The organism is Paraburkholderia sp. J63 (assembly GCF_905220245.1).
GTDB lineage: Bacteria > Pseudomonadota > Gammaproteobacteria > Burkholderiales > Burkholderiaceae > Paraburkholderia.
On record NZ_CAJMZF010000044.1, the window covers coordinates 1 to 56,366 of the forward strand.

52 protein-coding genes and 1 pseudogene (1 of these 53 running past the window's edge) are annotated in these 56,366 nt (G+C 66.0%); 27 read left to right on the forward strand and 26 right to left on the reverse strand.

Translation table 11 applies throughout. The features are described from left to right. Positions 1-214: 214 nt before the first annotated feature. The 6 genes from U5775_RS31765 to U5775_RS31790 all read right to left on the reverse strand — a co-directional run bounded on the left by U5775_RS31765 (position 215) and on the right by U5775_RS31790 (position 5,383). Positions 215-841, reverse strand: a complete 627-nt coding sequence (locus U5775_RS31765) for a thioredoxin fold domain-containing protein (protein WP_322062092.1) — start codon at positions 839-841, stop codon at positions 215-217. 203 nt (positions 842-1,044) lie between these two features. Further along, positions 1,045-1,527, reverse strand: a complete 483-nt coding sequence (locus U5775_RS31770; protein ID WP_322062152.1) for a hypothetical protein — start codon at positions 1,525-1,527, stop codon at positions 1,045-1,047. Positions 1,528-1,949: 422 nt separating this feature from the next. Then, on the reverse strand, positions 1,950-2,444 hold the full coding sequence (locus U5775_RS31775) for a nuclear transport factor 2 family protein (RefSeq protein ID WP_322062093.1): 495 nt from the start codon (positions 2,442-2,444) through the stop codon (positions 1,950-1,952). 158 nt (positions 2,445-2,602) lie between these two features. Further along, a complete protein-coding gene (locus U5775_RS31780) occupies positions 2,603-3,307 on the reverse strand; it encodes a TetR/AcrR family transcriptional regulator (protein WP_322062094.1) in 705 nt (234 codons plus the stop codon). Between the two features lie 165 nt (positions 3,308-3,472). Then, the gene (locus U5775_RS31785; protein WP_322062095.1) at positions 3,473-4,432 is read right to left on the reverse strand and encodes a DMT family transporter; all 960 of its coding nucleotides are present in this window, start codon (positions 4,430-4,432) and stop codon (positions 3,473-3,475) included. 117 nt (positions 4,433-4,549) lie between these two features. Then, positions 4,550-5,383: an AraC family transcriptional regulator gene (locus tag U5775_RS31790; RefSeq protein ID WP_322062096.1), complete on the reverse strand. Its 834-nt coding sequence runs from the start codon at positions 5,381-5,383 to the stop codon at positions 4,550-4,552. A gap of 261 nt (positions 5,384-5,644) precedes the next feature. Here U5775_RS31790 and U5775_RS31795 point away from each other — a divergent pair, with 261 nt between their 5' ends. Continuing rightward, entirely contained in the window at positions 5,645-6,340 is a 696-nt protein-coding gene (locus U5775_RS31795; RefSeq protein WP_415913699.1) for a YceI family protein, read from the forward strand. A 25-nt stretch (positions 6,341-6,365) separates the two neighbouring features. On the opposite strand, the gene tdh is transcribed toward U5775_RS31795, so the two are convergent. Together tdh and U5775_RS31805 are read right to left on the reverse strand one after the other, a co-directional pair. After that, the gene (gene tdh, locus U5775_RS31800; protein ID WP_322062097.1) at positions 6,366-7,397 is read right to left on the reverse strand and encodes an L-threonine 3-dehydrogenase; all 1,032 of its coding nucleotides are present in this window, start codon (positions 7,395-7,397) and stop codon (positions 6,366-6,368) included. A gap of 18 nt (positions 7,398-7,415) precedes the next feature. Next, positions 7,416-8,615, reverse strand: coding sequence for a glycine C-acetyltransferase (locus tag U5775_RS31805; protein WP_322062098.1), 1,200 nt, complete (start codon positions 8,613-8,615; stop codon positions 7,416-7,418). 175 nt (positions 8,616-8,790) lie between these two features. Here U5775_RS31805 and U5775_RS31810 point away from each other — a divergent pair, with 175 nt between their 5' ends. The 3 genes from U5775_RS31810 to U5775_RS31820 all read left to right on the forward strand — a co-directional run bounded on the left by U5775_RS31810 (position 8,791) and on the right by U5775_RS31820 (position 11,154). Next, the gene (locus U5775_RS31810) at positions 8,791-9,507 is read left to right on the forward strand and encodes an XRE family transcriptional regulator (protein ID WP_322062099.1); all 717 of its coding nucleotides are present in this window, start codon (positions 8,791-8,793) and stop codon (positions 9,505-9,507) included. A gap of 132 nt (positions 9,508-9,639) precedes the next feature. Then, positions 9,640-10,044, forward strand: a complete 405-nt coding sequence (locus U5775_RS31815) for a DUF2471 family protein (RefSeq protein ID WP_322062100.1) — start codon at positions 9,640-9,642, stop codon at positions 10,042-10,044. 114 nt (positions 10,045-10,158) lie between these two features. Further along, complete coding sequence (locus tag U5775_RS31820) at positions 10,159-11,154, forward strand: tyrosine-type recombinase/integrase (protein ID WP_322062101.1); 996 nt, start codon at positions 10,159-10,161, stop codon at positions 11,152-11,154. Positions 11,155-11,256: 102 nt separating this feature from the next. On the opposite strand, the gene U5775_RS31825 is transcribed toward U5775_RS31820, so the two are convergent. Next, positions 11,257-12,462: a DNA-binding protein gene (locus U5775_RS31825; protein WP_322062154.1), complete on the reverse strand. Its 1,206-nt coding sequence runs from the start codon at positions 12,460-12,462 to the stop codon at positions 11,257-11,259. 1,955 nt (positions 12,463-14,417) lie between these two features. Here U5775_RS31825 and U5775_RS31830 point away from each other — a divergent pair. Next, positions 14,418-15,776: a replication initiation protein gene (locus tag U5775_RS31830; protein ID WP_322062102.1), complete on the forward strand. Its 1,359-nt coding sequence runs from the start codon at positions 14,418-14,420 to the stop codon at positions 15,774-15,776. A 115-nt stretch (positions 15,777-15,891) separates the two neighbouring features. Here U5775_RS31830 and U5775_RS31835 read toward each other — a convergent pair whose 3' ends face one another. Together U5775_RS31835 and parA are read right to left on the reverse strand one after the other, a co-directional pair. Next, positions 15,892-16,953 (reverse strand): ParB/RepB/Spo0J family partition protein, encoded by a 1,062-nt coding sequence (locus tag U5775_RS31835; RefSeq protein WP_322062103.1) that lies wholly within the window; start codon positions 16,951-16,953, stop codon positions 15,892-15,894. Between the two features lie 24 nt (positions 16,954-16,977). After that, positions 16,978-17,640, reverse strand: coding sequence for a ParA family partition ATPase (parA, locus tag U5775_RS31840; protein ID WP_322062104.1), 663 nt, complete (start codon positions 17,638-17,640; stop codon positions 16,978-16,980). A 932-nt stretch (positions 17,641-18,572) separates the two neighbouring features. Here parA and arsC point away from each other — a divergent pair. Then, on the forward strand, positions 18,573-18,932 hold the full coding sequence (arsC, locus tag U5775_RS31845; RefSeq protein WP_322062105.1) for an arsenate reductase (glutaredoxin): 360 nt from the start codon (positions 18,573-18,575) through the stop codon (positions 18,930-18,932). A 447-nt stretch (positions 18,933-19,379) separates the two neighbouring features. Continuing rightward, complete coding sequence (locus U5775_RS31850) at positions 19,380-19,934, forward strand: NAD(P)H-dependent oxidoreductase (RefSeq protein WP_322062106.1); 555 nt, start codon at positions 19,380-19,382, stop codon at positions 19,932-19,934. A gap of 146 nt (positions 19,935-20,080) precedes the next feature. Here U5775_RS31850 and U5775_RS31855 read toward each other — a convergent pair whose 3' ends face one another. Both U5775_RS31855 and U5775_RS31860 read right to left on the reverse strand, forming a co-directional pair. Further along, positions 20,081-20,845, reverse strand: coding sequence for a hypothetical protein (locus tag U5775_RS31855; RefSeq protein WP_322062107.1), 765 nt, complete (start codon positions 20,843-20,845; stop codon positions 20,081-20,083). Between the two features lie 176 nt (positions 20,846-21,021). Further along, on the reverse strand, positions 21,022-23,385 hold the full coding sequence (locus U5775_RS31860) for a hybrid sensor histidine kinase/response regulator (protein WP_322062108.1): 2,364 nt from the start codon (positions 23,383-23,385) through the stop codon (positions 21,022-21,024). 533 nt (positions 23,386-23,918) lie between these two features. Here U5775_RS31860 and U5775_RS31865 point away from each other — a divergent pair. The 9 genes from U5775_RS31865 to U5775_RS31905 all read left to right on the forward strand — a co-directional run bounded on the left by U5775_RS31865 (position 23,919) and on the right by U5775_RS31905 (position 32,214). Then, on the forward strand, positions 23,919-24,287 hold the full coding sequence (locus U5775_RS31865; RefSeq protein WP_322062109.1) for a response regulator: 369 nt from the start codon (positions 23,919-23,921) through the stop codon (positions 24,285-24,287). After that, a complete protein-coding gene (locus tag U5775_RS31870; RefSeq protein WP_322062110.1) occupies positions 24,280-24,903 on the forward strand; it encodes a chemotaxis protein CheC in 624 nt (207 codons plus the stop codon). Before U5775_RS31865 ends, U5775_RS31870 begins: the two co-directional genes overlap by 8 nt. Continuing rightward, positions 24,900-25,868, forward strand: coding sequence for a diguanylate cyclase (locus U5775_RS31875; protein WP_322062111.1), 969 nt, complete (start codon positions 24,900-24,902; stop codon positions 25,866-25,868). Before U5775_RS31870 ends, U5775_RS31875 begins: the two co-directional genes overlap by 4 nt. Positions 25,869-26,208: 340 nt before the next feature. Beyond that, a complete protein-coding gene (gene hpnD, locus U5775_RS31880) occupies positions 26,209-27,060 on the forward strand; it encodes a presqualene diphosphate synthase HpnD (RefSeq protein ID WP_322062112.1) in 852 nt (283 codons plus the stop codon). An 11-nt stretch (positions 27,061-27,071) separates the two neighbouring features. After that, positions 27,072-28,343, forward strand: a complete 1,272-nt coding sequence (gene hpnE, locus U5775_RS31885; RefSeq protein WP_322062113.1) for a hydroxysqualene dehydroxylase HpnE — start codon at positions 27,072-27,074, stop codon at positions 28,341-28,343. 24 nt (positions 28,344-28,367) lie between these two features. After that, entirely contained in the window at positions 28,368-30,452 is a 2,085-nt protein-coding gene (shc, locus tag U5775_RS31890; protein ID WP_415913701.1) for a squalene--hopene cyclase, read from the forward strand. Positions 30,453-30,454: 2 nt separating this feature from the next. Continuing rightward, a complete protein-coding gene (locus U5775_RS31895; protein ID WP_322062114.1) occupies positions 30,455-31,204 on the forward strand; it encodes a phosphorylase in 750 nt (249 codons plus the stop codon). A 132-nt stretch (positions 31,205-31,336) separates the two neighbouring features. After that, positions 31,337-31,822: an acyl-CoA thioesterase gene (locus U5775_RS31900; RefSeq protein WP_322062115.1), complete on the forward strand. Its 486-nt coding sequence runs from the start codon at positions 31,337-31,339 to the stop codon at positions 31,820-31,822. Positions 31,823-31,953: 131 nt separating this feature from the next. Continuing rightward, a complete protein-coding gene (locus U5775_RS31905) occupies positions 31,954-32,214 on the forward strand; it encodes a prevent-host-death protein (protein ID WP_322062116.1) in 261 nt (86 codons plus the stop codon). Between the two features lie 104 nt (positions 32,215-32,318). On the opposite strand, the gene U5775_RS31910 is transcribed toward U5775_RS31905, so the two are convergent. Genes U5775_RS31910 through U5775_RS31920 form a run of 3 tightly spaced genes read right to left on the reverse strand, consistent with a single transcriptional unit; the run spans position 32,319 to position 36,306 of the window. Then, a complete protein-coding gene (locus U5775_RS31910; RefSeq protein WP_322062117.1) occupies positions 32,319-32,534 on the reverse strand; it encodes a type II toxin-antitoxin system VapB family antitoxin in 216 nt (71 codons plus the stop codon). A 32-nt stretch (positions 32,535-32,566) separates the two neighbouring features. Next, positions 32,567-33,679, reverse strand: a complete 1,113-nt coding sequence (locus U5775_RS31915) for a VacJ family lipoprotein (RefSeq protein WP_322062118.1) — start codon at positions 33,677-33,679, stop codon at positions 32,567-32,569. Beyond that, on the reverse strand, positions 33,676-36,306 hold the full coding sequence (locus tag U5775_RS31920) for an MMPL family transporter (protein WP_322062119.1): 2,631 nt from the start codon (positions 36,304-36,306) through the stop codon (positions 33,676-33,678). Before U5775_RS31920 ends, U5775_RS31915 begins: the two co-directional genes overlap by 4 nt. Positions 36,307-36,524: 218 nt before the next feature. Between U5775_RS31920 and U5775_RS31925 the strand changes: the two genes are divergently transcribed. Further along, on the forward strand, positions 36,525-37,130 hold the full coding sequence (locus U5775_RS31925) for an ABC transporter substrate-binding protein (RefSeq protein ID WP_322062120.1): 606 nt from the start codon (positions 36,525-36,527) through the stop codon (positions 37,128-37,130). A 132-nt stretch (positions 37,131-37,262) separates the two neighbouring features. Here the strand turns inward: U5775_RS31925 and U5775_RS31930 are convergent, their stop codons facing one another. Further along, positions 37,263-37,913 (reverse strand): response regulator transcription factor, encoded by a 651-nt coding sequence (locus tag U5775_RS31930; RefSeq protein ID WP_322062121.1) that lies wholly within the window; start codon positions 37,911-37,913, stop codon positions 37,263-37,265. A 52-nt stretch (positions 37,914-37,965) separates the two neighbouring features. Continuing rightward, positions 37,966-39,552 (reverse strand): cache domain-containing protein, encoded by a 1,587-nt coding sequence (locus U5775_RS31935; protein WP_322062122.1) that lies wholly within the window; start codon positions 39,550-39,552, stop codon positions 37,966-37,968. Positions 39,553-39,803: 251 nt separating this feature from the next. Here U5775_RS31935 and U5775_RS31940 point away from each other — a divergent pair, with 251 nt between their 5' ends. From U5775_RS31940 to U5775_RS31950, 3 genes are all read left to right on the forward strand, one after another. Continuing rightward, positions 39,804-40,784: a glycerophosphodiester phosphodiesterase family protein gene (locus U5775_RS31940; RefSeq protein WP_322062123.1), complete on the forward strand. Its 981-nt coding sequence runs from the start codon at positions 39,804-39,806 to the stop codon at positions 40,782-40,784. Between the two features lie 252 nt (positions 40,785-41,036). Continuing rightward, positions 41,037-43,124, forward strand: a complete 2,088-nt coding sequence (locus U5775_RS31945) for a carbon starvation CstA family protein (protein ID WP_322062124.1) — start codon at positions 41,037-41,039, stop codon at positions 43,122-43,124. A 26-nt stretch (positions 43,125-43,150) separates the two neighbouring features. Continuing rightward, positions 43,151-43,357 carry a YbdD/YjiX family protein gene (locus U5775_RS31950; protein WP_321911701.1) on the forward strand — a complete coding sequence of 69 codons (207 nt, stop codon included), beginning with the start codon at positions 43,151-43,153 and terminating at the stop codon, positions 43,355-43,357. A 423-nt stretch (positions 43,358-43,780) separates the two neighbouring features. Here U5775_RS31950 and U5775_RS31955 read toward each other — a convergent pair. From U5775_RS31955 to ispH, 4 genes and pseudogenes are all read right to left on the reverse strand, one after another. Beyond that, positions 43,781-44,287, reverse strand: a pseudogene (locus U5775_RS31955) (hypothetical protein); the annotation flags it as partial. A gap of 76 nt (positions 44,288-44,363) precedes the next feature. Then, on the reverse strand, positions 44,364-44,717 hold the full coding sequence (locus tag U5775_RS31960; protein WP_322062125.1) for a tetratricopeptide repeat protein: 354 nt from the start codon (positions 44,715-44,717) through the stop codon (positions 44,364-44,366). Between the two features lie 230 nt (positions 44,718-44,947). Beyond that, positions 44,948-46,099: an adenosyl-hopene transferase HpnH gene (hpnH, locus tag U5775_RS31965; protein WP_322062126.1), complete on the reverse strand. Its 1,152-nt coding sequence runs from the start codon at positions 46,097-46,099 to the stop codon at positions 44,948-44,950. 12 nt (positions 46,100-46,111) lie between these two features. Next, the gene (gene ispH / locus U5775_RS31970) at positions 46,112-47,056 is read right to left on the reverse strand and encodes a 4-hydroxy-3-methylbut-2-enyl diphosphate reductase (RefSeq protein ID WP_322062127.1); all 945 of its coding nucleotides are present in this window, start codon (positions 47,054-47,056) and stop codon (positions 46,112-46,114) included. A gap of 459 nt (positions 47,057-47,515) precedes the next feature. Here ispH and hpnC point away from each other — a divergent pair, with 459 nt between their 5' ends. From hpnC to U5775_RS31990, 4 genes are all read left to right on the forward strand, one after another. Next, positions 47,516-48,385 (forward strand): squalene synthase HpnC, encoded by an 870-nt coding sequence (gene hpnC, locus U5775_RS31975; protein WP_322062128.1) that lies wholly within the window; start codon positions 47,516-47,518, stop codon positions 48,383-48,385. Then, entirely contained in the window at positions 48,382-49,560 is a 1,179-nt protein-coding gene (locus U5775_RS31980) for a glycosyltransferase (protein WP_322062129.1), read from the forward strand. The genes hpnC and U5775_RS31980 overlap by 4 nt, the downstream gene beginning before the upstream one ends. A 124-nt stretch (positions 49,561-49,684) precedes the next feature. After that, positions 49,685-50,167 carry a DUF2778 domain-containing protein gene (locus U5775_RS31985; protein ID WP_322062130.1) on the forward strand — a complete coding sequence of 161 codons (483 nt, stop codon included), beginning with the start codon at positions 49,685-49,687 and terminating at the stop codon, positions 50,165-50,167. Then, the gene (locus U5775_RS31990) at positions 50,164-50,451 is read left to right on the forward strand and encodes a hypothetical protein (RefSeq protein ID WP_322062131.1); all 288 of its coding nucleotides are present in this window, start codon (positions 50,164-50,166) and stop codon (positions 50,449-50,451) included. The genes U5775_RS31985 and U5775_RS31990 overlap by 4 nt, the downstream gene beginning before the upstream one ends. A gap of 22 nt (positions 50,452-50,473) precedes the next feature. On the opposite strand, the gene U5775_RS31995 is transcribed toward U5775_RS31990, so the two are convergent. Both U5775_RS31995 and hpnA read right to left on the reverse strand, forming a co-directional pair. Then, complete coding sequence (locus U5775_RS31995; protein WP_322062132.1) at positions 50,474-51,169, reverse strand: hypothetical protein; 696 nt, start codon at positions 51,167-51,169, stop codon at positions 50,474-50,476. 154 nt (positions 51,170-51,323) lie between these two features. Beyond that, a complete protein-coding gene (hpnA, locus tag U5775_RS32000) occupies positions 51,324-52,346 on the reverse strand; it encodes a hopanoid-associated sugar epimerase (protein WP_322062133.1) in 1,023 nt (340 codons plus the stop codon). 173 nt (positions 52,347-52,519) lie between these two features. Here hpnA and U5775_RS32005 point away from each other — a divergent pair, with 173 nt between their 5' ends. Then, positions 52,520-52,816 carry an acylphosphatase gene (locus U5775_RS32005; RefSeq protein WP_322062134.1) on the forward strand — a complete coding sequence of 99 codons (297 nt, stop codon included), beginning with the start codon at positions 52,520-52,522 and terminating at the stop codon, positions 52,814-52,816. Between the two features lie 122 nt (positions 52,817-52,938). Here U5775_RS32005 and egtD read toward each other — a convergent pair whose 3' ends face one another. Then, positions 52,939-53,940 carry an L-histidine N(alpha)-methyltransferase gene (gene egtD / locus U5775_RS32010; protein ID WP_322062135.1) on the reverse strand — a complete coding sequence of 334 codons (1,002 nt, stop codon included), beginning with the start codon at positions 53,938-53,940 and terminating at the stop codon, positions 52,939-52,941. Positions 53,941-54,329: 389 nt separating this feature from the next. On the opposite strand from egtD, the gene rarD reads away from it, so the two are divergent. After that, on the forward strand, positions 54,330-55,229 hold the full coding sequence (rarD, locus tag U5775_RS32015; RefSeq protein ID WP_322062136.1) for an EamA family transporter RarD: 900 nt from the start codon (positions 54,330-54,332) through the stop codon (positions 55,227-55,229). A gap of 73 nt (positions 55,230-55,302) precedes the next feature. Here rarD and U5775_RS32020 read toward each other — a convergent pair whose 3' ends face one another. After that, positions 55,303-55,869 carry a DUF962 domain-containing protein gene (locus U5775_RS32020; RefSeq protein ID WP_322062137.1) on the reverse strand — a complete coding sequence of 189 codons (567 nt, stop codon included), beginning with the start codon at positions 55,867-55,869 and terminating at the stop codon, positions 55,303-55,305. A gap of 295 nt (positions 55,870-56,164) precedes the next feature. On the opposite strand from U5775_RS32020, the gene U5775_RS32025 reads away from it, so the two are divergent. Continuing rightward, positions 56,165-56,366 carry the beginning of a Crp/Fnr family transcriptional regulator gene (locus U5775_RS32025; protein WP_322062156.1) on the forward strand. 497 nt of this gene lie beyond the right edge of the window, so the window shows 202 of its 699 coding nt (coding positions 1-202); the start codon lies at positions 56,165-56,167; its stop codon lies off the right edge, out of view.

Below are 56,366 nucleotides of genomic sequence, written 5' to 3' on the forward strand. Positions count from 1 at the left end.
TCGGGTCGCGCTTTGGCCCGTGCGCCCAAAGGATGGGCGGTGACACATTTACTACGCCCTACGAAAGGTGAGGGTTTTCGGGGGGCGACAACTCCTGGAATTCCTCACCATTGCGCGATCACCGGTGAGATCGCCATGCTTCGCATGCCTCACCGTAAGGCATCCTCTCCTGGAACGGCTCACCTCAACGCAACGCTATCGCTGAACAACGGGCTCAACGATAGCGCTGCAATTCAGGATCCTTGATCGGCTGCTCGGGCAAGTTGAGCATGCCTGGCAGCAGGCTCAGTTTCGGCAGGCCATCGACATCGGCCCAGCGGCCACCCGAGCCCTGATAAATGATCGTGGGCGTGCCCTGAAAACCGAGGTCCTGGAACAGCTTCATGTTGCTGTCGAGCTGCGCCTGCGCGGCCGGCGGGATGCTCGCGAGCGGCGCGATGCCGCCCGACTCGTCCTTCTCGGAGTAATGCGTCTCCAGTTCCCTCAGGAGTGCCGCACTGTTTTTCGACTGCAGCAAGGCCGCGGCCTTGCCCGGCGAATCGGGCTTGAGAAAGCCCATGGGAATCCAGTGGACCTGGAGCCCGACGGCCTCATACGGTTGCAGCGCTTTCCACACCAGGTGGCAGAAAATACAGTTGGGGTCCATGAAGACATAAAGCGTCGACTTGACGTTCGCACCGCTCGCCCCTTCGACAATCGCGCTCGCGCTCTGGAATTGCGTTGCGGCCGTGGCGGGCAGCCACGCGGGCTCGTCGGCGGCCATACTCGATAGCGGCGTGCCTAATGTACCCAATGCGCTCAAGGCGGCCGCTGCGGCCAGTGTCGTGATCCACTTCTTCATTGTTCACCTTTGGGCCCGCTGCGCGTGCAGTCGGGCTCCGTTTTTCATATCGATGATCGGCTCAAGACCGGCTTGGCGCGAAGCCCCGTATCTTATGGCGCGGGCGTGGCGCGCTCCTGACGCGATTATGGCAAGGCCGTCAGGCGAGCACAAAGGTGAGAGTTTGCGGGAGACACGTGCGCGTTGTCGGGTACCCGCTGGATTCAGAACTTCATCCTCAACTGAAACCCGATCGTAAAGGGCAAGTCGTCGGAAGGAATCGGCGGGATGACGATGAAGTTCACGCCCACGCGCTTGTACGCGACCATTACGATGGGCGCGGCCACTGGACCGATCGTGTGATTGCGGCCGAGCCCCCAGTTGCCGTAGTTGTAGCCCGAGATGATGCCGCCCATCGCCGCGAGACGCACGTAGCCCCAATGCAGGAATTCGGGCGCCCAGACTGCGCCGCCATACCACGAGGGCCGCCGCAGCGAATTGCGAAAGCCCCCTGCCGTGAGCGCCCATGTATCGCCGGGCCAGCATTCGATGCCCAGGCCCGGATTGAACTGCTCGAAATCCTTGTCGGGATGGATGTGATACGAGCCGACCATCGCATCCACCCAGAGACCGGCGCTACACCAGTTGGCCGCGCGTGCGCTCGTTGCGGCGCCCAGCGTGAGCGCCGCAACGAGCGCGATGAACATCGCCGCCTTCGGGCTCTTTTTGCGTCCGTTGATGGCCGCTGAAGCGTTGGCGAGCGCGCCGGCCGGCGAGCGTGCTTCAACACCATCCCTGGTCTCTCGCACCGCGGGTGCGATCCCGCGCCATGTCCTGCCACCGCGCACTTGCCGACACCGCATGGGCTCTCCGTCCTTTCATTCACCGAATCGCTTCGGTTCGTCTGCTGCTGGATCTGTTATGGGCTGCTTCCGGTGACTGCAAACTGTACAGCAAGACGGCTCGCGCGCGTATGGAGCCCGGGCTCGGAAATGGAGCGATCAAACACGCTGGCGCCATCTTGCCGCGCGCCCATGATGCCCGCCCAGTGAGTTGCCGTGATGAATCCGCGACGCAGTGTCGAGCGGCTTGCGATGGCATGCGAATAGCGAACGACGCTGCGCGCCGCTCAAAGTCCGAGATCGCTCAAGCCCGGATGATCGTCGGGACGACGGCCGAGCGGCCAGTGGTAGAGCCGGTCTGCTTCGCGAATCGGCAAGTCGTTGATGGAGGCGTGGCGGTGCGCCATCAGTCCGTTCTCATCGAACTCCCAGTTTTCGTTGCCGTACGAGCGGAACCAGCTACCCGAATCGTCGTGCCACTCGTAGGCGAAGCGCACCGCGATGCGATTGTCGGTGAACGCCCACAGCTCCTTGATGAGCCGGTAATCGAGTTCGCGCGCCCACTTGCGCGTGAGAAACGCGGCGATGGCTTCGCGGCCCGTCACGAATTCGGCGCGATTGCGCCAGATGCTTTGCGGCGTATAGGCGAGCGCGACGCGCTGCGGATCGCGCGTATTCCAGCCGTCCTCGGCCGCGCGCACTTTCTGGATCGCGGTCTCGCGGTTGAAGGGCGGCAGTGGCGGACGGACTTCGGGGGACGTCGTCGTGGGGGTAGCACTCATGCGTCTGCTCCTTGGAGAGGGCGGCGCGCCGGGACGGCGCGCACGAATGGAACGGCGGAAACGGCCAAACAACAGGGAAGCGGCACAGGCCGCCGGGAACTACTGCCGAACGACCTGCGAATAACGGCGACCAGCGGTGAAACGCGACGCCCGCGCGGCTAACGGCGCACTCGCGCGGGCTTGCGCTTGTCGCGCACGGCACCGCGGGACGTCCGGAGCGATTGAGCAGATCGAGGCGCGAACGCATCGAGCAAGTGCTGGCCGGCGGCGCGCGCATCGAGCGCCGCGTCCGCTTCGCCGCTCACGAGCGCCACGCCAATCGCGCCGTCGATCAGGACCAGCCACTGGCGCGCGAGTCGCGCCGCCACGCGCCGGTCCGCACCAACCGCTGCTGCCCACGCCGCGCATTGCTCGCCGACGAACGCGAGCAGCCGCGCCTTGTGCAGGCGGGCGACCTCGCGCACGGGGTCGTCGGGCGAGGCGGTCTCGCCCGCAGCATTCAGGAATGCGCAGCCGTGAAAGCCTTCCGAGGCGAACCACTCGCGCAGCACGTCGAACATGCCGATCAGGCGCGTGCGCGGCGTGCGTCCGCGTTTTTCCGTGCCCTCGACGAACCAGCGCATCCAGCGCTCGTCGCGGCGCATGAGCGCGGCGGCCACTAGCGCATCCTTCGACTCGAACCAGGTGTAGAAGCTCTTGCGCGCGGCGCCCGCCGCGCGGACGATCGCGTCGACCCCGGTGGCGTGGATGCCGCCCGCGTAGATGAGCGCCTCGGCGGCTTCGAGCAGACGCTCGCGCGCGTCGGACAAAGGCTCGGACGTGGATGCCGGCGGCGCATCGGCGGCAATCGGGTGGTTGCTCATGGCTTCATCGCCTGGTCGCTTGGTCGCTTCGTAATGAGTCCGTCCGCTTCGCGCGCCCACCAATCAGGGACTGGCGCGCGAGGTGGAACGATCGTTCTCCATACCGCGCATGGTAGAACGATCATTCTCCCTGATCAAGACACAACCACGACGCCTGCGTGCTGCCTACTCGTCCGGGCGATCCTGCGCGCGCCGCCAGATGGCCGGTCCGGCAGTCACGAAAACGGCCGCGACGACGAGCGCGAGCCCCGCAAGCCGCGCGAGTGTAAGCGGCTCACCCAGCACGAGCGCCGCGAGCACGACGCCCGAGACGGGCGCGACCGCCGTGAAAATGGCCGCCTCGGCGCCCGTCACGCGCGCCGCGCCCGTGTACCAGAGCCAGAAGCCGCCCACGGTCGGCACCAGCGCGTAGTACGCCACGGCCAGCATCGCGTGCGACGGAAGCGCGTGCAGCGTGGCGGCCCAGTCGGGCAGCGCCGCAGCGGCGGAGACGGCGAGACCGATGCCCGTCATCGCCGTAGATTGCGCAAGCGGCGGCCAGGGCGTCGCCAGGCGTTTATTAAGCAGCACGAAAAGACTCTCGCAGACCACCGCCCCAATCAGCAGCGCGTCGCCCGTCAGCGAGCGATTGCCGCCGTGCTGTGCAGCAGGCGCGAGCGTGACCAGCGCGACGCCGAGGCTCGCCACCACGACCGCGATCAGCGTGCTCGCACGCAGACGCTCGTGTAGCACCACGGCGGCAGTGAGCGCACACACGGCAGGCAACGTGCCGAGGATGATCCCTGCGTCGGCGGCCGAGGTCCGCTGGGTCCCGGCGATCAGCAAAACGGTGTAGCCAACGCTGCCGATCGCTGCCTGGGTGATCAGCAGGCACGCGTCGCGCAGCCCCGGGCGCGGAAACGCGGTGCCGGTCGCGCGCATGAGCACGAGCAACACGGGCAGTGCGAACGCGAAGCGCAAGGCCGTCGCGGGCATGGGGTCGAGTCCGGCGCCGATGATCTTGCTGGCGATCACCGTGCTGCCCACGGTGATCATGGCGAGCGTCAACTGAAAATGCGCGAGGGACCGCGACGACGATGCACGCGACGATTTCGCCGATTTGGCGGAAGACAGCGGAGAGGACATGAGGCGCTCCAGAGAGTGAAACGCCTGTATAGAATGCGGCGCACGCGCCGTCTTGGATCGGTGTGCGGTGAGCGATGACGATCGACGGGCCGCCGTTGCCGCCATCGACGGCAAGCGTCAGGCGGGACCGTCGCCCTGCGCGAGCCGGTAGCGGCCCGGCGAAATGCCGAACTGGCGCGCGAACGCGCGGTTGAGATGGCTCTGATCGCAGAAGCCGGCCACGAGCGCCGCCTGCGCGGGCGCGTGGCCGGCCTTGAGCAGGCGCCGCGCGAGTCCGATGCGGCAATGCAGGATGTACTGATGCGGCGCCACGCCGAACGCCTGCACGAAACCGCGGTGGAGCTGGAAGCGGCTGAGTCCCGCGGCGCACGCGAGATCGGCGAGTGAGAAGGCCTGGCCCGGATCGGCGTCGATCATTTCGCGCACGCGCGCCACGCTCATCGGCGAGCAGGGCGCGAGTGGGCGGCGGTGGCCGAGGCCGCGCACGAGCCGCGTCATGGCGTCGAGCGCCGCGCCGTCGAACGCCATGGCCGCGAGGTCGCCGCGTTCCGCCGTGGCGCACGCGAACGCGGCATCGAACAGCGCGCGCAAAACCGGATCGGCGATCACGGGCGCGAACAGCGCAAACCCCGCGTCGTCGCCCTGGGTGACGTCGGTCTGCAGCGCATCGATCCAGCGCGGCTCGAAATAGAGCATGCGCCAGCGTCGCGCGCCTGCGCCGAGCGGGCGGCCGTCGTGCACTTCGCCGGGATTGACGAGAATGAGGTTGCCGGGCACGGCCTCGACCACGCCCGCATCGGAGAGGGACACATGGCCGCCCGCGTCGATCACGCCGATGCCGTACTGGTCGTGCGCGTGACGCGCGAAGCTGCGCGCCGAGGCCGCCGTCATGGCGTCGACCTCGTGCACGTGCGTGGCGTGAAAACAGACCGAATCGTTCGCGGTGGACATGCGGGCGGCTTCCCCAGACTCCGGACAGGCTCCGGTCCGCGTATCAAACCTGAAATCGGGCCGTGTGGCAAGGCGCTTCGTCCCAGTGCAAGGAGCCGCGCGGCGCAACGTGAAAGAATGGCGATCCGTGCGCCATCGACGGTCATTCAACTTTCATGGCGGTCAATGGAACAAAAGCGCGTCGCCACTCGTAACTACCTTGGCAACTACCGTGGCGACAGTAACGCCCGTCACTCGCCGGGCCCCTGAAACGGAGACACCATGAATCGCCCCCCAGCCGCAGCCACCCCGCACGCGCACCGCCGCACGGTCTGCGCGGCGCTGGCCACGGCCTGCCTGATGCTCGCGTGCACACCGCTGCGCGTGGTCATGCACAGCGTGAGTCCCGTCGAGGCATCCGTGCCGGCGGGGCATTACACGCTCGACGCGCATCACTGGAGCATCGTGTTCGACGTCGATCATCTGCACTACACACGTTTCGTGATGCGTTTCGATCGCGCGAGCGCGCGGCTCGACTGGCGTGAGAACGCGCTGGAGAACGCCACAGTGGTGGCCGTGATCGACGCCGCGAGCCTCGACACGAACGTGCCGCTGCTCGACAGGATGGTCAAGGGTTCGCAGATGCTCGACGTCGAGCGCTATGCGCAGATCCGCTTCGCGAGCACGCGTTTCGAGCGCACGCCCGACGTGGACGGCAAGCCCGCCGGCAAGCTCACGGGCGACCTCACGATACACGGCGTGACCCAGCCGGTCACGCTCGATGTGGTGTTCAACGGCTATGCGCCGAATCCGCTCACGAAGCAGCCGACGCTCGGCTTCGCGGCCACGGGGCGCTTCAGCCGCGCGAAGTTCGGTCTGGCGACGTGGTATCCGGCGGTCGGCGACGAGATCGACGTGCGCATCGAGGCCGAGTTCGAGCAGGCGCCGCCTGGCGGGACGCCGGAGGCGGCGCAATGAGCGGTATGACGCTTCAGACGATACTTCAGGCGGCGGTCCAGTCGAGAATCACCTTGCCGCTCTCGCCCGAAAGCATCGCGGCAAAGCCCTGCTCGTAGTCGTCCACGTTGAAGCGGTGCGTGATGATGGGCGAGAGGTCGAGCCCGCTTTGCAGCATCGCGACCATCTTGTACCAGGTCTCGAACATCTCTCGGCCATAAATGCCCTTGATTTCGAGGCCCTTGAAGATGACCTGATTCCAGTCGATGGCGGTTTGCGCGGGCGGAATGCCGAGCAGCGCGATCTTGCCGCCATGGTTCATCGCTTCGAGCAGCGCCGTGAACGCGCTCGGCACGCCCGACATTTCGAGGCCCACGTCGAAGCCCTCGGTCATGTGCAGCTCGTTCATCACGTCGTGCAGCGATTCGCGCGAGACGTTCACGGCGCGCGTCGCGCCCATCTTGCGCGCGAGTTCGAGCCGGTAGTCGTTCACGTCGGTGATCACGACGTTGCGCGCGCCCACGTGCTTCGCGATGGCGGCGGCCATGATGCCGATGGGCCCCGCGCCGGTGATGAGCACGTCCTCGCCCACGAGGTTGAACGAGAGCGCCGTATGCGTGGCATTGCCGAACGGATCGAAGATCGCGGCGAGGTCGTCGGAGATCTCGGGCGGGATCTTGAATGCGTTGAAGGCCGGAATCACGAGGTATTCGGCGAACGCGCCTTCCCGGTTCACGCCGACGCCGGTCGTGTTGCGGCACAGATGGCGGCGTCCCGCGCGACAGTTGCGGCAAAACCCGCAGGTGATATGCCCTTCGCCCGAAACGCGGTCGCCGATCGCAAAGCCACGCACTTCCTGCCCCATCTCGACGATCTCGCCCACGTATTCGTGGCCCACGTGCATCGGCACCGGAATGGTCTTCTGGGCCCAGTCGTCCCACTTCCAGATATGAATATCGGTGCCGCAGATCGCCGTGCGGCGGATCTTGATCATCACGTCGTTGTGGCCGACTTCGGGCTTCTTCACGCGCGTCAGCGTGAGACCCGGCGCGCGTTCGAGTTTGGCGAGTGCTTTCATTTTATTTCGTCGTCCTTCTCAAATCACGTCCAGTTGCTTGCCCACGCGCGCAAACGCGGCCACGGCGCGGTCGATCTGCTCCGGCGTGTGCGCCGCGCTCATCTGCGTGCGAATGCGCGCGCGGCCCTTGGGCACGACCGGATACGAAAAGCCGATCACGTAGACGCCTTCGTGCAGCAAGGCATCCGCCATCTTCGCGGCCACCTGCGCGTCGCCCAGCATCACGGGGATGATCGGATGCTCGCCGGGCACGAGCGTGAAGCCGAGCGCGCTCATCTCTCGGCGGAAATGCGCGCCGTTGGCCTGCACGCGCGCGCGCAATTGCGCGCCTTCGTCGCTCGCGATCAGCTCGAGCACCGCAAGCGAGGCGGCCGCGATGCTCGGCGTGAGCGTATTCGAGAACAGGTACGGACGCGAACGCTGGCGCAGCAGCTCGATCACTTCCTTCTTCGCCGCCACGTAGCCGCCCGACGCGCCACCGAGCGCCTTGCCGAGCGTGCCCGTGATGATGTCCACGCGCTGCGCCACGCCGCAATGCTCGGGCGTGCCGCGGCCATGCGCGCCGATGAAGCCCACGGCGTGCGAGTCGTCGACCATCACGAGCGCATCGTAGCGATCGGCCAGATCGCAGATGCCCTTGAGGTCGGCGATGATGCCGTCCATCGAGAACACGCCATCGGTCGCGATGAGCTTGTAGCGCGCGCCCGCTGCATCGGCTTCGCGCAGCTTCGCTTCGAGATCGGCGAGATCGTTGTTCTTGTAGCGGTAGCGGCTCGCCTTCGAAAGCCGCACGCCGTCGATGATGCTCGCGTGATTGAGCTCGTCGCTGATGATCGCGTCTTCTTCGCCGAGCAGCGTTTCGAACAGGCCGCCGTTGGCGTCGAAGCAGCTCGAATAAAGGATGCAGTCGTCGGTCTGCAGGAGCGCGGCAAGCGCGCTTTCGAGCTGCTTGTGCACCGTCTGCGTGCCGCAGATGAAGCGCACCGAGGCCATGCCGAAGCCGTCCCGGTCGAGCCCATCCTTCGCGGCGGCGATCAGGCGCGCATCGTTTGCGAGTCCCAGGTAGTTGTTGGCGCAGAAGTTCAGCACGGCGCTGCCGTCGGCAAGACCGATGGACGACGACTGCGGCGTCGCGATCACGCGCTCGCTCTTGTAGAAACCGTCCGCGCGAATCTGGTCGAGCGTCGCGCGCAGGTGGTCGAGCCAGGGAGTAGCCATTGCATCATGCTCCTGAGTAATCTTGCATGGGGCCCAGGCAAGCGCTAAAGCGCTCGCTCTGGCCGACACATGGAGAGCCGCGGCTGTTATAGTCGCCGTCAGCTATGAGCGAAATTATTCGTTTTTCCGAACTAAAGTTCGATATGTCGAACAACTTTAATCGATGAGGCAGTCTATGGCAAGCAGCGGCGCGCCCAGGCGCACGGCATCTGCGGATTCCCCGGCCAAAGTCTCCGGCGCAGCGGTCAACGCCGACACCCACGCGGCGACCCCAACCCGCACGCGCAAATCCCGCGCCGCAGCCGTCCCGGCGTCGGAGCTGCCGGGCGCGCCGGTGCCCGCCGCGCCGCCGCGCGTGGGCGAGCAGATCCAGCGCCTGCGCAGCGAACGCAAGATGACGCTCGACGAGTTGTCGCGCGCGGCCGGCGTCTCGAAATCCATGCTATCGGAAATCGAGCGCGACAAGGCGAACCCCACGATCGCCGTGGCCTGGCGGCTCACGAACGCGCTGGGCGTGAAGCTGGACTCGCTGTTCGCGGCGCCGCGCGCGCCCGACGCGATCACGGTGGCCGGCCCGCACGACATCCCCACGCTGCACGGGCACGAGGCCGGTTATCAGTTGCGCGTCTGGGGGCCGATCGAGCTGGCCGGCCATTTCGAATGGTACGAGCTCACGCTCAAGCCGGGCGGCGCCCTGGTGTCGGCCGCGCACGAGCCTGGAACGCGCGAACATCTCACGGTGCTGCAGGGCACCATCGAGGTGGAGGCGGGCGGCACGCACGAGCGTCTGAAGACGGCGGACACGGCGCGCTATATCGGCGACCAGCCGCACGCGATCCGCAACGTGGGCAAGGGCGAGGCACGCGCGCTGCTGATCGTGATCCACGGCTGAGCGCCTGAGATTCGTCCCGCCGACATGCCACCGCCTGGCCGCGTCCGGCGATCGCTGACCGAACGGATGAGGCTGCACGATCGCGCCGACTACTGTATATTCATACAGTAAAAAGAACGACCGGAGCAGCCCATGCAAACCTCGCGAACCCCGAACGAGCAGGAACTGGCCGCCTTGCGTTTTCAGGCGGCCGCACGCGACCTCGAACAGATCGTGCGCAGCATCGCGCAGCGCTATATCGCCCAGCAGGTGCCGCTTAGCTGGCGTCTGCTGCACGCGATCGAAGCGGAAGCGCTCGCCGACCTCGGGTTCGCGAGTCGCCACGACGCGCTCATGCTCGGCCTGTTCCAGCGACCCGGCGATCTCGCGTATCCGGAAACCGACGAGACCGTCGACTTCGGGCGGTCCAACGCGCTGCCGGCCGTGTTCGCCTTCGCCGTCAGCGCCTATGAGCGAGCGGCCCAAGGGGCGGAAGCGGCTCAACGCGAAACCCGGCGGCTCGCCGCCGCGAAGCGCTCGCGCGCCTGGGGCGGCTGACGGCGAGGCCGTGCCGCTTGGCGCGCCACGGCGGCTTCGCTCCATGACGATGCCCCGGCCTATGAGGATTTCGCTAGAATCGATGGTCGCAACGCAACTAACGGAAGCATAGTGATGAGCGCCTCCCATTCCTCCCGCGATCTCTTCGACCAGCAGCGCAAGGACTGGCAGCACGATCCGGCCGCGGCCTTCGATGCCTGGCTCGCGTCCCAGGACCTGCGCCAGTCATCGGCCGATGTCTACCGCGTGCAATGGGGGCGCTTCCTCGAATGGCTGGCGCTCAGGCGCAAGACGATCGTTTCCGTGGACACCGGCACAATCGCCGAATTCGTCGCCGGGCTCGACGTGAAGAAACCGCAGCGGCTGCGCTATCTGCGTCTCATCGAACGCGTGCTCGACCATGTTCGCCAGATCGAGCTGGCCTCTACGAACCCCGCGCGCTTCATCGCCCAGGACGGCGAGGCGGCGTGGCGCAACGCGCGAGAGAACGAGCCCACCGGTTTTCTCACTGCGACGGAACGCGCCGCCGTGATCGCCAGGCTGTTCGCGCCGCTCACCGAGCAGTCGGCCGCGAAGCGCTGGCGCGAGCGGCGCGATCGCGCGCTCGTCGCTGTGTTTCTCGGCGGCGGCCTGAAAACCGGCGACGCCATTGCGCTCAAGCTCGACGCCACCTCGATCGGCTCGGAATGGATCACCATCGAAGCCGACAATCCGGCCTTCACGCACAGCACGCGGCTCGCGCCGTTCGCGGTCGACGTGATGGGGGCATGGCTCGAAGCGCGCCGCCTCGCGAGCCTGCCCGGGCAGCTCGTGTTTCCCGGCTCGCCCAACGGGCGTCCGATGCACAAGGCCACCGTGCTGCGCGCGATCGACGCGCTGATGGAAGAGGCGGGCATCGCCGAATCCCGCGCCGAGCGGGCGAGTCCGCAAACGCTGCGCAACAGCTTCGCGGCCGACTTGTTCGAGCGCGGCACGGACGCCGATCAGGTCGGGCAGTGGCTCGGATTCCTGCAACCGATTTCCGCGGGGCGGCTCCATCGTGCGTGGCGCGTCTGGGCCGATCGCATGGTGTCGGTAAATAGCGAAGACGCTGCGCCCGAGGCGGGCTGAAAAGCCAGGCGGAGAAACGCCGTCTGGCCGCGTCATACGCCACCCCCGGCTCCCGTAAAAGCTCACTGCTCCAGCGCGCGGCGGCTCCCGAAAATACTCACCTCACCGCGTTAGGGCATCTTTTTTGCCGGCCGCGAAGCGCGCAACGGCCTCGAGCCGCGACGCCCCCAGGCCGGAGCTGTATTCGCATTCGGGACAGGAAAGCTCGAAGCGGCCATCGACCTGCGCGAGCTCAGGCTCACCGTCTTCGCAATTCGGGCAATGCGTGGGCAGACTCACATGGGCATCGACCAGTGTGCCGAGCTGCGCCAGCTCTTCGTCGCCGAGACGCCCCGACTGTGCGAGTGCACACAGCACGCTAGCAGCCGAACCGTCGAGACCTTGTTGTGCGCGCAACGTCGAAACCTGGCGTGTGAGCACGTCGACCTCGTCCGAACGCTCGCGCAACACGGCGTCGAGCCGGTCCGCGCGCGCCTTGGCCGTGGCCAGTTGCTGAATGAACTCGAATTCCTTCTTGCTTGCATCGCGCTGGGCCGACTGCCAGGTGGACGACATCGTGCGCAGCGAATCCAGCTCGACCAGCATCGGCTTCACGCGGCGCTCGGCCTCGGCGAGCGCATCCTTGATCTGTTGCGCATAGTGCTCGGTGCTTTTGCGCATTTCTTCGTGCAGGCCGTCGATCCGGTCGCGCAAGCCGGCGTTGGTGGTCTGCTCCGTCTCGATACGTTTTTGCAGCGACTCGTTTTCAGCCTCGAGGCGGCGCACCGTCGCCTGCAGGCTGTCGTGATGCACCGTACCGTGCGCGGAAGCGGTCGCCAGCTGGTTCTCGAGTTCGCGCACGCGCGCCCACGCCGCTTCGATCCGGGCCTCGCTGCGCTCAAGCATTTCATCGGCGGCAAGGCGTCGCGCCTGGGCATCCCGTAACGCCTGTTCGGCGTCGTGGCGGCCGGACTCGATTTCTTTGCGCTCGGCTTCGAGCGTCTGTCGGGCCAGGATTTGGGCCTCTTCATACAGTGCACCGAGGAGTTCGCCGGCGCGCTCCTCGAGCGCCGACGGAATCGCGCCGCTACCGACGCGAACCTTCGACGCAGCACGAATGCGTTGCCAGAAAAGCTCGATATCTTTGGGAATGTCGCTGGCGCTGCCGGTCTGGGTCAAATCCCGGACGGTGGCCATTGAGGGACGGATGCCGAAGTCGAAAAAGAGACGCTTGCAGGCATGGAGCGACAGTTCCTGGCGCCGTGCCCCGTCTTTGCGCAATGCTTCAAGCTCTTCGCGAAGGACTTGGCGGTCTTCGTCTCGAATCATGGTCGTCTCTGGAAGAAGGAAACGAACCAAATAATAACAAATTACGTATTGTTCGATACGTTTATTCGTGAGCTTGTGGGCTGAGGCGAATTCCAGCAGGAACAGCTGCGCCAAATGACGATTTTGTTGTGGTTGTGCTCGACGCTTCGTGAAACAAAACGAGCTTTGTTTCCTAAGCCATTGTAAACGCTTGTTTTTCTCCAGACGAGCCATTTATCGGCGCTGTTTCACGAGGAGTTGTACTTGCGGAAACGGTTCTGGGTTACGTTGGGGTGTGGATATCCCGAAGGGCTCGCGGGGTAGAAAGGCTTGAGAGTAATAAAAGTAAACACCCTTGATACCTGTTAAAAGACGTTAACGCCACAGCAAACCCTTGCCTGGTATGGGTTTCAGCCCGATGAGGTGAAGCTTTACGGGAGAGGTGGTGAGACTCTGCGGGACAGGCGGGTGATGGGCTTCGGGGAAGGCGGTGAGCGCCTGCGGGACAGGACGTGAGCGGGTTCGGGATTGCCTCGATTCTTGACTCCACGGCAAGGGTGAGCTTATTCAGGGCGCGTTACCGCATCTGCCCCCGAGATACCGGGCTCGAGGGCGTTGTTACACGAAATGCAACGGTGAGTGGATTCGGGGCGCACGATTGAGCCGCTTTTCGGCGTCAATTTCGGGCCTTTGGAAGCTGGGGTGAGGGAGATCGGGAAGAATCGCCTGGCGAAGGTGAAGTTTTTCGGGAGCCAAAGAGGCATTTTGACCGGTTTGGCGGCTCGTCGGGCCTTGAGGTGAGCTTTTACAGGAGTGCAAGAGTGCGCGTTCGGGCGGGAACGGGGTGATGCCGTGGGAGATTGCGACTCTCCTGGCGGTCCAGGGTGAGCCTTTACGGGATTTCGTTGCAGCGCCGCGAAATCGGCCGTGTCTGTCGTGCCGTCTATGCATAAGGTGAGCTTTTTCAGGAGTCGATTTGAGCCAAAAAAGACGCTCAGGTGAGCGTTTTCGGGAGCAAGTTGGCGTTCACTGACGTCTGAAGGTTGATTTGCAAAGGCTCGGCATTCGCTCTGCTGTTCCGGGAAATTCTGGAAGGTGAGAATTTTCAGGAGCCTCAGGCTCCCCTTTGTGATTTCAGCGTGATGCCTCGAGGTGAGGTTTTTCGGGAATGACGGCTTTCGTTGAACAGTCGTCGGGATTGTGGATAACCCTTGGAATCTATTGGGTTTTTCCGGTGGCCAGCGATAAAGGTGAGCGTTTCCGGGAGGAGCCGTGGCACGCCAGGGGATCCGAATTTCACTTCCTCCTCCGCACCAAAGGTGAGCCTTTTCAGGAGTGTGACGTCTGGTAGCTGCCCCCCGTATTGGCCAGAAGTATTGCCGGATCGCGCCTCATGGGGCGCTGAAGGTGAGCTTTTTCAGGAGGGAGAGGAACCGGGGCGGGCGATGTGTGGTTCCTGGTGGGCATCTCTGGATGCTCGGCGCTGGTAACAAACAGAGGACCAAAGGCCGTGCCGGCACCGATGAAGTTATTGCGGTGCGACAGGCTGCTTGAGTCCAGATGCATCCCGCGTGGACCTTGCGGATCGCGGGTCTGGAGAGCGGGGAGGCGCGGCTGCTCTCCATCTGCTCTTTGAATATCTTGCGCAACCGCTATATCCAATCGAGCCGGTGCAGAGGGGTGGTGAGTGCAATGGCCTGGCGTTGCGTTTGCGCCAGGAAATTTTTATGGTGAGCTTGTTCGGGAACTGTTCGACACCTTTGCACAAGTTCCTGGATAAGCACCGTAAGCCGAAACCCCGAACGGGGCGAGAGCCCGGCGGACAGGCCGGTGCCGGCAAGGTGAGCCTTTTCGGGAGCTCTTCGCGGTGAGCCGTGCGTCGAAGACTCGCTTCACCGGCAATGGTGAGAGTGAGCCTATAGACGTGTTTCACCACAGACGGTATCCTTTCGCGAAATCTCACCTCGACCCGACGCATGGCCACGAAGCGCGTGAAAAAAACCGATGTGGTGAGCCCCAGTTCGGCCGAATTGCGCAAGGCCGTCGAGGCGATCGCGATTCAGCCGAAGAGCGGCAAGATCACCCTGCTGACCCGCAAGCTCTTCAACGTCCTGCTCGCCGTCGCGCAGCAGGCGGACGAGTCCGGCGACACCTATCGCGCACTGTTGTCCGACATCGTCGCGAACTCGGCATTCGACTCGAACGATACGGCGCTCGTCAAGGAGCATCTTCGGCGCATGGTGTCGGTGCAGGTCGAATGGAGCCAGGGTACCTCGAGCCAGAAGCCCGGCCGCAAGTGGGGCATCTCCACCCTGATCGCCGACGCGGAAATTCTCGAAGATCCCACCACGCGTCGCGTCTGGGTGGAATTTTCGTTCGCGCCCAAGATCAAAAAGAAGCTGCTGGATCCGGTCCAGTATGCGCGGCTGAGCCTGCAATTTCAGAGCCAGTTGCGCAGCAGCGCAGGTCTCGCGCTCTACGAAATCTGCGTGCGTTATCTCACCAATCCGAGCCATCTGACGATGCGCGAGACGTGGGAATGGTGGCGGCCGATCCTGTCGGGCACGCCCGACACCGAGGCAGGCGACGAGGCCAAGCGCGAGTACAAGTATTTCAAGCGCGACTACCTGCGACCGGCGATTGCGGAAGTCAACGCCGTCACGAACATCTTTGTCGAGCTGATCGAGCATCGCGAAGGTCGGCGTGTTGCCGAAATCCAGTTTCGTGTGACGGAGCGCAAGCAGCCCATGCTCGCACTCGACGAGCACCCGAACGTTTTCGATAGCACGCTCGTCGACCGTATGGTCAAGATCGGCATTCCGCTGAAGGAAGCGCAATCGCTTTACGCCGACAGCGAAGAGAACCGTATCCGCGCAGCGCTTCAGTTGACCGAGCAGCGCATGCGCAGCACGAGCCTGCCGCCCGTGCGCAGCGCGGCCGCGCTGTTCAAGGATGCGTTGAAGAAGGGCTACGCGCCGCCGGTCGAGGACACCGCGGCGGGCGCGCCGGCGTCGGCCCGCGCATTGGCCGGGAGCACGGCAGCGGACGATCCGAAGGCGCGCCTGATGGACGAGTACGCGGCCTACCGGCGCAAGGAGGCGCGTGCGCTCTACGACGAGCAGGGCGAGCTGGAGCGCGAGGTCGCACGCACTTCGTTCGAGAACGATGAGCTGCCGGGGCTCGGGACACATCTGCGCGATGACTGGCGCCGACGCGGTCTCGACTCGAAACTGGCCGATACGGCGTTCTTCGATTGGCTCGCACGCAAGACGTGGGGTGAGCCCACCGACGGCGATCTGCTCGCCTTTACGCTGAGCCAGTCGCGCGCAGCCTGACCGGCGCCGTTGCCGGCTGAGCCGCCCGATTCACGGCGGACTTTCAGTGAAATTCCAATAAAAAGCGGTCTTCACGTTTGATTCGTGAAGACCGCTTTTTTCCTGCTTCCCGCGATTACTTCGTCTTCAGCATCTCTTCGATTTGATGAAGGAGGGCATCGCGCCGATCCTTCGAGAGACCCTTCAGGCGCAGTTCGAGCCGGTCGTCGCCATACGATTTCAGGTCGCCGACGGCGACGCCGTCGAGCTTGATTTCCAGGCGTTGAGCGTAGCGCTGCCGGCCGGCGGGTTTCGGGCTTTCCGACGGTGTGGCCCGGCCTTTCACGATATCTGCAACCTGGCGCGTGCTCAGGTCGTCGGCAAGAATCCGGTTGATGAGACGCAGCGTGGCGTCGGTGCCTCGTGCGCCATGATAGCGGCCAACCTGATAAGCCATGTTCGAGCCGAAGCGATCCGGACGCGCGACCATTTCATGCATGACCAATTCGGGCAATTTGGCGATGGAGAGCGCCACGGCCACAGTCGATTCATCGAGGCCAAGATGGTCGGCGAGTTCTCGCTGACTCTGGAAATGTTCTTCCTCGATAAACCGCTTCCATACGATCGCGTTGTCGAAGACCGTTTGCGAGTCGCGCTGGACGTTGAGATCGTAGCCAAGCTTGTAGCTCGCGAGACCGATGGGTAGATCGACGACGATGGCCTTGACGACTTCCTTGTTCGCTTCCTTGAGGGCACGCACGCGCCGCCCGCCGTCGCTGACGTAATAGCTGCCGGGCGCTGCGTAATCGGGAATCACGTGAATGGCCTGCTGCTGCCCCTGCTTGGCGAGATTGACCGCGAGTTCGGCAATCGACGTCTTCAGGTAGAAATGACGCGGATTGAACGGACTCGGTTTGATAGCTTTCAGCGGCAACTCGATGATCTGGCCAGGGCGATAACCGTGCTCGACGCGCCACGCGCGATATTCTGCAGACTCGTTTTCTGCCTGAGCAAGAGCAGCATCTTCCGTGCTCGTAACCGGTTCCGGCTGACTTGCGCGACCGACCGATTCACGCGACTTTGGCTTGTCTTGGACGATGCCGTCGATGGCATTCAGTCGGTCGAGAGCCGTGCGCTTCTCGCTACTCGTCGTGTCAGGCCGCGCCTGAAAACCTTTGGCAAATTGTGAGGGCTTCATTCAGGGTCCTTTATGCGCATAAAGTCAGGGGAGCATCTCCGCTATTTCGTCGGCGCATGCACGCACTTCGACGGCGGCGAGTCGTGCACCGCGGTCGCTCATCTGCAGGACCGTTTGACCGAGTGCCATGGCCTGTTTGTACGCTTCGCGGGTGGGAATTTGCGTTTTGAGGAGGGGGAAACCGAGTTCTTCCAGCGCGCGCTTCAACTCACGCGTGAGCATGCGCTTCTCTTCCGTCTTGTTCAGCAGGAAAACGGCCTTCAGGTCTTCGTTCATGACCTGAGCTTGCTGGATCAGTTTGACGAGCCCAACGCTCGACCAATAGTCGGCGGGCGAAGACGAAGTGGGAATGACGGCGATCGTAGCGGCCAGCAGCACGACGCCAGAGACCTTTTCGGTGATCGACGGCGGGCAGTCGACGATGATGACGTCGTAGTCGCCGATGAATTTCTTGATCTCGCGGTGGATCTGGCCGCCCGCCTCAGAGAGATTCACCACTGGGAACGGAATACCAGTTTCCCCGTCTGCTGAAGCGCTCGCCCAGTGAACCAGCGTGTTCTGGCCGTCGGCATCGACCACGAGCACGCGCTTTCCCTTTTCGTGGAATGCTGCGCCGAGATGCATCGCGATCGTGCTCTTGCCGACCCCGCCTTTTTGCTGCGTGACTGCGATTATCTCTGCTGCCAATTGATTTTCTCCTTTTGCTAATTGTTTTGGATTTTACCTGGATTAAGTTTCGATTCAACGGCAGTTGTCTGATTTTCATCGGATTGGATGAGACATTGGCCGTTCGGCCAAGGTTTATGCGCATAAAGGTCGGCGGAGCCCGAGGTGTTTGGGCCGTGTTCGCTTCGTCGGATCGCTGCGGAGAGTGGGTGGTGATGCCCGGTCGCGTTACGCAGGAATGGCTGGCGGGTTTATGCGCATAAAGTTGGTGCGCGAGAAGCGGCCGGCTGGGAGCCGAATAGCTCGCGGCATCCACGGGGCGGCTTTGGGTGAAGCGCCCTCGTCAGCAAGAAGCCTTTATGCGCATAAAGTCCCGGCGCGATGAGTTCGATGTCGCATCGACCACGCGGGACGTATTCAGTCGTTTTACTTCAGATGCCTGCTAGGCCTGTCCATGGCATGGGGACGCGGCAAATTCCGTGGACATAAGAGTGCCCGCCTGCGTTGACTAACGGCCGCTCATGTCCTTGGTGTCGAACGGCCGTGTTAGCGTGCCGAAGCCTCGCCCCCTGCCACGGGGCGGGGCAAACTTTATGCGCATAAAGCTCCAGCATGCGTTGACTAGCGGGCCGCCCACGCCACCCCATCCGCTCGGCTGCCTCAAGCTATCGTTTCCTCACGGATTGCCATTTCCGGCTCCTTGCGTCCCACATGGCTCCATGTTGATCGCAACGTGGCCGAGAACGACGACGCAAACCACTTCTCCCCCTCTCCAGCCTGACCGGTAAAATTAGCCCCCTTGAACGGCCTTGCAAGCAGCCTGCTCAAGCCAGCCCATTTTCACCAGGCTCAAGCGACGTCAAACTCACTGGACTGATACCCATCCTGAGTGACCAACAGGTGCCGCCGTTCCAAAGCAATCCCCTCACTCCAACCTCCCCCATCACGAACCCATGATCACGATCTATCACAACCCCCGCTGCTCGAAGTCCCGTGCTACCTGCGAGCTGGTCTCGACCACATGCAACACGGCCAATGAACCAGTCGAGATAGTTGAGTATCTGAAGACCCCATTCACGGTCGAGCAGTTAAAAGCATTGCACGCATTGTTGGGCGGTCCGCTGCGCGACATGATGCGCACGAACGAAGCCGAGTACGCGACGCTCGGACTGGATGCCGATGGCGTGACAGATGATCAGCTCTACGAAGCAATTGCGGGCCACCCGATTCTGCTTCAGCGTCCGATTGTCGTGCGTAACGGCCGGGCCGCGATCGGCCGTCCGCCGGAGAACGTCGCCGCGCTGTTCGATTGACCCAACTCGCCTCGCCCTTTTCGGTGACAGTGTTCCTCAGGCGATCCTCTCAGATTTCGTTTCACCCGCAGTTCTCGCCCTCACGCTTGTTCTCCGGAATCCACCGGGCGAGACCGCGGATTCCCCGCGCGACGCCATGTCGAACTTGCCCGCCGCGCGTTGCCCGAGCCGGGCTTCGCGCGGGGGCAGCAAACCACCCGACACAGACCTGCCTCAACCCCGACCCTTGCCCGGCCCCATCGGGCTTCGCGCCAAATTGTCCACAAGGTTTTCCACTCAATCTGTGGATAAATGTCCGGCCACCCGGCTTATCCACAGTCATCGGACACTTCGCACCACGCACGCGGCCCACCTGACACACCCGCGATTTCTCTCGCGCCTATGATGGGGGCTTCTTTCCACTGCGCCTCGTGCGCGCCACCCGGGAAAACCGAGGGAGACACTGAGATGGCCTATCAAGTTGCGGTCGTGGTCGGCAGTCTGCGCAAAGATTCGTTCAACCGGCAACTCGCGCATGCCGTGACATCGCTTGCGCCTGCCGACTTTTCGTTCGAGTTTCTCGACATCGGCGTCTTGCCGCTCTACAGCCAGGACTACGACGCCGACTACCCCGAGGTCGCGCGTCAGTTCAAGCAGAAGATCGAGGCAGCCGATGCGCTGCTCTTCGTGACGCCTGAGTACAACCGCTCGATTCCGGGTGTGTTGAAGAACGCGATCGACTGGGGCTCGCGTCCGTGGGGCAAGAACTCTTGGGGCGGCAAGCCGGGCGCGGTGCTCGGTACTTCGGTGGGGGCCATCGGGACGGCGCTGGCTCAGGCGCATCTGCGCAACGTGCTCGCCTATCTCGATGTGGCGACACTCGGCCAGCCCGAGATGTTCATCAAGCACGATGCCACGCGGATCAACGAAAAAGGCGAGATCGTGAACGACGATACGCGCAAGTTTCTGCAGACGTTCGTCGATCGCTATGCCGAATGGGTCAAGCGCCAGTTAGGCCGTTAGCCAACGGCCGCGGCTTTGACGGGTGGCAGCAGGTAGCAGGCCGGTAGCAGGCCAGGCGCGGCCGCCGCGTCTCTCTACAACGCGCGGCCGCCGCGTCACGCACAGCGCGCCCGCGCACGCAGCAACCGCGTGCGCGGGCAGCAGCATCAATGCACCGTCGGAGGCTGTCCGGTCACGGGCCGGTCCGGCGCATCGGACGCGCGGTGGTCGTGCGAGTCCTCTTCATACTCGATGAATTCATCGGGAATGCGCGGCGCCGCCGCGTCCGCGGGTTGCGTCGCTTGCGGGGCAGCAGGTACGTCGACGTGCGCGGCGCCGGCGGGCGTGCCCATCACAGCGCCCGCGCCCGGCGCGCTTGCCGAGGCGAGCACGGTGGCTTCGGCCTCATTCACCGGCCGCGCCGTGGTCCCGGTTGATGGGTGCACCGGTTCGCCTGCAGCGCCCGCCTGAACGTCTTTCGCTTCGCTCTGCTCCGGCTGCGCTACGCGCCGCCGCATGGCTTCGGCCAGATTGGCGAGCCCGAGCTCGTCGAGCGCCGAACGCTCGCGCGCTACCGGATCGGCGTCCGTCGCTGGCCATGTCCAGTTGCCGCCGCGCACGGCGACTTCGAGTGCGTGCTCCTCGCGCAGCGTGTTGCACGCGAGGTCCGCGTGCGCTTCGTCGGCGACGCGCACGCCTATCAGCACGTTGCCCGCAGGCGTGACGGGCTCGGGCGGTACGCCGACGTTCGCGCGCACGTCCCCCGTCGATGAGAAGAAGCCCGCCACGAGCCGCTCGATGCCGGCCAGTACGCCTGATTCGTGCACGGGCAATTCGATGTCGCTGGCAGCGAACCCGCATTGCAGCAGCGCTTGCTGCGCGTGCTGCGCCTTGTCGTAGGTCTCGAAGAGACCGGTCACGGTCTGTTTCATGGCTTGTTCCTCCTCATAGCCCCTACACGTACCAGATGACCGATGACGCAAGCCGCGTGCCACGCGGTTCGCCCCACGCAGTTCGCCCCACGCAGTTCGCCCATATATCTCGCCGATGACGGTCGCCGACGACGTTCGCCATGCGCGCCCAACACCGGCCGCGTGCCTTTTTCGACCTAGAGCGTCGCGTCCCGTTCCCGTCGCGCGCGCGTCTGGCGATCGAGCTGGATCGCTTCCAGCATCTTCTCGAGCAGCGCGATGTCGAACGGCTTCGAGAGCACGCGCACGTCCACGCCGCGCGTGCGCTCCAGCTCCTCCGCGTAGCCCGTGACGAGGATCACCGGCAGCGTGGGCTCGCGCACCTGCAGCGCTTCCGCGAGATCGATGCCGTTCATCGCGCCCGGCATGTGGATGTCCGAGAGCACGAGGTCGAAGAGCGGCGCGTCGTCGTCGCTCGCGCGCGCGGCGCGGGCCGCATCGACGAACGCGAGCGCGCTCGCCGCGTCGTTCGCGCAGGTGATGTGATGGCCCATCATTTGCAGCAGCGCTTCGGTGCCCGCCGCGACTTCGTCGTTGTCCTCGACGAGCAGCACGCGCAGCCCTTGCGGCGGATTCGCGCTGTGCTCGCGCGGCTCGGCTTCGCGTGGCGTGGCCGGCGCGGCGCTCGCGCGCGGCAGATAGAGATGCACCGAGGTGCCGGCGCCAATCGCGCTGTCGATCGCGGCAAGACCGCCCGAGCGCTCGCAGAACGCGAACACCTGCGGTAGTCCGAGCCCTGTGCCCATGCCTTTCGGCTTGGTCGTATAGAGCGGTTCGAAGGCGCGCGCGAGCACGTCGGGCGACATGCCCACCCCCGTGTCCTCGAGCGAGACGTGCACGAACTCGCCGTCGAGCGGGAAGCCTTCGCCGGGACGGAACGAGATATTGCGCGCGCGCACGGTGAAGCGGCCGCCGTTGGGCATGGCGTCGCGCGCGTTCACGGCGAGATTGATGAGCGCGAGCTCGAATTCGGCGACGTCCACCAGCACGGGCCAGACGGCTTCGTCGACGTCCATGACGAGCGCGACCTTCGCACCGAGCGAGGCGCGCAGCAGCTCGCGCGACGCCGGCAACCAGCGGCCCACGGGAATCGTCTCGTTGCGCAGCGGCTGCTTGCGCGCGACGCCGAGCAACTGGCGCGTGAGCGACTGCCCGCTCTTGAGCGCGCGCTCGACGGCCGAGAGTTCGCGCTCGAAGCCCGTCACGCCGCGCCGCCGCGCGATCTGCACGTTGGCCGAGACGATCATCAGCAGGTTGTTGAAGTCGTGCGCGACGCTGCCCACGAGGTTGCCGAGCGCTTCCATCTTGCGCGACTGCCGGTAGGCCGATTCGATCGAGCGGCGCATCGCCGCCTCGGCCTGCCAGCGCTCCCAGGCTTCCTCCTCGGCGGCGAGGCGGCGCAGCGAGAGCCAGATCACGCACCACAGCGCGATCGACGGCGTGAACATCGAGATGATCAGCACGCTCAGGTGCCGGTACCACGCGGCCCAGACCGCCGACGTGCGGTAGAGGCAGGCCACGTAGACCGGATACGCGCCCACGCGCCGGAACGCGACGATCGCATTGTCGCCGAGCAGTTGCGAATGCATGCGCACGACGCCCGCGTCCTTGCCGAGGGCGAGCGCGGCGGCGAACGGCGATCCCTCGGTGATGGCAGCCGCCGGCGCGGTAACGGCCGAGGCGCCCGATCCTCCTGCCAGGCCGGCAGGGTTCGATGCCGTGGCGCTTGCCGTAGCCTTCGCGCGCGGCGCGCGCTTGCCCGGCGGCGGCTCGAACGCGAGAATGGCGCCGTCGCTGCGCACGAGGCCGAGCGCCATCGGCGAGTCGTCGCCCAGCAGCTCGCTGTAGAACTTGTCGAAGTAGCCGGGCCGCAGCGCGACCGAGACCAGCCCCGCGAACTGGCCCGCGGGGTCGTGGCGCGCGATGCCGGTGTTGAACACCGTCTCACCGCTCACCTGGCCTTGCATGACGCGCGAGACGTGGTCGAGCACGTGGCCGGCGCGGATGCCCACGAAGTCGGCGCGCGTGGCGATCGAGACGGCCGGCGGCGGCGAGTAGCGGCTGCTCGCGAGCAGCTCGCCGTCGCGGCCGAAGATCGAGACGGCCGCCACCTGCGGGTAGCCGCCGCCGATCGTGTCGAGCTTTTCGTGGATCTGCGCTTCGTTCGCGCGGACGCCGTCGTCGTCGAGATCCTCGACGCCGTCCACGATGCGCGCATCGAGCGCATCGTTCATGTCGAACACCTTGAGCGCGTGCTCTTCCGCCACGCGCACGGTGCGCAGCGTGGCATCGGTGGCGTCGGCCTCGCGCGTGCGCAAGTCGTTCCACGCCATCGTGGCGACGTAGAGGCAAGGAAGCACGATCGCGGCGAGCAGCAGCGCGATCAGCGTGCGGCGGCGCACCGTGAAGTCGTGGCTGGGCGCGGCCGGAAACGGCGTTTCGTCGGCACGCGGCGGCGGCGGCGTGCGATCGTCGGGCCCTGCGGGCCGGTCGGGATTCATCGTAGGGATAAGGCTGAAGACGGCGGCGGAGCTTTTGACATGATAAACGACGGCGCTCGCGCATCGGTCCGATCGGGCTTCCGGGCGATTGCGCGACGTTCCGCGTAGCGCAAACGTACACAAAAGGATAATCGCCGGTCTTTAATTAGGGGATGGATTGTTTATTTCTGAAAATCGACCAAAACAAGTCGTTTTTGTTCGTCCAACGATTATCGCCGAGTTGCATTTGATTCAATTTGCTTCGAGAATCGCTGCCACGATAAATAACATGTGTCAAAACAGGCGTTGCCTGCCGCACATCAGGGCTGTTTTTCGGGGTGTCCTGAATCTGTAAGGCAAAGAAAGCGGCACAAAAGCGGGCTGCCTGGTATCGGCCGGGGCGGGCATCCCATCGCGCCATCGATTCAATTGGGCCTCGCCAGCGATTTCATGCCATGCCCATAAAAATACGCGCGCTCGCTAAAGAACTCGTGTTCGCAGCCGTTAATACGCCTTAACGCATTCCGTCCCACGCACATTCATTCCGCATATCCATGTCCTTGCCCATCGTGATCGCCGACGATTCGCTGCTTGCCCGCAAGGTGCTCACGAAGGCGCTGCCCGAGGACTGGGACGTCGAGATCTCCTACGCGTCGAACGGACAAGAAGCGCTGGCGTTGTATCGCGCCGGGCGTGCACCGGTCCTGTTTCTCGACCTCACGATGCCCGACATGACGGGCTTCCAGGTTCTCGAAGCCTTGCAGCACGAGGATCTGAACACGTTCGTGATCGTCGTTTCCGCCGATGTCCAGCCGCGCGCCCAGGAGCGCGCGCTCGCGCTCGGCGCGATGGCGTTCGTGCCGAAGCCGGTCACGCAGGAAGCGCTGCTACCCATCCTCAAGGAGTACGGGTTGTATGCCTGATCGAGTGTTCACGGAATTGCAGCGCGACGCGCTCCAGGAGATCGCCAACCTCGGCATGGGCCAGGCGGCGACGCGCCTGTCGGGGCTCCTGAACGCCTTCATCGAGCTCTCGGTGCCGCGCGTGCGCGTGGTCGCCGTGAGCGAGGCGGCGCAGGCGCTGCGCGAGATGACCGGCATCGACGGCCCGGTCACGGCGGTGCGCCAGGGCTTTCGCTCCGAGATCAAGGGCGAGGCGCTCGTGATTTGCCGCAGCGGCGAGATTGCCGAACTGGGCGCGCTGATCGGCGGCCCGTACGCGCAATCGACGCACGACGCGCTCACGGAGCAGGAGTTGATCTTCGACGTCGCGAACGTGTTGTCCGGCGCGTGCGTTTCGTCGATGCTCGATCAGCTCGGGCGCATGCCCGTGTTCTCGCAGCCTGGGCTGCTCGGCGGCGCCATCATGCTCGACGAGGTGTTCCAGCCCGGCATGCTCGCCTGGGATCTCGCGCTCCTCGTGGAAGTCAATTTCGCGCTGGAAGACCAGCGCTTTCGCGCGCATCTCGTCATGCTGATGGCCGAGGAATCGATCCATCACGTGAGCCGCGCCATCGACGCGCTGCTGCACAGCCTATGAATACCCGTGACCCGTCGGCGCCGCTGCCGCTCTCGCTCTCGGACCTCGTCGTGGAGCGCGTGGGCTTCGGCCTTTTCGTGCTCGACCGCGACATGAACGTGCTGATGTGGAACCGCTTCATGCAGGACCACAGCGGCGTGGCGGCGGCCGAGGTGATCGGCCGTCCGGTCTTCGAGCGCTTTCCCGACCTGCCGCGCGCGTGGCTCGCGCGCAAGGTCGAGAGCGTGTTCCAGCTCGGTAGCTTCGCATTCAGCTCGTGGGAGCAGCGGCCCTACCTGTTCCGCTTCGACCACGACCGTCCGATCACGGGCGGCGTCGACTACATGCAGCAGGACTGCACCTTCATGCCGCTCATGCAGGACCGCGAGGTGATCGCCGTGTGCGTGACCATCTCCGACGTCACGCACGTGAGCGTCATGCAGCGCGAGCGCGAGGACGCCGTGGCGCGGCTGCGCGAATATGCCGACCGCGATGGCCTCACGGGCATCGCGAACCGGCGCTATTTCGAGGGGCGGCTCGCCGACGAATTCGCGCGCTGGCAGCGCTATGGCGGGGAGATGTCGGTGCTGCTCTTCGATCTCGATCACTTCAAGAAGATCAACGACGAATTCGGCCACGTCGCCGGCGACACGGTGCTGCGCGCGATGGCGCAGCGCGTCGCGCAGGTGGTGCGCAAGCAGGACGTGTTCGGGCGCTTCGGCGGCGAGGAGTTTGCGCTGCTCCTGCCCTGCACGCCGCTCGACGACGCGCTGCACGTGGCCGAAAAGATCCGTCACACGATCGGCGACGCGCCCGTGGAGGTCCAGGGCGTAGTCGTGCCCGTTACGGCGAGCGTGGGCGCCGCCGCCGCGCGGTCCGGCGCGTCCGACTACGAGGTCATGATCAACGAGGCCGATGCGGCGCTTTACACCGCCAAGCGGCAGGGGCGCAACCGCTGCGTGGCGCTCGTTCACGAACTTTCGTGATTTATTGGTGCGGGATCGGCGAAAATCGCCACTGGTTGGCGTCATTTGACGCGATTCGCGGGATGCGCCCGTCCGCATGCTGCTGATTCGCCCCGCCCGCGCCCTGCGCCGGGTCGTTCCCTGCACCTTTTCTCGCGCTTTCCCCCGCCGCTGCTGACCTGCCGCGACTGCGGCGGCCGGCAAAGGTTGATATACTTTTGGCCGTTTCCGGCCGTGGACCCTGAACGGCGTCCCGAAAGAGCCGGTGCCTCGCGCGTGTCCGCGCGCGCGGGCGACCCGCGGCATGCGGGCCCGAATATCTGAAAAGCACCGTCCAGGGTGCCCCCAGCGGAGAAGCGTCTTGGCCGTTTCCAACCTCGTCGTGGACGATACACATCAAACCGACGCCGCCGCCGCTTCGTCGGGCAGCTCGTTTTATCTGGCGATGCGGATCCTGCCGGCGGCGCAGCGCGACGCCATGTATCAGGTCTACGCCTTTTGCCGCGCCGTCGACGACATCGCGGACAGCGACCTGCCACGCGCCGAGCGTGCGGCGGGGCTCGACCAATGGCGCGCCGACATCGACGCATGCTATGCCGGCACGCCGCGCGCCTCGCTCGCGGCGCTCACGCGCCATATCCATACGTTCGGGCTCGCGCGCGAGGACTTTCACGCGATGATCGACGGCATGGCCATGGACGCGGCCGAGGACATCTGCGCACCGGACGAGGCCACGCTCGACCTGTACTGCGACCGCGTCGCGAGCGCGGCGGGCCGTCTTTCGGTGAGGATTTTCGGGATGCAGGACGAGCCCGGGCGTCTGCTCTCGCATCACCTCGGGCGCGCGCTGCAGCTCACGAATATCCTGCGCGACATCGACGAGGACGCGGACATCAACCGCTGCTATCTGCCGCGCGAATTGCTCGCGCGCGAGGGCATCGCGCTGTCGAACCCGCACGAGATCGCCGCCGATCCGTCGCTGCCGCGCGTGTGCGCGACGCTGGTGCAGCGCGCGCTCGCCCATTTCGCGCAGGCCGACGCCATCATGGACCGCACGCCGCGCGCGCAGGTCAAGGCGCCGCGCATCATGTCGGGCGTGTATCGCGTGCTGCTCGAGCGCACCGTCGCGCGCGGCTTCGCTCTGCCGCGCACCAAGGTCGTCAAGCCGCGCGCGCGGCTCATGTGGATCGTCGCGCGCTACGCGCTGTTCTAGGGCCGGCCCCGATGCCGCGGCTCGTCCATGTGATCGGCGCGGGGCTCGCGGGCCTCGCGGCGGCGCTCCGGCTGCAGCGTCGCGGCGTCCAGGTCGCGCTGCACGAGGCGGCCTCGCAGGCCGGCGGACGCTGCCGTTCGTACTATGACCGCACGCTCGCGGCCGCGCTCGACAGCGGCAATCATCTCGTGCTGGCGGGCCACGAAGCCACGCTCGACTACGTGCGTGCGATCGGCGCAGCCGACGAGCTCACGGGCCCGAGCGAGCCCGCCTTCGCGTTCATGGACCTCGCGGCGCGCTCGCGCTGGACCGTGCGTTTTTCGCGTTCGCGCGTGCCGTTCTGGATCGGCGACGCCCACGCGCGCGTGCCGGACACGCGGGTGTCGGACTATCTCGCGCTGCTGCCGCTCCTGTTCGCGAAGCCCGGCCGCACGATGGCGCAGACCATGCGTTGCGACGGCCCGCTCTGGGACCGCCTGCTGCGTCCGCTGTTTCTCGCGGCGCTCAACGTCGAGCCGCGCGAGGCCAGCGCGGAACTCGCGGCGTCGCTGCTGCGCGACGTGCTGTCCGCGGGCGGCGAGGCGTTCCGGCCGCTGGTGGCGCGCAACGGCCTGTCGAGCGCGTTCGTCGACCCGGCGCTGCGCATGCTGCAGCATGGCGGCGCGGCGATCCGGCTCGACGCGCCCCTGAGGGCGATCGAATACGACGACGCGGCGCACCGCGTCGCGGCACTCGATTTCGACAGCGGCCGCGTCCGCTTAAGCGCGGACGAGGCCGTCGTGCTGGCGGTGCCGGCCGCCGCGGCCGCCGCGCTCGTGCCGGCGCTGCAGACGCCGCAGCGCCACACGGCCATCGTCACCGTGCACTTCGCCGTGGCGCCGCCGCCAGGGCTGACCACGCCGATGACGCTGGTGAACGGCACGGCCGGCTGGCTGTTCGCGGGCACGGACCGCATGTCGGCGACGATCCACGACGCCGCCAGCCTCAATGCGGCGGGTCTGCTCGATCCGCTCGATGTGCAGGCTTGCGAAGCCCTCGCGCGGCGCGTCTGGGCCGACTTGGCGGGCGCGGCGTCGCTGCCCGCCGAGCCGCTGCCCGCGTGGCAGATCGCGCACGAGGCGCAGGCGACCTTTGCCGCCGTGCCGCAAGAAGAACTGCGCCGCCCGGCGGCGCGCACCCGCTGGACCAACTTGACGCTCGCAGGCGACTGGACTGCCACCGGCCTGCCCGCGACGATCGAAGGGGCAATCCGCTCGGGCCGCAAGGCCGCGGATCTGCTTTAAGTCTTAAAAAATCAGGATGTACCGATGAACGATCTTTCAGAGGCCATGCCGGCCGACTACCTCGCGAACGCGCCTGGCGCAGCAGCGGCGCCCGACGCAGCGGCGCTCGGCGTGGCGCCGACGCTCGGCAACGCGAGCACGCTCGCTTACGCAGCGGCGCCCGCCGACGTGTCCGGCATGAGCGACGCGCTCGATGCCGCCGTCATGCGCGCGACCGACGCGATCCTCGCCGACCAGCGCGCCGACGGCCACTGGGTCTACGAGCTCGAAGCCGACGCCACGATTCCCGCCGAATACGTGCTGCTCGTCCATTACCTGGGCGAGGAGGCGAACCTCGAACTCGAAGGGAAGATCGCGCGCTACCTGCGCCGCATCCAGCTGCCCGGCGGCGGCTGGCCGCTCTTCACCGACGGCGACATGGACGTGAGCGCGAGCATCAAGGCTTACTTCGCACTCAAGATGATTGGCGATGCTGAAGATGCCAGGCACATGGTGCGCGCGCGCGAGGCGATTCTCGCGGCGGGCGGCGCGGAAAAAGCCAACGTGTTCACGCGCATCCTGCTCGCGCTCTACGGCGTGGTGAGCTGGTACGCGGCGCCGATGATGCCGGTCGAGATCATGCTGCTGCCCAAGTGGTTCCCGTTCCATCTCTCGAAGGTCTCGTACTGGGCGCGCACCGTGATCGTGCCGCTGCTGGTGCTGGGCGCGAAGCGCCCGGTCGCGAAGAACCCGCGCGGCGTGCGCATCGACGAGTTGTTCCGCGGCGCGCCCGTCACCACGGGCCTGAACGAGCGCGCGCCGCACCAGAGCAAAGGCTGGTTCGGCTTCTTCCGCGCCGTGGACGGCGTGCTGCGCATCACCGATCCGCTGTTCCCGGCCTACCTGCGCCAGCGCGCGATCGACGCGGCGGTGGCGTTCGTCGACGAACGCCTGAACGGCGAGGACGGCCTCGGCGCCATTTTCCCGGCCATGGCCAACGCCGTGATGATGTACGAGGTGCTCGGCTATCCCGCCGATCATCCGCATCGCGCGATCGCGCGCCAGTCGGTGGAAAAACTCGTGACGGTCCATGCCGAGGAAGCCTACGTGCAGCCGTGTCTCTCGCCGGTGTGGGACACCTCGCTCGCCGCGCACGCGCTTATCGAAACGGGCGACGCGCGCGCGCACGAAGCCGCGCGGCGCGGACTCGAATGGCTGCGCCCGCTGCAGATTCTCGACCTGCGCGGCGACTGGATCTCGCGCCGCCCCGACACGCGTCCGGGCGGCTGGGCGTTCCAGTACGCGAACCCGCATTATCCCGACGTCGACGATACGGCCGTGGTCGTGGCCGCGATGCGCCGCGTCGACCAGATCGACAAGACCAGCGCCTACGACGAGTCCATTGCGCGCGCGCGCGAATGGGTCGTGGGCATGCAGAGCAGCAACGGCGGCTGGGGCGCGTTCGAGCCGGAGAACACGCACGAATACCTGAACAGCATCCCGTTCTCGGATCACGGCGCGCTGCTCGATCCGCCGACGGCCGACGTCTCGGGCCGCTGCCTCTCGATGCTCGCGCAGCTCGACGAACTGCCGGTCGCGAGCGAGCCCGCACGGCGCGCGTACAACTACATCCTCGCCGAGCAGGAAGCCGATGGCAGCTGGTACGGCCGCTGGGGCATGAACTACATCTACGGCACGTGGACGGCGCTGAGCGCGCTGAACGCGGCGGGCCTCGAGCACACGGATTCGCGCATGAAGCGCGCGGCGCAGTGGCTCATCGCGATCCAGAACGACGACGGCGGCTGGGGCGAGGACGGCACCAGCTACAAGCTCGAATATCGCGGCTACGAGCGCGCGTCGAGCACGGCGTCGCAGACGGCGTGGGCGCTGCTCGGCCTGATGGCCGCGGGCGAGGTGAACCATCCGGCGGTCGCGCGCGGCATCGCCTGGCTGCAGGCCACGCAGCGCGAACACGGGCTCTGGGACGAAACGCGCTTCACGGCCACGGGCTTCCCGCGCGTGTTCTATCTGCGCTACCACGGCTATCGCAAATTCTTCCCGCTGTGGGCGCTCGCGCGCTACCGCAACCTCAAGCGCGACGGCGTCACGCGCGTCCGCGTCGGCCTGTGACGATGACGGTCGAATCTGCCGCCGCTCCCGCCGCTGCGCGTGTACGACGCGCGAACAGCGCGCTGCCCGTGATCGTCGTGACCGGCATGGCCTTCGAGGCCAGCATCGCGGCGGGGAAAGGCGCCGATGGCATCGAGGCGGTCTACGCCGCGCGTGCCGACCTGCTCGAGCGCGCGCTCGCGGCGGCGCTCGATCGCGGCGCCTCGGGCGTCATCAGCTTCGGCACGGCAGGCGGTCTGGGGCCGGATCTCGAACCGGGCACGCTCATCATTGCCGATGCCGTGGACGGCCCGCTCGGCCGCGTCGCCTGCGATGCGGCGTGGAGCGAGCGCATGGCGGCGGCCTTGCTCGGCTCGCCGCTGGCCACGCAAACGCGGCGCGGCGTGGAAGCGGCCGTGGCCGCGCCGCTCACCGGCGCGGCGGACAAGGCGGCGCTGCATCAATCGAGCGGCGGCGCGCTGGCCGTCGACATGGAATCGCATCTGGCCGCCGCCGCGGCCGCCGCACGCGGCCTGCCGTTTGCGGTTTGCCGCGCGGTGGTGGATCCGGCATGGCGCAGCCTGCCGAAGGCCGCGATGGCCGGCCTGCGCGGCGACGGCTCGACGGCCATCATGCCGATCCTGCGCGAGCTCGCGCGCGACCCGCTGCAACTGGGCGGGCTGCTGCGCGTGGCCGCCGACGCCGGCTCGGCGCGCAAGGCACTTACGGCTGCAAGGCGCGTGCTGACCGCATCTGGCGCTTTTTTCCCCTGACTAGTCCGGCGACTTGCCGGAGGGGGCTCTTGCAATACCTAGGGAAAACCCTATATCTGGTAACATACTGGTGTTAACCCTAGGTCATCTTTTGGTGACTTGGGGACGGATTGCGCACAGGAGTTACCAGCCATGAATTTTCATACCCGCAAATGGGTCAAGCCTGAAGACCTGAATCCCAACGGCACGCTGTTCGGCGGCAGCCTGCTGCGCTGGATCGACGAAGAAGCGGCCATCTATGCGATTTGCCAGCTCGACAATCAGCGCGTCGTGACCAAGCTGATCTCGGAAGTGAACTTCGTGAGCTCGGCGCGTCAGGGCGACATCATCGAGCTCGGGATGAAGGCGACGCATTTCGGCCGCACGTCGGTCACGCTGCGCTGCGAAGTGCGCAACAAGGTCACGCGCAAGAGCATTCTGACGATCGAAAAGATGGTGTTCGTGAATCTGGGCGCCGATGGCAAGCCCGCGCCGCACGGCCGCGAGCAGATCCGTTACGCCGACGAGGCTTACGAGCGCTATCGTCAGACCGTGCAGTCGGCGGCGGACGCCACGGCGCTGGCGGCGGCGAAGGAAGCCGGGTATGAGGACGAGCACGAAGACGTAGCGGTGCATTGAGCGGCGCGGGCGTCTTAAAAGGAAAAACCCGGCAGGCTTGTGGCCTGCCGGGTTTTTTGTATCCGCGCTGACATTGAGCAGGTGAGGCAATGAACTCGGTGTCTTGCAGAGCCGCTAACCTTCAATTGAGGATGAATATCGTGAAGCGCTGCGTGAGCATGTTGGAAGCCGAGTCGCTTTTCTTACGCCTGGTTGAGGATGTCGAACAGGGGCGGGAAAAGGAAATCATCATTGCTCGTGGCGGATGGCCCGTCGCGCGTCTCGTACCTCTTGCTCCAGCGCCGTCCATTGACCGGCGCATTGGCGTTGCCAAGGGCATCTTCGAAGTTCCCGATGAAATCGACGCCCATAGCGATGAGATCGCCGCTCTGTTCAACTGGGGGAGCAAGTGAGCATTCTGAGTTCGTCTTCCGGGTGTGACGGAGCAAGCCGATGTTGTGACGGGCGCGAGGCGCGGGCGGGATGCCGTACGCCAGTTCGAGGACCGAAGTCTCGATCAGGACGTTAATCCTGCACCCGGCTCGCTGCGGCGGCGAGGGATATCGGACATGTCGGAGGTCAGTCCTCCGAGCGCCGCAAGGCGCTTTGCCGCCTGGACCCGGATGAAAGTCTGTATGGCTGTACGGACCAGCTCGGCCTGGTCCATGCCGGCCTCGGCAAGCTCAAGCGCTTGTTCGTATAGCGCGTCGTCAATCGTGACCGTTATCCTCATGGCAAAGCTCCTGAATTGATGCAACGCACATTTCAGGGCGCCGATGCCGGTTGCGCAGGCACTGCCGCTGCCGCTGGCGCCGAAGCGGGCTGAGCGGGCTTCATGGCGGAAGCCGCTAAGGGCGCGGAAGCCGATTGCGCGGGAGCCGGAGCGGAAGCCGCTTGCGCAGGTTCAGCCGCCGCCGCACCGCTCGCCGCCGCAGCACCCGCAGCACCCGACGCCTCACCCGGATCCTCATAGTTCGGCAGGCCGTTATCCGAAGCCCCCGATCCCCCCTTGGCGCCCGAATCGCCCGGAGAACCGCCCGAATCGCCCGGATCCTCATAATTCGGCAGCCCATTATCCGAACCGGGCTTGCCCACGGCACCTGCGGCACCCGCAGCCCCCGCCCCGCCCGAGGTCCCTTCCGCGCCCGCGGCACCCGGATCGCCGTAATCGGGCAGCGGCGCATTATTGTTCTGCGAGCCGCGGATCAGCGATGCCCGCTGCTGGCGGTAGGCGTCGCGCACGAACGAATACGGGTCGAGCGCCGCCTGCTTGAGTAGATCGGTCGCGCCAAGCAGGTCCGCGCGCGCACTGATGAACTGCGCGATATACAGCGGATTGCGCACGGCGGGCTCGATGTAGTTGAGGACATTGAACTTCACGTCCACGCCCATGCCGATGCCGTCGCGAATGTCGCTCGGCCCGAACAGCGGCAGCACGAGGTAAGGGCCGGGCGGCACGCCATAGTGGCCGAGCGTCAGGCCGAAGTCCTGGTGGTGCTTCGGCAGCCCGGCGAGCGTCGCGAAGTCGATCAGGCCGCCCAGACCGAAGGTCGAATTCATGGCGATGCGCATGAGATCTTCGGTGGCGTCGGTGATCTTGAGCTGCAGCAGGTTGTTGGCGAGGTTGCTCACGTCGCCGAGATTCGAGAAGAAGTTCGTGATCGCCTGGCGCAGCGGCTGCGGCGTCACCTTCTGATAGCCCTTCGCGATCGGCTGCGCGACGTAGGTATCGAGCTTGTCGTTGAACTTGAAGATCGCGCGGTTGGCCGGTTCGAACGGATCGCCCGGTTTGCGCTCGGGACCTGTGGCGCAGCCCGACGTCACGAGGAGCGCCAGGCTCGCCGCCGCCATGGTGAGCGCGGCTTGTTTTTTAATCATCGGTCGATCCCCTGAATTTCCGATCTTGCACGCTTCGCGCGCGGCTTGCCCATCAGCACGGGCTGGAACACCACGGCGCCGATCAGCGTACAAAACAAGGACAGCGCGAGCAGCTTGCCCATGCTCGACGTGCCCGGATGATGCGAAAGCCACAGGCTGCCGAAAGCCGTGGCCGTGGTGGCGGCCGAGAATAGCACCGCATGGGTCAGGCTGGAGTGCAGCAGGCCAGTCTGTCCTGCGCGCCACGCCATCACGAAGTAGATTTTGAACGCGACGCCCACGCCCAGCATCAGGGGAAGCGCGATGATGTTGGCGAAATTGAGCTGGATACCGAACACAACGCACAACTCGAGCGTCACGAGCGCCGATACCAGCAGAGGAATCAGCGTGCGCAGCACGTCGCCGAAATGACGCAGCGTGATCCACAGCAGCGCCGTGATGAGCAGCACAGACCAGCCCGCCGCCTCGAAGAACGCGAGAATGATCACGTTGGCCGAATGCAGGATCGAGATCGGACCGCCGATCGCGTTGGGCTCGGCTTGCTTCACCGCGTGCGCGAAGTGCGCGAGCAGGGTGTCGTCGTTGGGATCGACGCCGGCCGGCACGCGCGGCGCGATATCGACGATCGCCTGGCCCGTGACGGGCGAGATCCAGTCGTCGACCATCGCGCGCGGCAGGTTTTCGCGCGTGATCGGCGAGGGCTGCAAAAGCCGCGCGAGCTGCGCGAAGGCGAGCTTGAGCGGCAGGCTGAAGGCCGCTTCGGCGCGCTCGCGCGTGGCGGCGCTCGCGCCCGCGAGCTTCATGAGGCTGTCGGAGAGATGCTTGGCCTCGGCGGCGCCCGGCCCCGGGTGATCGCCCGCCGCGAGCGCGAGCTGGTTGGCCGCGCGCTTGAGCGTGTCCACGCGCACGGCGTCGGTGACGGGCGAGGACGGCTGCTGCGTGAGCGCGGGCAGCAGTTGCTGCGCGGCGCTCGAGATCAGCATGAGCTTTTGCTGCTGGTCGTCGGGGATCAGCGCGCTGAGCGTGGTGGCGCGGGCCACTTCGGGCAGCTTTTCGAGCTTCGCGGCGATCCTGTCGGCTTCGGCGAGATTGGGCGCGAGCACGCTCACGTCGTTGATCGAGATGACCGGCGAGTTCTTGAGCGCGATGAGCGTCGCCATCGACTCGGTATGCGGGTCCTTCAGGTGCAGCGGATTGAAGTCGAAGCGCAGATGCAGCAGCAGCGGCGTCGCGCCCAGCACGACGATGAGCGTGCTGATGAGCACCGGCTTGCGATGTTCGGCGAGCCACGCGTCCACGGGCGCGAGAAAGAGGAAGCCGGGCGAGGCGCGCTCGCCCTTGGGCCTGAACACGCGGATGAGCGCCGGGAACACCGTCATGTTCGCGAAGTACGCGACGAACATGCCCACGCCCGCGATCTGCCCCAGCTCGGACAGGCCCTTGTAGGCGGTGGGCAGAAACGAAAAGAAACTTTCGGCGACGGCGATGGCGGCCAGCGTGAGCGGCACGCCGATCGTGCGCGCGGTCTTGAGGAGCGCGGCGTCGATGCGGTCGTCGGCGAAGCGCTCCTCGCGGTACTTCACGCCGAACTGCACCCCGAAGTCGACCCCGAGCCCGACGAACAGCACCATGAACGCGACTGACAGCATGTTGAGCGAGCCGATCATCATGAGGCCGAGCGCGGCCGTGATGACGAGGCCGATCACGAGCGTGACGAGCACGGCGCCGATCAGGCGGCCCGAGCGCAGTGCGAGCCAGAGAATCACGAGCACGACGATGGCCGTGATGGCGCCGTTGAGCGCGGCGCCGTCCTGCACCGAGGCGAATTCCTCGTCGGCCAGCGGCTGCTCGCCGGTCAGGCGCACGCGCGCGCCGTATTCGGTGTCCAGATGCAGCGACGCGGCGGTGTCGCGGATCGCCTGCGAGGCGCTCGCGCCGGCCTTGAGCGCCGAGAAGTTCAGCACCGGCTGAACCGTGACGAACGAGAAAGCGGGCTTGGTGGCGGCGTCTTTATCGACGAGCGCGCGCCACGAGAACGCGGCGGGCTTGCCCGCGAGCACCTGGTCGACCACGTCGGCGGCGCTGCCGAGCAGGTTGGCCATTTGCGGCAGCTTCACCTGGCCGATCGTGAGCGGCAATTGCAGCGTGGTCGTGAGCGTGCCGGCGAGCCCCGCAAGGCTCGGGTCTTTCGCGAGCTGGTTCACGAGCGGGCGCGCCTGCACGAGCTGGCCCGTGGTGGAGAGCACCGTCTGGGTGGACGGGAACAGGAGCCCGTTGTGCTCGAAGAACGGGCCGCCCGCGGGCTGCGAGACGGCGCTGAATTCGCGCGTGTCCTGCTTGAGGGCGTCGGCGAGCTTGGCGGCGGCGGCGTCGGCGAGCTCGGGCGCCTGCGCCTCGACCACCACGAGCAGCGACGAACTGCGTTGCGGGAACGCCTTGTCTTTCGCCTCGCTGAGCGCGGCCCATTCGCCCTTGTTTTCGACGAGGCCGCTTACGTCCGTGTTGATCTTGAAATGCTTCGCGACGTACACGCCGCTCGCCAGCGCGAGGACGAGTGCGAGTGCGATGACCCACGCCGCGCGGCGTACCGACCAGGCGACGAGGTGAATGATGAATGGCTTCAGCATAAAGGCGAGGGGGCCTTGTCGATTGACTGTTCTTGATGAGAAGCGCCCAAGTATACCGGCCCGGCTCATCGCGGCGCGCCTCGCGCACACGAGACGAGACGCCAAAGCCGTTATACTGGCCCGGTCGGGGCGGGATCGGACCTCGATGGGGGCCGCCGATCGAACCTTTTTACGGGCCGCTGTTCTGGCGCCTGATATTTACTGTTCCAAGACCGCGTATGAAACGTTATCTGACCGCATTTCTCGCCGCCGCTTTCCTGTCGGGCTCTGGCGCAGCCCTCGCGCAGTCCTCGCCGGACGCCATCGTGAAGAGCGCGGTGGAAGGCACCGTGAAGGCGATGCAGGCCGACCCGCAGGCGCGCGGCGGCGACATGAACAAGATCACGAGCGTGGTCGAGACCCATTTCGTGCCGGCCACCGACTTCCAGCGCACCACGCGCATCGCGATCGGCAAGCCTTGGACCACCGCCACGCCGGAGCAGCAGCAGAAGTTGTATGAGCAATTTCAACTCCTGCTTGTGAAGACCTACGCGTCGTCGCTTTCGCAACTGCGCGATACCCAGGTCACATTCAAATTCGTGCCGTCCAACACGGGCGCGGGCGCGAAGGACACCGTCGTGCAATCGCACGTGATCAGCAACGGCGGCGACGACGCCATCGACTATCGCCTCGAGCGCACCGGCAACGGCTGGAAGATCTACGACATCAACATGATGGGCGCGTGGCTGATCCAGGTCTATCAGACCCAGTTCGCCGACCAGATCGCCAAGGGCGGCATCGACGGCCTCATCAAGTATCTCGTCGATCACAACGCGCGCAGCTAAGGCGTCGCGGCGGTTTTCACATTAGGCGGCGCGTTCTCCACAAGAGGCGCGCCGTTTGCATTTGATGCGCCCGCAATGGGTGCTCTCTCGATCGCGCTTCACGCGCCTTCGCGCTTCACGCGCCTTCGCGCTTCACGCGCCTTCGCGCTTCCTGCGGTTCTCCACCGCGAACTTGATCAGCTCCGCCTGGCCTTCGATATCGAGCTTGCGCTTGAGATTGAGCCGGTGCGTCTCGACCGTGCGCACCGAAAGCCCCGCGCGCTGCGCGATCTGCTTGCTCGACAGCCCTTCGGCGAGCGCATCGAGAATGTCGAGCTCGCGCGGCGTGAGCCGCTCGATGGGCGATGCTTTCAGCGACGCCTCGATCATGCGCGCGCTCAAGGCCGCGCTGAAATAAGTCCGCCCAGCGAGCACGGCCTCGATCGCGCGCACGATCTCGGTGGCCGGCGAATCCTTGAGCACGTAGCCGCTCGCGCCCGCGCGCACGGCTTGCGTCACGTACTCGACGTTGTCGTGCATCGAGAGCATCAGCACGCGGATGGCCGGGAAGCGCTCGTGAAAGATGCCCGCGAGCGCGATGCCGTTCATGCCGGCCATGCCCACATCCATCAGCGCGAGATCGGGCTCGAGCGCGGCGGCGAGCGCGATGGCTTCGTCGGCGTTGCCCGCCTCGCCCGCGACTTCGAGACCCGGCACGGCTTCGAGCCGCGCGCGCAGGCCGTCGCGCACGAGCGGATGATCGTCGACGAGCACGAGGCGCGCCGGTTTGCCTGGTTCGTTCATGGTGTTTCTTCGTCTCTTGTTGCCTGGTCGTTGCTTTGTCGGGTTGCTTCGTTCAGGGCGTTTCGCGTGACGATGCGCCGGCGGCGTGCGCGGTCGCGTGAGCCGTGCTCGCGGGCCGCATCGGCACCCAGGCGGCGAGCACCGTGTGGCCCGGCTTCGAGCTGATCGAGAGCCGCCCGCCGAGCGGCTCCAGCCGTTCGCGCATGTTGCGCAGGCCCATGCCCGCGCGCGGATCGGTGAGCGCATGCGCGACGTCGAAGCCGCGCCCGTTGTCGGCGATGGTGAGCGTGACGCCGTTCGGCGCCACGTCGAGCGTGAGCGCGGCGCGGCGTGCACCGGCGTGCTTCACGATATTGGTGAGCGCCTCCTGGGCGATGCGAAACAGCACCGTGTTCACGGCGTCGGGCAAGGGCGCCGTGCGCGGGGACGTGCGTGAGCGCAGGCCGCCATCGCCCGATGCGTTGCCCGGCTTGCTGTCCGCTTGCGTAAAGCCCATTTCGATTTCCGATTCCTCGGCTAGCTCGCGCGTGAGCTGCTCGAGCGCGGCAGCAAGGCCGAGGTCGTCGAGCATCGCGGGGCGCAGCGCGTGCGAGATGCGGCGCACTTCGCGCAGCGTGTCGGAGAGCCGCGCAAGACCTGTGGACAACGAAGCTTCCGCAGCGGGGACGCGCGCCTCGCCGCGTTCGAAGCGCGCGAGCGCCGACTCGAGCAGCAGCTTCGCGGAAACGAGCATCTGGCTGATGCCGTCGTGCAGCTCGCGCGACAGGCGCGCGCGTTCCTGCTCCTGCGATTGCACGACTTGCTGTGCGAGGCGCTTGAGCTTGGCGTCGGTGCTGCGGTATTCGCTCACGTTGAGCACGAGCGCGCCGAGCGCGAATACGCCCACGCCCGCGAGCGCGATGATGCCGAGCCACTGCAGCGTGCGCTCGATGTTGGCCGAGGCGCGCTCGTCGATGTGCGCGAGCGTGGAATCGACGTCGTCGAGATAGATGCCGGTGCCGACCATCCAGCCCCAGCGCGGCAGCGCGACGACATAGCCGAGCTTCGGCGCGAGCTTGCCGGTCGAGGGCCGGTGCCACATGTAGCGCACGAAGCCGCCGCCGTGCGAGGCCGCGCTCACGAGCTGCTGGATCGTGAGCGCGCCTTGCGGATCACGCAGGTTCCAGAGATCCTGGCCGACGAGGCTCGGCTCGCGCGGGTGCATGAGCGAGCGGCCGTGCATGTCGTAGACGAAGAAATAGCCGTCCGGGCCGAAGTCCATCTTCTGCAGCACGGCGAGCGCGGCGCGCTGGCGGGCGGCGATGCTCGCGGGCACGGGCAGCGCAGGGGCGCTGGCCATGGCGTTTGGATTCGCCGCAGCGGTGGAATCGGCGGAATGGGCGGAATCGGCGCCATCGTCGGCTTCGGGCGCATACAGCGGCGCGATGGCGCTCGTCGCGAGCTCGACGTAATGGCGCAGCTCGATTTCCTTGCTCGACAGATACGCCGCCTGCATCGTCGCGTGTTGCGTGCGCGCGAGCGCGGTCGCCTGCTGCCGCACGCCGATCCCGATACTGGCAATGGCGGCGAGAAACGGCACCACCGCGAGCAGGAAGATCTTCGTCTTCAGGCGGTCGTTGAAGAAAAATGGGGCGGGCATGGCGGCGTTCGGATGCTGAGTGTGCAAGCATAACCGCTGCCCGCGCTCGGTCCGGCAAATCGCTGCGGGTCGGGTGCGCGTGCCTCGCGGCGGGCGGCCACGCTTTTCGGGATTACCGGACGGGCGATGATGGCGGGCGGCGCGATGGGCCTCGACGCGTCTGGATGAGGCCATGAGGCACCTCCGCGCTGTCGTCCGGCCATCGCTCGCCGCTGGCCGGGTTCCCCTTCCCCCGACCCTGACGCACCATCATGACTCGACACATCACAACGATCCGCGCTTTACTCGCGGGCTGTGCCGCCGGCGCCGCGCTGCTGCTCAACGCCTGCGGCGGCAATTCCGAGGCCCGCACGATTACGCAGACGGAGCTGGCCGTGCCCCAGCTGATTGCCCATCGCGGCGGTACGGGCGACGCGCCCGAGAACACGCTGGTCGCCATCCGCGGTGCGCTCGCGAATCGCGCCGACGCCATCTGGCTCACCGTCCAACTGAGCAGCGACGCCGTGCCGGTCCTCTACCGCCCCACCGATCTCTCCTCGCTGACCGACGCGCACGGCCCGGTCGCCTCGAAGACCGCCGCGGAACTCGCGCGCGTCAACGCGGGCTGGCAGTTCCAGACGCAGGACGCCTCCGGGCATGACGTCTATCCCTATCGCAGCGCGCCGGCCGGCATTCCCACGCTCGCCGAGGCACTCGCCGCGATTCCGCCCGACGTGCCCGTCATCCTCGACATGAAGGCCTTGCCCGCGCAGCCGCAGGCCGCTGCCGTGGCGCGCGTGCTCGATGAAACCGGCGCATGGGCGCGCGTGCTGATCTATTCGACCGATGCGAGCTATCAGCAAGCCTTTGCTGCGTGGCCGCACGCGCGGATGTTCGAGTCGCGCGACGCGACGCGCGAACGGCTTGCCGCCGTCGCGCTCGCGCATCGTTGCGAGGCGCCGCCATCTGCGAATACGTGGACCGCGTTCGAATGGCGCCGCCAGGTCGATCTCGTCGAGCAGTTCACGCTGGGCGAGGCGCGCTCGACGGTCGCCGACGCAGCGCTCTGGACGGCGCCGGCGGTCCAGTGCTTCCGCACGAATCCGGGCGTGCACATCGTAGCGATCGCCGTGAACAGCGAAGCCGATTACAAGGCGGCAGCGTGCGCGGGCGTGGATGCGGTGCTGGCCGATTCTCCGCGCCGCATGGTGCCGGTGCGCGATGCCTTGCGAACGGGCTATACCTGTCCTTGAAACGATCTGCGTAGTTATACGTAGATTGCTTACGTAGTTGTCCGGTTGTGGCGGCCGGTGCGAAGGCGAATACTACACGGCCACTGCCTGGCAACGTCGGCCGAACGGCGGGTACACCGCGGACGCACTGCGCCAGGCAGCGCGCTACCATCGTCGGGCACGACAGACGGCGCGCCGCAGCCCGGTTCCGATGCCGGGCCGAAGCGCGCATCGACCACCCATAGACTTAAAACAAGACAAACAGGAGACGGCATGAGTCGGACATCCAGCTTTATCGTCTGGACGCTAGTCGCGCTGCTTGGCGCGTTCGCGTTCGGCACCATCGCGCTCGCGCACGGCGAGCGAGTCAGCGCACTGTGGATCGTGATCTGCGCCGTGTGCGTCTATCTGATCGCGTATCGCTTCTACAGCCGCTTCATCGCGAGCACGGTCCTGCAACTGGACGGCCTGCGCATGACGCCGGCCGTGCGCCACAACGACGGGCTCGACTACGTGCCCACCAACAAGTACGTGCTGTTCGGCCATCACTTCGCGGCGATCGCGGGCGCGGGCCCGCTCGTGGGCCCGGTGCTGGCCGCGCAGATGGGCTATATGCCCGGCATGCTCTGGATACTCGCGGGCGTGGTGTTCGCGGGCGCTGTGCAGGACTTCGTGGTGCTGTTCCTCTCCACGCGCCGCGACGGCCGCTCGCTCGGCGACCTCGTGAAGATGGAGCTCGGGCCGGTGCCCGGCGTGATCGCCCTGTTCGGCACCTTCCTCATCATGATCATCATTCTCGCGGTGCTCGCGCTGATCGTGGTGAAGGCGCTCACGAACTCGCCGTGGGGCACGTTCACCGTGGCCGCGACGATCCCCATTGCGATCTTCATGGGCCTCTACGTGCGCTACATCCGTCCGGGCAAGATCGGCGAGATCTCGATCATCGGCTTCGTGCTGCTGATGGCGTCGATCGCGTTCGGCCAGCACGTGCACGACTCGCCCACGCTCGCCGCGATGTTCACGTTCACGGGCACGCAGCTCACGTGGATCCTGATCGGCTATGGCTTCGTGGCCTCGGTGCTGCCGGTGTGGCTGCTGCTCGCGCCGCGCGATTACCTCTCGACGTTCCTGAAGATCGGCACGATCCTCGCGCTCGCGATCGGCATTCTGATCGTCGCGCCGGAGCTGAAGATGCCGGCCTTCACGAAGTTCATCGACGGCACGGGCCCCGTGTGGTCGGGCAACTTGTTCCCGTTCCTCTTCATCACGATCGCGTGCGGCTCGGTCTCGGGCTTCCATGCGCTGATCTCGTCGGGCACCACGCCCAAGCTGCTCGATAACGAAGCCAACGCGCGCTTCATCGGCTACGGCGCGATGCTGATGGAATCGTTCGTCGCGATCATGGCACTCGTGGCCGCCTCGGTGATCGAGCCGGGCGTCTACTTCGCGATGAACGCGCCGCTCGCCGTGCTCGGCACGACGCCCGACGCCGTCGCGCATACCGTGGGCCAGTGGGGCTTCATGCTCACGCCGGACATGCTCACGCATACCGCGCAGGCCGTGGGCGAGACCACCATCGTCGCGCGCGCGGGCGGCGCGCCCACGCTGGCCGTGGGCATGGCGCAGATCCTGCACCAGGTGATCGGCGGCGAGGCGATGATGGCGTTCTGGTATCACTTCGCCATCCTCTTCGAAGCGCTCTTCATCCTGACCGCCGTCGATGCGGGCACGCGCGCGGGCCGCTTCATGCTGCAAGATCTGCTCGGCACGTTCCATCCGTCGCTCAAGCGCACGGAGTCGCTGCCCGCGAACCTGATCGCCACGGCGCTGTGCGTGGCCGCCTGGGGCTACTTCCTTTATCAAGGCGTGGTCGATCCGCTCGGCGGCATCAATACGCTGTGGCCGCTCTTCGGCATCTCTAACCAGATGCTCGCCGGCATTGCGCTGATGCTCGCGACCGTGGTGCTGTTCAAGATGAAGCGCGAGAAGTTCGCGTGGGTCACGGCGCTGCCCACGCTGTGGCTGCTCATCTGCACGCTCACGGCGGGCTGGCAGAAGATCTTCGACAGCAACCCGAAGGTGAGCTTCGTCGCGCACGCGCAGAAGCTCTCGGCGTCGCTCGCCGACGGCAAGATCCTCGCGCCCGCGAAGTCGGCCGAGCAGATGCAGCGCATGATCTTCAACGACTATGTGGATGCGGCGCTCTCGGGCCTCTTCATCCTGGTGGTGGTGAGCATCGTGGTGTACGGGCTGATTGCGATTGCGCGCGCGCGCCGCATCGACCATCCGACCACGCAGGAAACGCCGTATGAAGCGATGCCGGCGGGTGGCGCGGCCATCGCGGCGAATCGCGTGCATTGAGCCATACGGACTGAACGGAGCGCATCATGTTCTCTGGACTTCGCGACAACGTGCAGACGGCCGGGCGCTATCTCGGCCAGGCCATGCGGCTGATGGTGGGTCTGCCTGATTACGAGGGCTACGTCGCGCATATGCGCGCGACGCATCCCGACCGGCCTGTCATGACCTATGAGGAGTTTTTCCGCGAGCGGCAGAACGCGCGCTATGGATCGGGCGCGGGGAAATGCTGCTGAGAAACGGCTGAACCGCGAGGTTCGGCAAGCGGGTGAAGTTCGATGCGAAATTTGATGTGAAGCGCGATGGTGAAAGCCGTCGCGCTTTTTTTTCTGATTGCGGATGGGCGATGAATATGGCGAAGACGTTGATTTGGAGTGCTTGACTACGCTCGGTGCCTGCGCGCGCGCCTCGAGCCGTTCGCGCGGCGCGCCCGGCGGGGCGGGCAGCAGCAGGCACGCATGCGGAACGGCGGCCAGCACGCGGCTCCACAGGCGCAGCGCACGGTCGCCGATCTTGGCCGGATTGTTCAGGCATCCGAACGTGAACGGCGCGCCGCCCGTCGCCGGCAATGCGTTGACTTCGAGCCCGGCGACCTGCGCGTCGTAGCACCAGAACGCGTCGGGCAGGCGCAGCGAGCGTTCGCTGTAGAGCGCATCGCAGCCGGGCTCGCCGATGGGGTCGAGCCACGGGTCGGTGAGCCGGTAGTCCATCGCCGCGCTGCCGGTCGTGCCCGGATACGCGAGCCACGCGACCTGCACCGGCGCGGGCCGCCGCGCGAACAGCAGGCGCCGCCCGCCGGCCATGTGCATCGTGAGGTCGACGAGGATGTCGATGCGGTCGCCGCGGATCTGCTGCGCGAGCGCGTTGTCGTCGAGCGTGTGCACTTCGCGCCAGCCATCGACGAGGCGCTTGAGGTACTGCGTCAGGGCGTCGGGCTTCGGGACGCTTGCATAGCAGACGATCTCGAACGCCGCGCGGTCGTGATGCGAGAACAGCGGCGCAGTGAAAAGCGCCTGGCAATGCGAACGAAAATCGGGCGAGACGTAGCCGATGCGCAAGCGCCGCCCTGGCGTGGGATCGTTGGCGTGCGGCGGCTGCGCTTGCGCCACTTCGAGCAGCGGCGGTTCGTAGCGCGCCGCGAAACGCCGGCATTCGTCGAGCAGCACCTGCGGGTCGTCGGTCTGGAAGGCGAGCGCGAAGATCAGATCGCAATGCGCGACGACGCGGTCTCTGTTGTCGCTGTCATCGTCGTCCGTGGGGTTTGGTATTGGCCAGATAGAAGTGTGCGGCGGCCAGCGTGGGATCGAGTGCGAGCGCGCGGCGCAGCGTGGCGCGGGTGTCGTCGATACGGCCTTGGGTGCGCAAGGCGCTGGCGAGATCGACGAGGCGCTGTGCATCCTGGTGCGGAGCGAGCGCCTCGCGCAGCAGCGCTTCGGCCTCGGCCGCGCGGCCTTGCTGGTGGGCGATCAGGGTGCGCAGGTGCAGCGCCGGCGCGTGGCCCGGCGACTGCGCGAGCAAGGCGCGGCAGTGCTGCTCGGCCACGGCCAGCTGCCCGGTGCGCCAGGCGGCGAGGGCGTCGTCGTAGATGGGAGACATGGTGGCGATCGGCGGAGCCAGGCCGGCGGCGCTCGGGCGCATCGCGGGCCCGGACGCGGCATCCGGTGGATGGAAAACCCGCCGTTGTAGCGATCTCGCCATCCCGAAAACGCCCGTCGTCGCGCCGCCGCGATCTGCCGCGACAAAAACAGAAAGGGCGCAACGGCATAAACCGTTGCGCCCTTTCGAGCACCGCAATAAGGCCGGCTATTGCTTCAAAAGCCGCCTACTCAACCCGCCGCGACCGTTGCGGGCTTCTTCGTCCTGGCCGCGTTCTTGATCTCTTCGAGCTTGATCTCGACGTGACGCGAGAACACATACTCGGCCGGACGCGCGCCTTCGAGCGGGATGTCCTTCACGAACGCGCCTTCGGTCTTCGGGCCGCTCATCGCGACCTTCAGCGCCTTGAGCGGATGCGCGACCGTGTCCATCACGGCGGTGGCCTCGAAGCCGCAGTGGACCATGCAGTCCGCGCACTTCTCGTACTTGCCCGTGCCGTACTTGTCCCAGTCGGTGGTTTCCATCAGTTCCTTGAAGGTCTTCACGTAACCTTCGCCGACCAGATAGCAGGGCTTTTGCCAGCCGAACACCGTGCGCGCCGGGTTGCCCCACGGCGTGCATTGGTAGGTCTGGTTGCCGGCCAGGAAGTCGAGGAACAGGCTCGACTGGCTGAACGACCACTTCTTGCCGTTGTTGCCGCGCTTGAAGATTTCGCGGAACAGGTTCTTGGTCTTGTCGCGGTTCAGGAAGTGCTGCTGGTCCGGCGCGCGTTCATAGGCATAGCCCGGCGACACCGTGATGCCGTCGACGCCGATCTCGCCGACCGTGTCGAAGAACTTCGCCACGCGCTCGGGCACGGCGTCGTTGAACAGCGTGCAGTTGATGTTCACGCGGAAGCCGCGGCGCTTGGCTTCCTTGATGGCTGCAACGGCCTTGTCGTACACGCCTTCCTGCGAAACCGAGTGATCGTGCGCTTCGCGGTCGCCGTCAAGGTGCACCGACCAGACGAAGTACGGGTTCGGCTCGTAGTCGTCCATCTTCTTTTCCATGAGCAGCGCATTCGTGCACAGATACACGAACTTCTTGCGCGCCATGATGCCCTTGACGATCTGCGGCATTTCCTTGTGCAGCAGCGGCTCGCCGCCCGCGATCGAGACGACGGGCGCGCCGCACTCGTCGACGGCTTCCAGACATTCCTGCAGCGAAAGGCGCTGGTTCAGGATGGGATCCGGATAGTCGATCTTGCCGCAGCCGTTGCAGGCCAGGTTGCAGCGGAACAGCGGCTCGAGCATGAGCGCGAGCGGATAGCGCTTGTTGCCGCTGAAATGCTGGCGAAAGATGTACGAGCCAACGCGGACTTTTTGTAGCAGCGGAATAGACAAAACGTGTCCTCCTTAAACTTCGCGCGCGACGAGCGGTTGCAAGAGCTTCGACGGCAGCTTGAATTCGACTTTTTCTTCACGGCCCGTCATCGTCGACACCTCGACAGGCCCCAACGCGCGCAGCGCGTCGATCACGTTTTCCACCATTTCCTCGGGCGCCGACGCACCGGCCGTGATGCCGACCGTGCGCGCATTGGCGAACCACTCGCGCTTCACTTCCGAGCCGTCCGCGACGAGGTAGCTCGGCACCCCCGTTTCGCTGCCGATCTCGCGCAGGCGATTCGAGTTCGAGCTGTTCGTCGCGCCCACCACGAGCAGCACTTCCACCTGCGTGGACAGCTCGCGCACCGCGGCCTGGCGGTTTTGCGTGGCATAGCAGATGTCACGCGTGTCCGGGCCGACGATGTCGGAGAAGCGTTTGACCAGCGCGTCGATGATGCCGCGCGTGTCGTCCACCGAAAGCGTGGTTTGCGTCACGTACGCGAGCGGCGCGTCGAGCGGCAAGTCGAGCTTCGCCACATCGGCTTCGCTCTGCACCAGCAGCACGGTGCCGGGAATCTGGCCGATCGTGCCTTCCACCTCGGGATGACCGGCATGGCCGATCAGGATCAGCGTGCGGCCCGCCGCAACGTACTGGCGGCCCTGTACATGAACCTTGGTGACGAGCGGACAGGTGGCGTCCAGCACGTCGAGGCTACGTTCGTCGGCCGCGCGCTCGACCGTCCTGGCCACCCCGTGCGCGCTGAAAATGGCGACCGCGCCCTCGGGCACTTCGTCGAGCTCTTCCACGAAACGCGCGCCCTTGTTGCGCAGGTTCTCGACCACGTGGCGATTGTGGACGATTTCATGGCGCACGTAGACGGGCGCGCCGTGCTTCTGCAATGCGCGATCGACGATCTCGATAGCGCGGACAACCCCCGCACAAAAGCCGCGGGGTTGGGCAAGGATGACTCGCATAAGGTGGCGAACTCCGACTGCCGCGGATTCCGAAAGAGTCCGAAAGACTCGTTCGCCGCGACCATCATATTAATAAGGTGCTGATATCTGCATGCATCCGCCAGAGGGGGGCGGAAAAAACCAGACGCGCATTTTAACCCCATCGCCGCCGCTTTGCTGCGTCGCGCACGGGAAGGTGCGGCGCGCACGCGACGCCAATCCGCATCCGTCCTTGATTCGGCCTTGCATTCGACCCCGCATTCGATCCCGCATTCGATCCAGGCGGCGCTCTAATCCGGCTTTAATTGCCCTTTTATCGCCCCATTTTCACGGGCTCCAACCGCGAAAATTCCCGCAAAACGGCATGCGACCGCCTACGGGGTATTGCGCAGTGCAACATGATGCGGGAACCCTTAAACTAACGTCCCCCGCACGAGGCTGCATCGCGCCTTGCGGGTCATACCCCAATCTGGACGCTTCATGGAATCCGACCACTACGACGAATTTCCGGTAGCGCGCATTTTGCTGCCGAAGGCGCTCAGAGCGCCTGTCGGCGTGATCTACCATGTCGCGCGCACCCTTGACGACATTGCCGACGAAGGCGACTGGAGCGCCGAGGAGCGCCACCTGCGCCTCGCCGACTTTCGCGCCGGGCTCGACGCCGTGGCCGAAGGCCGTCTCGCGCCCGTGCATCCCGCGCTCTTCGCGAAGCTCGCGAAAGTGATGTATCAGTGCCGGCTGCCGCTGCAGCCGTTCTACGATCTCGTTTCGGCGTTCGATCAGGACGTCGCCACCACGCGCTACGCCGACCGCTTCGAGCTGCTCGATTTTTGCCGCCGCTCGGCGAACCCGATCGGGCACCTGATGCTGCACCTGATCGACGAGGCCACGCCCGAGAATCTTGCCGATTCTGACGCCGTCTGCACCGCCTTGCAGCTCATCACTTTCTTGCAGGACGTGCCGGCCGACTGGAGCCGGGGCCGCATCTATCTCCCGCTGGCCGACCGCGAGCGCGCGAAGGTGAGCGAGGCGCAGATCGCGGCGGGCAGGGTGGACGACGCCTGGCGCGCGCTGATGGAGCACGAAGTCGCGCAGGCGCGCGCGCTCATGCTGAGCGGCGCGCCGCTCGCGCTGCGCGTGCCGGGCCGCTTCGGGCTCGAGCTGTGCAGCGTGGTGCACGGCGGCCTGCGCGTGCTCGAGATCATCGAGCGCGCCGACTATGACGTATTTCGCGCGCGGCCCCGGCTCGCCGCGAGCGACTGGGCCGTGGTGCTGATGCGCACGGCGGCCATGTGGCTGTCGCGCCGCGTGGGTGCGGGCGTGCCTTCGATCGAGAGTAACAACGCATGATGACAACGATTCTCTTTGCCGTGTCCTGCCTTTCGCTGCTGATCTGGCTCGTCCTGCTGTTCGGGCGCGGCGGCTTTTGGCGCGCGCGTCCCGCCGCGCCGCTGCCCGTGGTCGAACCCGCGGCGGGCTGGCCCGCGGCCTGCGCCGTGGTGCCGGCGCGCAACGAGGCGGAAGCGATCGGCGAGGCCGTCGCGTCGCTGCTCCAGCAGGACTACGGCGGCGAATTCCACGTCGTCGTGATCGACGACCACAGCACCGACGGCACCGCCGAAGCCGCGCGCGCCGCCGCGCTCGCGCTGCAATGCCCGGAAAAGCTCACGGTGGTGAGTGCACGGCCGCTGCCCGCGGGCTGGTCGGGCAAGGTCTGGGCGCAGTCGCAGGGCATCGAGGCCGTGCGCACGCTGGGCCTGAACGCCGACTACCTGCTGCTGACCGACGCCGACATCGGCCATCCGCCCGACGCCCTCGCGCAGCTCGTGGTGCGCGCGCAGGCGGAAAAGCGCGATCTCGTCTCGCTGATGGTGCGCCTGCGCTGCGACTCGTTCTGGGAGAAGGCGCTGATCCCGGCGTTCGTGTTCTTCTTCGCGAAGCTCTACCCGTTCTCGTGGGTCAACAATCCGCGCAACAAGACGGCGGCGGCGGCGGGCGGCTGCATGCTGGTACGCCGCCAGGCGCTGGAGGAAGCGGGCGGCATCGAGTCGATCCGCGCCGAGCTCATCGACGATTGCAGCCTCGCCGCGCGCATCAAGCACCGTGGCGACGGCCAGCATCCGATCCGTCTCGACGTGGCCGCGAGGAGCGTCTCGCTGCGCCCGTACGACTCGTGGAAAGACATCTGGAACATGATCGCGCGCACGGCGTTCACGCAGCTTCATTACTCGGCGTGGCAGCTCGCGGGCACGATCGTCGGCATGACGGTGATCTATCTTGCGCCGCCCGTGGTCGCGCTCGTGCTCGGCCCGCTCGGCTGGCCCGCGTGGCTGGCTTGGGCGCTGATGTGCTGCGCCTATGCGCCGATGCTCGCGTACTATCGCCGCTCGCCGTTGTGGGCGCCGTTTTTGCCGCTCATCGCGCTGTTTTATGTGGGCGCTACGTTTGCTTCGGCGTGGCGCTTCTGGCGTGGCAAGGGCGGGCAGTGGAAGTCGCGCGTGCAGGCGCCTGCGCAGGGGCGTTGAGGGGTTCGTGTCGCTTCGCCGTGAATGGTATTTGACGTAAACGAGATAAATACAGCTTCTTCTGTTGTCGCGACATGCGTATCGCCTTACCTTGGCGCGTCGTTCGTGACCAACAGGAGTTGCAATGCCTGCGCAATGCTTTTACAGCCTTGACGGGCAACGCATGTCCACGCTCATGTGCGTTGGCATCCGTGGGTTCGCGGCGTTCTCGGGAAGCGGCGCAAGAACCAATGATCCGGCTTCGGTTGCGATCAAGGACACGGGGCCGCTACCTCCCGGCCTCTATTACATTGTGGCTCGCCAGAGCGGAGGCCGTATGGGTTGGCTTTACGATTTCGTCAAGGATCAGGCCTCGGGCGTGCATCACGAGGACTGGTTCGCGCTCTATCGCGACGACGGTCAGATTGACGATTACACCGTTATCAACGGCGTAAGACGCGGCAATTTCCGCATCCATCCAAACGGGCGCTTTGGCCGAAGCGAAGGGTGCATCACCATCGCCGCGCCCAGTGAATTCGCACGCCTGCGCCAGTGGCTCTTGACCCAGAAGACCGGCGTCATTCCGCGCACAGGGATTCGCTACTACGGCACGGTGACCGTCCGATGAGCCGCATCCCTCGTCTCATGCTCGCGCTATTGCTTGCGCTCGCCTTGACGCTGCCGGTGTTCCTCGTCGTCACGAGGATCAATGCGATTGCGCTGTGGCTATACAGCGACCGGGGCTATGCCGCGCTCGATCCGCTGTTCAATCTGTTTGGCGCCGTAGGCGTCGAGGGACACGAAAGCGTTGTTGCGGGCGTTTTGCTCGCGCTGAGCTTCGTGATCTCGGGCGTCATTGTGGCGGCGGGTGCCGCGTTGCTGCGTCACCGCCGTATCCGGCCAGGGCACTGACCGCTGACCACCGACGCGCGTCTTAACGCTGCGTCAGCATCATGTACATCTGCACGACCATGTCGGGCGAGAACACGAACGGCACCCAGCCGTGGCCCGTGTGGCGGACCACCAGCAGGCGATCGCCGTTCGACTGCTTCTGCACGGCCATCATCGGATTCTTCGTCGATGCGAAGCGCCAGCCCGGCGGAATCGCGGGCGGCGGCTCGGGCTGCATGGAGGCGCGCGCATTCGCGAGTTCTTCGATCAGCTGACCGACCTGCAGCGGATGCAGCGAGACCGTCTGCCCGCCGATCGACATGGTGATCTCGTTCTGCGACGGCCGGCCGACTTCCAGCATGACCTTGCGGGCTTCGGCTTCTTCCTGCACGGCTTGCCCGGGTTCCACGGCGTCGGGCGTGGCTTCCGAAGTAACTTCCGCAGCCACTTCCGGCGCAACCGCGTGCGTAACTTCGGTCGCGGCTTCGCCGCCGGCTTCAGCTTCGACAACAGCCGTTTCACCGACTACGCCCTGCGATTCGTGCCGATGCTCCGCCGCAACGGCATGCGTATCCGACTCGGCCTGCTGCACGGCCGCTTCCGGCACGGCGACATCGGCCGGGTGGGTCGGTTCGGGAGCCGCCGCAACGACGGGGCGCGGCGCCAGCGCGGCGCTGGCGGCCTGAATGAGCTGATCGACGCCCGCTTCGAGCGCGCCGATCTGGTCTTGAAGGTTCATGCGAGGCTTCTCAGATAAGACCCGCGATTTTACCCATAGCGCACGCGGGTGTCCCGCGCGACGTTGTAAGCAGGTCTCAACAAAAGTTGTAACAATTTGCTCGTGGATTGAGCAACGCGCGCGGCAAGCCGTGGAAAACCGCCGCGCGCGGCGCTCATTTCGCGCCCAGATACCCCGCCTCGCGGAACCAGGCGAGCGCGTCCTTGAGGCCTTCGCGATAGGGCCGCGCGCGGTAGCCGAGTTCGCGCTCCGCCTTCGCCGACGTGAAGTACATCTTGTTCTTCGACATCTTGAGCGCATCGACGGTCACGAACGGCTCGCGCTTCGTGAAGTGCGCCACGGCCTCGGCGCCCATCGCGAGCGGGTAGAGCGGCCAGCGCGGCAGCGCGATCGTGGGCGGCTTGCGGCCCACCATGCCCGCGATGTCGGCGAGCATCTGCTGCAGCGGCAGATTCTCGCCGCCGAGGATATAGCGCTCGCCGATGCGCCCGCGTTCGAGCGCGAGGAAGTGGCCGTTCGCGACGTCGTCGACGTGCACGAGGTTCAGGCCCGTGTCGACGAACGCGGGAATCTTGCCCGTGGCCGCCTCGACGATGATGCGGCCCGTGGGCGTGGGCTTTACGTCGCGCGGGCCGATCGGCGTGGACGGATTGACGATCACGGCGGGCAGCCCGTCGCGCTCGATCATGCGCTCGACGGCGCGCTCGGAGAGCACCTTGCTGCGCTTGTACACGCCGATCGCCTGGTCGGCCGTGAGCGGCGAGGTTTCGTCGGCGGAGTTTCCCGAGCTCGTGACCTTGAGCGTGGCCACGCTGCTCGTGTAGACGATGCGCTCCACGCCCGCGTCGAGCGCGGCGCGCATGGTGGCCTCGGCGCCTTCGAGATTGGCGCGCTCGATCTCGTGCGGATCGGGCGCCCAGAGACGATAGTCGGCGGCCACATGGAACAGATAGCGCACGCCGTCGAGCGCCTGGCGCATCGAGGCGGCGTCGCGCATGTCGCCGGTGACGATTTCGGCGTCGAGCGCTTCGAGGTTCTTGCGCGGGCTCGTCGCGCGCACCAGCACGCGCACGGCATAGCCCTTTTCCTGCGCGATGCGGGCGACGGCCGAGCCGACGAAGCCGGACGCGCCGGTGATCAGCACGAGGTCCTTGTTGGCGCGGGAGGTGTCGGTCATTCGAAATTCGCTTTCCTGTGGCGGTTCAGTGCAGCGCGCGATGGCACGGGTATGGCACGGCAGGGTGCGCTGGCTGCGTGGCACGGATTGTACGTGGCGCGGGTCCGGCGCGTGCGGGCGAGGGCGTCTACAATGCCTCGCGTACTGGATGCACTGCAATGGGAGATCGAACGATGAGCGAACCGGATCTGGATGCGCGCGTGGAAACGTATTACGTGCGCGTGCGCGGAACGGTGCAGGGCGTGGGTTTTCGCCACGCGACGGTGCGCCAGGCGCACGCGCTGCGCATTCGCGGCTATGTCGCCAATCTGGAGGACGGCTCGGTGGAGGCCGTGATCCAGGGCACGGCGAATCAGGTGGACCGCATGCTCTCGTGGCTGCGCCACGGCCCGCCCGCGGCGCGCGTGAAGTCGGTGGAGAGTGAGGAGCGCTACACCGAGAAGCGCTACGAGCGTTTCGAGCAGCACTGAAAGGGCCGCGCGAAAGCGTCATACGAAAAGGCGGAGCGCCCCGAAAAGCGCTCCGCCTTTTGCTTCTCCGCCTGCGTCGACCAAGCCTCGATCAAGCTCCGATCAAGCCATCGGCCACGCACTCAAGCGGCGGCCAGCAGGCTCTCCGCGAAACCCCATTCCTTCTCGACCCACTGACGCGCGCATTCGAAGCCCGCATCCGCTGCGATCGCGGGAATTTCGTCGGCGTGGTACTTGTGGCTGCTCTCGGTCCAGATGGTCTCGCCGGCCTCGAGTTCGAGCGCGAGGCGCGCCGCGCCCACGTGCGCGCTGACGTGGCGTTTCGCGCGCAGATGCATCTCGACGCTGCGCGCATCGGGGTTGAAACGCGCGACGTGCTCGAAGTCGTGCAGGTCGAAGTCGCCGTCGAGCTCGCGGTTGATGCGCGCGAGCAGGTTCAGGTTGAACGCCGCGGTCGCGCCCACGGCATCGTCGTAGGCGGCGATCAGCGTGGGCACGGGCTTCACGAGGTCGGTGCCGAGCAGGAGCGTGTCGCCGGGGCGCAGCATCGCGCGGATGTCGCGCAGAAAGCGCGTGGCCGCGAGACGCGCGAAATTGCCGATCGTGCTCCCGAGAAAGAGCACGCAGAGCCGCTCGCCGCTTTTGCGCTGGCGGCTCACTTCGGCGAGCCCGGCCAGATAGTCGCGCTCGTAGCCGACGATGGAGATGCGCTCGATATCGGCGAGTTCGCGGCGGCACAACTGCAAGGCGGTGCGCGAGATCTCGATCGGACAATACGAGGTGGGCGAGGTCGGGCGCTTGCGCGAGAGCGCTTCGAGAATGCGGCGCGTCTTGCGGCCGCTGCCACTGCCGAGTTCGGCGACGGTGACGTCGGCGGGCAGCGCCTCGACGATCTCGGTGGCGTAGCGCGTGAGCAGGCGCTCTTCCGAACGCGTGACGCCGTATTCGGGCAGCACCGTGATCACCTCGAACAGCGCCGAGCCGACTTCGTCGTACAAATACTTCGACGGCAGCTCTTTCTGCGGGGCATGGGTGAGGCCCGCGCGGACCGCATCGGCGAAATCGGCGGCGGAGCCGGAAAGGGCGTTCGGCTGCAGGTCGGGGCGGGACGCAGATTGGATCATTCGCTCTCCTGTCGGCCAGAATGGGCGCAAAGCGCTTCACTCCTGCCTCGTGCAACTGGGGTTGCTGTGTGCGTTGGGCGGCCAGCGCGCCGGATGCCTTTTTCGCGCGCCTCGGCCACAGGACGTGTTCCTTAGCGAGACTTACGTTCTAGTCCATCGCCGCGGGCAATTCACGGACTAAATCTCGGATCTCGCTGCGTCGGGGCTAGCCGCATCGGCCGTGCCCGGCGTTCCAGCGGGGCGCGCGGCGCATTAGAATCCGGGCTGGCAGCGTGGCTTCGCGAGCTGCCTTTTATTCAATAGCCGATTCAAATGACAACGTCTTTTCCCGCGCCGTTTTCCTTTAGCGTTCGCGCCCCGGTTTTCTTTTACTCACGCGGCGCCTTCCCATGTCGGTAAATACTTACGAGCCGAGGCGCGGCATTACGCTTTCCGTAAGCGCATCGGCGCTATTTGCGCTGATGTCCGCCTATACGCTGTTGCTCGCGCCGCTCGGCGGGCTCGACATCTTCGCCTGGCGCGTGATCTGGACCGCACCGGGCGCGCTGGCGCTGGTGATCCTGCGCTCGCGCGCGCCGCAACTCGTGGAGCTGGTGGTGCGCGCGTTCAAGGAGCCGCGCGTCGCGCTCATGCTCGCGGGCAGCGCCGCGCTGCTCGGCATGCAGCTCTGGGTGTTCCTCTGGGCGCCGCTGCACGGACGCCTGCTCGAAGTGTCGCTCGGCTATTTCATGCTGCCGCTCGTCATGGTGCTGGTGGGGCGCTACTACTACCACGAGCGGCTCGAAGCGCTGCAATGGATCGCGGTGGCGTGCGCGGCCGTGGGCGTCTTGCACGAACTCTGGGTGACGCACGCGTTCTCATGGCCGACGCTGCTCGTTTCGCTCGGCTATCCGCCGTACTTCGTGCTGCGCCGCAAGATCCACGCGGATTCGCTCGTGACTTTCTCGGTCGAAATGGTCCTGCTGCTGCCCGTGGCCGCCATCGAGGTCCACGCGGGCGGCTCGCTCGCGCTGCTCGGCTCGCATGCGCTGCTGGCCTGGGTGCTGTTGCCGGGGCTCGGCGTGCTGAGCACGGTGGCGCTCGCGTGCTATCTGAAGGCGAGCCGCCTGTTGCCGATGGCGCTCTTCGGCATCCTTGGCTACGTGGAGCCGGTGCTGCTCGTGATCGTCTCCGTCGTGCTGCTGCGCGAGCCGTTCGGGGTGCGCGAACTCGGGACCTATGTGCCGATCTGGATTGCTGTCGCGTTGACGGCGGTTCATGGCGCGCGGCTGGTGAGGCTCGCGCGCTGATACGGTCTGCCGGGCGCGAGGTCCGGTGCGTCCGGATATTTCATTAGCGCGGTAAGCGCGGACCCCACGAGACTCACTGCCGCGCCGCATGCCCGCGCGGGGGATTGATGCGCGTCGGGCCGGCCTTGGCCTCGATGGCCGCGCGCAAAGCCGGGCGCCAGCCGAGGCCGAACAGCGCCTCGGCGAGCACGAAGAGCGGACCGATGACGAGCCCGATCAGGTCGTCGGCGAAAGCGGGCTTGCGGTGCTCCCACGCGATGTGCCCGACGAACTGGAAGATCCACCCCACCACGAACAGCCCGATGCCGCCCGCGAGCCAGGCCGCCGTGCCTTGCTGCGCGAGCCACGCGCCGAATGCGAGACAGAGCGCCGAGAAGGCGGCCATCATGAGGCCGAGCGGGACGTCGAGCACGAGGTAATAGAGCGTCGCGGCGCCGAAGAGGAACCACGCGGGGGAGAGCGGCACGCCATGGAGCGGCCACGTGCCGATGCTCGTCCCGAGGCTCGTCCAGACGGGGCGCGAAAGCAGCACGGCGAGCGCGAGCACGATCATCGGAATGCCGACGAAGTGCGTGGCGATATTGCGGGCGTCGCGATGATATTCGGCGTATTGGGTGAGCTGCTCGGTCAGGTTTCTCATGGGTGCCTCACTGTCTCCAAAATGATTATGATCCTGGGACGAAGCGCCGCAGACCTTCGGCTAGCCGACAATCCGCGCAATCGGGTAGCGAGCGGGCCAGGGCGTCCGGCCGTTTGCGGTCCGCATGCAGGCATTTTTTGCCGATCGATGCGCGCATCGGTTCCTTGCGGGTTCCCCTTATGCCGCGTTCAGCGCTCACATGACCTCACGTCCGGCCTCTGCCGTGTCCTCCACCTCCGTCGATGCCTCCGCTGGTGCCGCCGCGCAGCCGAACGCGCCCGCCACCTCCGCTGTGATGGTGTTGCTCGACCGGAGCGCATGGTTCGCCGGCGCGCCCGAGGCATTGCGCGCCGGCTTGCGCGCGGCGGGCCGCGTGCGCACGCTGCAAGCGGGCGAGCGCTTGTTCCTGCGCGGCGACACCGCCGACGGCATCTATTGCGTGCTCGAAGGCGCGATGCGCGTGGGCGCCGCGAGCGCGGCCGGACGCGAGGCGCTGC

Bases quoted from the DNA above. Each gene is read 5' to 3' on its own strand.
- U5775_RS31950 (WP_321911701.1), top strand. From the start codon at position 43,151: ATGTTCTCTGGACTTCGCGACAACGTGCAGACGGCCGGGCGCTATCTC.
- arsC (WP_322062105.1), top strand. From the start codon at position 18,573: ATGATCACGATCTATCACAACCCCCGCTGCTCGAAGTCCCGTGCTACC.
- U5775_RS31765 (WP_322062092.1), bottom strand. From the start codon at position 841: ATGAAGAAGTGGATCACGACACTGGCCGCAGCGGCCGCCTTGAGCGCA.
- U5775_RS31945 (WP_322062124.1), top strand. From the start codon at position 41,037: ATGAGTCGGACATCCAGCTTTATCGTCTGGACGCTAGTCGCGCTGCTT.
- U5775_RS31920 (WP_322062119.1), bottom strand. From the start codon at position 36,306: ATGCTGAAGCCATTCATCATTCACCTCGTCGCCTGGTCGGTACGCCGC.
- rarD (WP_322062136.1), top strand. From the start codon at position 54,330: ATGTCGGTAAATACTTACGAGCCGAGGCGCGGCATTACGCTTTCCGTA.
- U5775_RS31780 (WP_322062094.1), bottom strand. From the start codon at position 3,307: ATGAGCAACCACCCGATTGCCGCCGATGCGCCGCCGGCATCCACGTCC.
- U5775_RS31785 (WP_322062095.1), bottom strand. From the start codon at position 4,432: ATGTCCTCTCCGCTGTCTTCCGCCAAATCGGCGAAATCGTCGCGTGCA.
- U5775_RS31830 (WP_322062102.1), top strand. From the start codon at position 14,418: ATGGCCACGAAGCGCGTGAAAAAAACCGATGTGGTGAGCCCCAGTTCG.
- U5775_RS31915 (WP_322062118.1), bottom strand. From the start codon at position 33,679: ATGATTAAAAAACAAGCCGCGCTCACCATGGCGGCGGCGAGCCTGGCG.
- U5775_RS31995 (WP_322062132.1), bottom strand. From the start codon at position 51,169: ATGAACCTTCAAGACCAGATCGGCGCGCTCGAAGCGGGCGTCGATCAG.
- U5775_RS31860 (WP_322062108.1), bottom strand. From the start codon at position 23,385: ATGAATCCCGACCGGCCCGCAGGGCCCGACGATCGCACGCCGCCGCCG.
- U5775_RS31895 (WP_322062114.1), top strand. From the start codon at position 30,455: ATGACGGTCGAATCTGCCGCCGCTCCCGCCGCTGCGCGTGTACGACGC.
- ispH (WP_322062127.1), bottom strand. From the start codon at position 47,056: ATGCGAGTCATCCTTGCCCAACCCCGCGGCTTTTGTGCGGGGGTTGTC.
- U5775_RS31835 (WP_322062103.1), bottom strand. From the start codon at position 16,953: ATGAAGCCCTCACAATTTGCCAAAGGTTTTCAGGCGCGGCCTGACACG.
- U5775_RS31820 (WP_322062101.1), top strand. From the start codon at position 10,159: ATGAGCGCCTCCCATTCCTCCCGCGATCTCTTCGACCAGCAGCGCAAG.
- U5775_RS31940 (WP_322062123.1), top strand. From the start codon at position 39,804: ATGACTCGACACATCACAACGATCCGCGCTTTACTCGCGGGCTGTGCC.
- U5775_RS31790 (WP_322062096.1), bottom strand. From the start codon at position 5,383: ATGTCCACCGCGAACGATTCGGTCTGTTTTCACGCCACGCACGTGCAC.
- hpnE (WP_322062113.1), top strand. From the start codon at position 27,072: ATGCCGCGGCTCGTCCATGTGATCGGCGCGGGGCTCGCGGGCCTCGCG.
- U5775_RS31850 (WP_322062106.1), top strand. From the start codon at position 19,380: ATGGCCTATCAAGTTGCGGTCGTGGTCGGCAGTCTGCGCAAAGATTCG.
- U5775_RS31960 (WP_322062125.1), bottom strand. From the start codon at position 44,717: ATGTCTCCCATCTACGACGACGCCCTCGCCGCCTGGCGCACCGGGCAG.
- U5775_RS32020 (WP_322062137.1), bottom strand. From the start codon at position 55,869: ATGAGAAACCTGACCGAGCAGCTCACCCAATACGCCGAATATCATCGC.
- shc (WP_415913701.1), top strand. From the start codon at position 28,368: ATGAACGATCTTTCAGAGGCCATGCCGGCCGACTACCTCGCGAACGCG.
- U5775_RS31770 (WP_322062152.1), bottom strand. From the start codon at position 1,527: ATGTTCATCGCGCTCGTTGCGGCGCTCACGCTGGGCGCCGCAACGAGC.
- U5775_RS31925 (WP_322062120.1), top strand. From the start codon at position 36,525: ATGAAACGTTATCTGACCGCATTTCTCGCCGCCGCTTTCCTGTCGGGC.
- U5775_RS31795 (WP_415913699.1), top strand. From the start codon at position 5,645: ATGAATCGCCCCCCAGCCGCAGCCACCCCGCACGCGCACCGCCGCACG.
- U5775_RS31805 (WP_322062098.1), bottom strand. From the start codon at position 8,615: ATGGCTACTCCCTGGCTCGACCACCTGCGCGCGACGCTCGACCAGATT.
- tdh (WP_322062097.1), bottom strand. From the start codon at position 7,397: ATGAAAGCACTCGCCAAACTCGAACGCGCGCCGGGTCTCACGCTGACG.
- U5775_RS31930 (WP_322062121.1), bottom strand. From the start codon at position 37,913: ATGAACGAACCAGGCAAACCGGCGCGCCTCGTGCTCGTCGACGATCAT.
- U5775_RS31905 (WP_322062116.1), top strand. From the start codon at position 31,954: ATGAATATCGTGAAGCGCTGCGTGAGCATGTTGGAAGCCGAGTCGCTT.
- U5775_RS31935 (WP_322062122.1), bottom strand. From the start codon at position 39,552: ATGCCCGCCCCATTTTTCTTCAACGACCGCCTGAAGACGAAGATCTTC.
- U5775_RS31810 (WP_322062099.1), top strand. From the start codon at position 8,791: ATGGCAAGCAGCGGCGCGCCCAGGCGCACGGCATCTGCGGATTCCCCG.
- hpnC (WP_322062128.1), top strand. From the start codon at position 47,516: ATGGAATCCGACCACTACGACGAATTTCCGGTAGCGCGCATTTTGCTG.
- U5775_RS31990 (WP_322062131.1), top strand. From the start codon at position 50,164: ATGAGCCGCATCCCTCGTCTCATGCTCGCGCTATTGCTTGCGCTCGCC.
- U5775_RS31855 (WP_322062107.1), bottom strand. From the start codon at position 20,845: ATGAAACAGACCGTGACCGGTCTCTTCGAGACCTACGACAAGGCGCAG.
- U5775_RS31980 (WP_322062129.1), top strand. From the start codon at position 48,382: ATGATGACAACGATTCTCTTTGCCGTGTCCTGCCTTTCGCTGCTGATC.
- U5775_RS31985 (WP_322062130.1), top strand. From the start codon at position 49,685: ATGCCTGCGCAATGCTTTTACAGCCTTGACGGGCAACGCATGTCCACG.
- egtD (WP_322062135.1), bottom strand. From the start codon at position 53,940: ATGATCCAATCTGCGTCCCGCCCCGACCTGCAGCCGAACGCCCTTTCC.
- hpnA (WP_322062133.1), bottom strand. From the start codon at position 52,346: ATGACCGACACCTCCCGCGCCAACAAGGACCTCGTGCTGATCACCGGC.
- U5775_RS31775 (WP_322062093.1), bottom strand. From the start codon at position 2,444: ATGAGTGCTACCCCCACGACGACGTCCCCCGAAGTCCGTCCGCCACTG.
- U5775_RS32005 (WP_322062134.1), top strand. From the start codon at position 52,520: ATGAGCGAACCGGATCTGGATGCGCGCGTGGAAACGTATTACGTGCGC.
- U5775_RS31815 (WP_322062100.1), top strand. From the start codon at position 9,640: ATGCAAACCTCGCGAACCCCGAACGAGCAGGAACTGGCCGCCTTGCGT.
- U5775_RS31900 (WP_322062115.1), top strand. From the start codon at position 31,337: ATGAATTTTCATACCCGCAAATGGGTCAAGCCTGAAGACCTGAATCCC.
- U5775_RS31910 (WP_322062117.1), bottom strand. From the start codon at position 32,534: ATGAGGATAACGGTCACGATTGACGACGCGCTATACGAACAAGCGCTT.
- U5775_RS31870 (WP_322062110.1), top strand. From the start codon at position 24,280: ATGCCTGATCGAGTGTTCACGGAATTGCAGCGCGACGCGCTCCAGGAG.
- U5775_RS31825 (WP_322062154.1), bottom strand. From the start codon at position 12,462: ATGATTCGAGACGAAGACCGCCAAGTCCTTCGCGAAGAGCTTGAAGCA.
- U5775_RS31875 (WP_322062111.1), top strand. From the start codon at position 24,900: ATGAATACCCGTGACCCGTCGGCGCCGCTGCCGCTCTCGCTCTCGGAC.
- U5775_RS31865 (WP_322062109.1), top strand. From the start codon at position 23,919: ATGTCCTTGCCCATCGTGATCGCCGACGATTCGCTGCTTGCCCGCAAG.